84 protein-coding genes and 1 pseudogene are annotated in these 49930 nt (G+C 35.5%); 30 read left to right on the forward strand and 55 right to left on the reverse strand.

Annotated elements, in window-relative coordinates:
• Positions 1-55 precede the first annotated feature (55 nt).
• From HCCG_RS00005 to HCCG_RS00075, 16 genes are all read right to left on the reverse strand, one after another.
• Positions 56-514 carry a hypothetical protein gene (locus tag HCCG_RS00005; protein ID WP_002955278.1) on the reverse strand — a complete coding sequence of 153 codons (459 nt, stop codon included), beginning with the start codon at positions 512-514 and terminating at the stop codon, positions 56-58.
• Positions 515-597: 83 nt separating this feature from the next.
• Complete coding sequence (locus tag HCCG_RS00010) at positions 598-858, reverse strand: hypothetical protein (RefSeq protein WP_014667072.1); 261 nt, start codon at positions 856-858, stop codon at positions 598-600.
• Positions 842-1411, reverse strand: coding sequence for a metallophosphoesterase (locus HCCG_RS00015; RefSeq protein WP_002955279.1), 570 nt, complete (start codon positions 1409-1411; stop codon positions 842-844). The genes HCCG_RS00010 and HCCG_RS00015 overlap by 17 nt, the downstream gene beginning before the upstream one ends.
• Positions 1412-1441: 30 nt before the next feature.
• A complete protein-coding gene (locus HCCG_RS12910) occupies positions 1442-1822 on the reverse strand; it encodes a Fic family protein (protein ID WP_002955280.1) in 381 nt (126 codons plus the stop codon).
• 5 nt (positions 1823-1827) lie between these two features.
• Complete coding sequence (locus HCCG_RS12915; protein WP_002955281.1) at positions 1828-2193, reverse strand: Fic family protein; 366 nt, start codon at positions 2191-2193, stop codon at positions 1828-1830.
• Between the two features lie 115 nt (positions 2194-2308).
• Positions 2309-2746: a HipA domain-containing protein gene (locus tag HCCG_RS12415; RefSeq protein WP_230197798.1), complete on the reverse strand. Its 438-nt coding sequence runs from the start codon at positions 2744-2746 to the stop codon at positions 2309-2311.
• Positions 2747-2760: 14 nt separating this feature from the next.
• Positions 2761-3456, reverse strand: coding sequence for a hypothetical protein (locus HCCG_RS12420; protein WP_230197799.1), 696 nt, complete (start codon positions 3454-3456; stop codon positions 2761-2763).
• Entirely contained in the window at positions 3449-5293 is a 1845-nt protein-coding gene (locus tag HCCG_RS00035; RefSeq protein ID WP_002955284.1) for a coiled-coil domain-containing protein, read from the reverse strand. Before HCCG_RS00035 ends, HCCG_RS12420 begins: the two co-directional genes overlap by 8 nt.
• Before the next feature lie 15 nt (positions 5294-5308).
• Positions 5309-6031 carry a Fic family protein gene (locus HCCG_RS00040; RefSeq protein ID WP_002955285.1) on the reverse strand — a complete coding sequence of 241 codons (723 nt, stop codon included), beginning with the start codon at positions 6029-6031 and terminating at the stop codon, positions 5309-5311.
• Between the two features lie 22 nt (positions 6032-6053).
• On the reverse strand, positions 6054-6380 hold the full coding sequence (locus HCCG_RS00045) for a type II toxin-antitoxin system PemK/MazF family toxin (protein WP_002955286.1): 327 nt from the start codon (positions 6378-6380) through the stop codon (positions 6054-6056).
• Positions 6368-6628 (reverse strand): AbrB/MazE/SpoVT family DNA-binding domain-containing protein, encoded by a 261-nt coding sequence (locus HCCG_RS00050; RefSeq protein ID WP_002955287.1) that lies wholly within the window; start codon positions 6626-6628, stop codon positions 6368-6370. Before HCCG_RS00050 ends, HCCG_RS00045 begins: the two co-directional genes overlap by 13 nt.
• Positions 6629-6699: 71 nt before the next feature.
• Positions 6700-7386, reverse strand: a complete 687-nt coding sequence (locus tag HCCG_RS00055) for a hypothetical protein (protein ID WP_230197800.1) — start codon at positions 7384-7386, stop codon at positions 6700-6702.
• Positions 7349-7744, reverse strand: coding sequence for a hypothetical protein (locus HCCG_RS00060; protein WP_002955289.1), 396 nt, complete (start codon positions 7742-7744; stop codon positions 7349-7351). The genes HCCG_RS00055 and HCCG_RS00060 overlap by 38 nt, the downstream gene beginning before the upstream one ends.
• Before the next feature lie 41 nt (positions 7745-7785).
• Positions 7786-8538: a helicase-related protein gene (locus HCCG_RS00065; protein WP_015453714.1), complete on the reverse strand. Its 753-nt coding sequence runs from the start codon at positions 8536-8538 to the stop codon at positions 7786-7788.
• A 300-nt stretch (positions 8539-8838) separates the two neighbouring features.
• Positions 8839-10008, reverse strand: coding sequence for a hypothetical protein (locus tag HCCG_RS00070; RefSeq protein ID WP_002955290.1), 1170 nt, complete (start codon positions 10006-10008; stop codon positions 8839-8841).
• Positions 10009-10039: 31 nt separating this feature from the next.
• Complete coding sequence (locus HCCG_RS00075; protein ID WP_015453715.1) at positions 10040-10498, reverse strand: hypothetical protein; 459 nt, start codon at positions 10496-10498, stop codon at positions 10040-10042.
• A gap of 227 nt (positions 10499-10725) precedes the next feature.
• Between HCCG_RS00075 and HCCG_RS00080 the strand changes: the two genes are divergently transcribed.
• From HCCG_RS00080 to HCCG_RS00140, 14 genes are all read left to right on the forward strand, one after another.
• The gene (locus tag HCCG_RS00080) at positions 10726-11097 is read left to right on the forward strand and encodes a DUF5131 family protein (RefSeq protein ID WP_015453716.1); all 372 of its coding nucleotides are present in this window, start codon (positions 10726-10728) and stop codon (positions 11095-11097) included.
• Positions 11090-11407 (forward strand): hypothetical protein, encoded by a 318-nt coding sequence (locus HCCG_RS00085; RefSeq protein WP_002955292.1) that lies wholly within the window; start codon positions 11090-11092, stop codon positions 11405-11407. The genes HCCG_RS00080 and HCCG_RS00085 overlap by 8 nt, the downstream gene beginning before the upstream one ends.
• A gap of 366 nt (positions 11408-11773) precedes the next feature.
• Complete coding sequence (locus HCCG_RS00090) at positions 11774-12313, forward strand: hypothetical protein (protein WP_002955294.1); 540 nt, start codon at positions 11774-11776, stop codon at positions 12311-12313.
• 1 nt (position 12314) lies between these two features.
• Complete coding sequence (locus tag HCCG_RS00095) at positions 12315-12530, forward strand: hypothetical protein (protein ID WP_002955295.1); 216 nt, start codon at positions 12315-12317, stop codon at positions 12528-12530.
• Positions 12527-12760 carry a Rha family transcriptional regulator gene (locus tag HCCG_RS00100; protein ID WP_002955296.1) on the forward strand — a complete coding sequence of 78 codons (234 nt, stop codon included), beginning with the start codon at positions 12527-12529 and terminating at the stop codon, positions 12758-12760. Before HCCG_RS00095 ends, HCCG_RS00100 begins: the two co-directional genes overlap by 4 nt.
• Before the next feature lie 264 nt (positions 12761-13024).
• Positions 13025-13180, forward strand: coding sequence for a hypothetical protein (locus HCCG_RS12075; protein WP_002955297.1), 156 nt, complete (start codon positions 13025-13027; stop codon positions 13178-13180).
• A complete protein-coding gene (locus HCCG_RS00105; RefSeq protein WP_002955298.1) occupies positions 13180-13482 on the forward strand; it encodes a hypothetical protein in 303 nt (100 codons plus the stop codon). The genes HCCG_RS12075 and HCCG_RS00105 overlap by 1 nt, the downstream gene beginning before the upstream one ends.
• 571 nt (positions 13483-14053) lie before the next feature.
• On the forward strand, positions 14054-14350 hold the full coding sequence (locus HCCG_RS00110; RefSeq protein ID WP_002955299.1) for a hypothetical protein: 297 nt from the start codon (positions 14054-14056) through the stop codon (positions 14348-14350).
• Positions 14350-14676 carry a Rha family transcriptional regulator gene (locus HCCG_RS00115; protein WP_002955300.1) on the forward strand — a complete coding sequence of 109 codons (327 nt, stop codon included), beginning with the start codon at positions 14350-14352 and terminating at the stop codon, positions 14674-14676. Before HCCG_RS00110 ends, HCCG_RS00115 begins: the two co-directional genes overlap by 1 nt.
• A 235-nt stretch (positions 14677-14911) precedes the next feature.
• The gene (locus HCCG_RS00125; RefSeq protein WP_002955302.1) at positions 14912-15274 is read left to right on the forward strand and encodes a hypothetical protein; all 363 of its coding nucleotides are present in this window, start codon (positions 14912-14914) and stop codon (positions 15272-15274) included.
• 135 nt (positions 15275-15409) lie between these two features.
• Positions 15410-15562 (forward strand): hypothetical protein, encoded by a 153-nt coding sequence (locus HCCG_RS12080; RefSeq protein ID WP_002955303.1) that lies wholly within the window; start codon positions 15410-15412, stop codon positions 15560-15562.
• Positions 15563-15621: 59 nt separating this feature from the next.
• Positions 15622-15936: a hypothetical protein gene (locus HCCG_RS00130; protein ID WP_230197801.1), complete on the forward strand. Its 315-nt coding sequence runs from the start codon at positions 15622-15624 to the stop codon at positions 15934-15936.
• A gap of 252 nt (positions 15937-16188) precedes the next feature.
• On the forward strand, positions 16189-16638 hold the full coding sequence (locus HCCG_RS00135; RefSeq protein WP_230197802.1) for a hypothetical protein: 450 nt from the start codon (positions 16189-16191) through the stop codon (positions 16636-16638).
• Positions 16635-18332: a hypothetical protein gene (locus tag HCCG_RS00140; RefSeq protein WP_002955306.1), complete on the forward strand. Its 1698-nt coding sequence runs from the start codon at positions 16635-16637 to the stop codon at positions 18330-18332. The genes HCCG_RS00135 and HCCG_RS00140 overlap by 4 nt, the downstream gene beginning before the upstream one ends.
• Positions 18333-18640: 308 nt before the next feature.
• Here HCCG_RS00140 and HCCG_RS00145 read toward each other — a convergent pair whose 3' ends face one another.
• The 14 genes from HCCG_RS00145 to HCCG_RS00200 all read right to left on the reverse strand — a co-directional run bounded on the left by HCCG_RS00145 (position 18641) and on the right by HCCG_RS00200 (position 25380).
• Positions 18641-18943 carry a hypothetical protein gene (locus HCCG_RS00145; RefSeq protein ID WP_002955308.1) on the reverse strand — a complete coding sequence of 101 codons (303 nt, stop codon included), beginning with the start codon at positions 18941-18943 and terminating at the stop codon, positions 18641-18643.
• A gap of 20 nt (positions 18944-18963) precedes the next feature.
• A complete protein-coding gene (locus HCCG_RS00150; RefSeq protein ID WP_002955309.1) occupies positions 18964-19359 on the reverse strand; it encodes a hypothetical protein in 396 nt (131 codons plus the stop codon).
• 23 nt (positions 19360-19382) lie between these two features.
• Complete coding sequence (locus HCCG_RS00155; protein WP_015453718.1) at positions 19383-19655, reverse strand: hypothetical protein; 273 nt, start codon at positions 19653-19655, stop codon at positions 19383-19385.
• A complete protein-coding gene (locus HCCG_RS12085) occupies positions 19652-19816 on the reverse strand; it encodes a hypothetical protein (RefSeq protein ID WP_002955311.1) in 165 nt (54 codons plus the stop codon). Before HCCG_RS12085 ends, HCCG_RS00155 begins: the two co-directional genes overlap by 4 nt.
• A 105-nt stretch (positions 19817-19921) precedes the next feature.
• The gene (locus HCCG_RS00160; protein WP_002955312.1) at positions 19922-20653 is read right to left on the reverse strand and encodes a hypothetical protein; all 732 of its coding nucleotides are present in this window, start codon (positions 20651-20653) and stop codon (positions 19922-19924) included.
• Positions 20654-20686: 33 nt separating this feature from the next.
• A complete protein-coding gene (locus HCCG_RS00165; RefSeq protein WP_002955313.1) occupies positions 20687-21043 on the reverse strand; it encodes a hypothetical protein in 357 nt (118 codons plus the stop codon).
• Between the two features lie 96 nt (positions 21044-21139).
• A complete protein-coding gene (locus tag HCCG_RS00170) occupies positions 21140-21700 on the reverse strand; it encodes an HD domain-containing protein (protein ID WP_015453719.1) in 561 nt (186 codons plus the stop codon).
• 94 nt (positions 21701-21794) lie between these two features.
• Positions 21795-22115: a hypothetical protein gene (locus tag HCCG_RS00175; RefSeq protein WP_002955315.1), complete on the reverse strand. Its 321-nt coding sequence runs from the start codon at positions 22113-22115 to the stop codon at positions 21795-21797.
• A 102-nt stretch (positions 22116-22217) separates the two neighbouring features.
• A complete protein-coding gene (locus HCCG_RS00180; RefSeq protein ID WP_002955316.1) occupies positions 22218-22559 on the reverse strand; it encodes a hypothetical protein in 342 nt (113 codons plus the stop codon).
• 123 nt (positions 22560-22682) lie between these two features.
• A complete protein-coding gene (locus tag HCCG_RS12090; protein WP_002955317.1) occupies positions 22683-22853 on the reverse strand; it encodes a hypothetical protein in 171 nt (56 codons plus the stop codon).
• 104 nt (positions 22854-22957) lie between these two features.
• A complete protein-coding gene (locus tag HCCG_RS12985; protein WP_015453720.1) occupies positions 22958-23323 on the reverse strand; it encodes a type II toxin-antitoxin system PemK/MazF family toxin in 366 nt (121 codons plus the stop codon).
• Positions 23307-23570: a hypothetical protein gene (locus tag HCCG_RS00190; RefSeq protein ID WP_110550410.1), complete on the reverse strand. Its 264-nt coding sequence runs from the start codon at positions 23568-23570 to the stop codon at positions 23307-23309. The genes HCCG_RS12985 and HCCG_RS00190 overlap by 17 nt, the downstream gene beginning before the upstream one ends.
• Positions 23571-23784: 214 nt before the next feature.
• Positions 23785-24744, reverse strand: a complete 960-nt coding sequence (locus HCCG_RS00195; RefSeq protein ID WP_002955320.1) for a toprim domain-containing protein — start codon at positions 24742-24744, stop codon at positions 23785-23787.
• A 99-nt stretch (positions 24745-24843) separates the two neighbouring features.
• Positions 24844-25380, reverse strand: a complete 537-nt coding sequence (locus HCCG_RS00200) for a hypothetical protein (protein WP_002955321.1) — start codon at positions 25378-25380, stop codon at positions 24844-24846.
• A gap of 1167 nt (positions 25381-26547) precedes the next feature.
• Between HCCG_RS00200 and HCCG_RS11500 the strand changes: the two genes are divergently transcribed.
• The gene (locus HCCG_RS11500) at positions 26548-26925 is read left to right on the forward strand and encodes an NYN domain-containing protein (protein WP_154645863.1); all 378 of its coding nucleotides are present in this window, start codon (positions 26548-26550) and stop codon (positions 26923-26925) included.
• 99 nt (positions 26926-27024) lie between these two features.
• Here the strand turns inward: HCCG_RS11500 and HCCG_RS00210 are convergent, their stop codons facing one another.
• The 19 genes from HCCG_RS00210 to HCCG_RS00300 form a co-directional block, all read right to left on the reverse strand.
• On the reverse strand, positions 27025-27591 hold the full coding sequence (locus tag HCCG_RS00210) for a hypothetical protein (RefSeq protein WP_015453723.1): 567 nt from the start codon (positions 27589-27591) through the stop codon (positions 27025-27027).
• Positions 27557-28027, reverse strand: a complete 471-nt coding sequence (locus HCCG_RS00215; RefSeq protein WP_002955324.1) for a recombinase RecT — start codon at positions 28025-28027, stop codon at positions 27557-27559. The genes HCCG_RS00210 and HCCG_RS00215 overlap by 35 nt, the downstream gene beginning before the upstream one ends.
• 191 nt (positions 28028-28218) lie before the next feature.
• Positions 28219-28614, reverse strand: a complete 396-nt coding sequence (locus HCCG_RS00220) for a hypothetical protein (protein ID WP_002955325.1) — start codon at positions 28612-28614, stop codon at positions 28219-28221.
• A gap of 8 nt (positions 28615-28622) precedes the next feature.
• The gene (locus HCCG_RS00225; RefSeq protein ID WP_002955326.1) at positions 28623-28898 is read right to left on the reverse strand and encodes a hypothetical protein; all 276 of its coding nucleotides are present in this window, start codon (positions 28896-28898) and stop codon (positions 28623-28625) included.
• Positions 28895-29143, reverse strand: a complete 249-nt coding sequence (locus HCCG_RS00230; protein ID WP_230197803.1) for a hypothetical protein — start codon at positions 29141-29143, stop codon at positions 28895-28897. The genes HCCG_RS00225 and HCCG_RS00230 overlap by 4 nt, the downstream gene beginning before the upstream one ends.
• 32 nt (positions 29144-29175) lie before the next feature.
• Positions 29176-29505, reverse strand: coding sequence for a hypothetical protein (locus tag HCCG_RS00235; RefSeq protein WP_002955328.1), 330 nt, complete (start codon positions 29503-29505; stop codon positions 29176-29178).
• A gap of 204 nt (positions 29506-29709) precedes the next feature.
• Positions 29710-30213 carry a thioredoxin domain-containing protein gene (locus HCCG_RS00240; RefSeq protein ID WP_002955330.1) on the reverse strand — a complete coding sequence of 168 codons (504 nt, stop codon included), beginning with the start codon at positions 30211-30213 and terminating at the stop codon, positions 29710-29712.
• Between the two features lie 20 nt (positions 30214-30233).
• Positions 30234-30545, reverse strand: a complete 312-nt coding sequence (locus HCCG_RS00245; protein ID WP_002955331.1) for a hypothetical protein — start codon at positions 30543-30545, stop codon at positions 30234-30236.
• The gene (locus HCCG_RS00250) at positions 30530-31009 is read right to left on the reverse strand and encodes a hypothetical protein (protein ID WP_002955332.1); all 480 of its coding nucleotides are present in this window, start codon (positions 31007-31009) and stop codon (positions 30530-30532) included. The genes HCCG_RS00245 and HCCG_RS00250 overlap by 16 nt, the downstream gene beginning before the upstream one ends.
• Positions 30997-31320 (reverse strand): hypothetical protein, encoded by a 324-nt coding sequence (locus tag HCCG_RS00255; protein WP_002955333.1) that lies wholly within the window; start codon positions 31318-31320, stop codon positions 30997-30999. Before HCCG_RS00255 ends, HCCG_RS00250 begins: the two co-directional genes overlap by 13 nt.
• Complete coding sequence (locus tag HCCG_RS00260) at positions 31320-31610, reverse strand: hypothetical protein (protein WP_002955334.1); 291 nt, start codon at positions 31608-31610, stop codon at positions 31320-31322. The genes HCCG_RS00255 and HCCG_RS00260 overlap by 1 nt, the downstream gene beginning before the upstream one ends.
• 190 nt (positions 31611-31800) lie before the next feature.
• Positions 31801-32094: a hypothetical protein gene (locus tag HCCG_RS00265; RefSeq protein ID WP_002955335.1), complete on the reverse strand. Its 294-nt coding sequence runs from the start codon at positions 32092-32094 to the stop codon at positions 31801-31803.
• Between the two features lie 377 nt (positions 32095-32471).
• Complete coding sequence (locus tag HCCG_RS00270) at positions 32472-32807, reverse strand: hypothetical protein (RefSeq protein WP_002955338.1); 336 nt, start codon at positions 32805-32807, stop codon at positions 32472-32474.
• Between the two features lie 19 nt (positions 32808-32826).
• Complete coding sequence (locus HCCG_RS00275; RefSeq protein WP_002955339.1) at positions 32827-33774, reverse strand: CRISPR-associated protein Cas4; 948 nt, start codon at positions 33772-33774, stop codon at positions 32827-32829.
• Positions 33775-33887: 113 nt separating this feature from the next.
• Positions 33888-34337 carry a hypothetical protein gene (locus HCCG_RS00280; protein WP_002955340.1) on the reverse strand — a complete coding sequence of 150 codons (450 nt, stop codon included), beginning with the start codon at positions 34335-34337 and terminating at the stop codon, positions 33888-33890.
• A 10-nt stretch (positions 34338-34347) separates the two neighbouring features.
• Positions 34348-34842 (reverse strand): hypothetical protein, encoded by a 495-nt coding sequence (locus HCCG_RS00285; protein WP_002955341.1) that lies wholly within the window; start codon positions 34840-34842, stop codon positions 34348-34350.
• 167 nt (positions 34843-35009) lie between these two features.
• Positions 35010-35345, reverse strand: coding sequence for a hypothetical protein (locus tag HCCG_RS00290; RefSeq protein WP_002955342.1), 336 nt, complete (start codon positions 35343-35345; stop codon positions 35010-35012).
• 212 nt (positions 35346-35557) lie between these two features.
• Positions 35558-35752 carry a hypothetical protein gene (locus HCCG_RS00295; RefSeq protein WP_002955343.1) on the reverse strand — a complete coding sequence of 65 codons (195 nt, stop codon included), beginning with the start codon at positions 35750-35752 and terminating at the stop codon, positions 35558-35560.
• Positions 35749-36066, reverse strand: a complete 318-nt coding sequence (locus tag HCCG_RS00300) for a hypothetical protein (protein ID WP_002955344.1) — start codon at positions 36064-36066, stop codon at positions 35749-35751. Before HCCG_RS00300 ends, HCCG_RS00295 begins: the two co-directional genes overlap by 4 nt.
• A gap of 658 nt (positions 36067-36724) precedes the next feature.
• Here HCCG_RS00300 and HCCG_RS00305 point away from each other — a divergent pair.
• The 6 genes from HCCG_RS00305 (at position 36725) to HCCG_RS00325 (ending at position 39747) form a co-directional block, all read left to right on the forward strand.
• A complete protein-coding gene (locus HCCG_RS00305; protein ID WP_015453725.1) occupies positions 36725-36979 on the forward strand; it encodes a hypothetical protein in 255 nt (84 codons plus the stop codon).
• Entirely contained in the window at positions 36976-37311 is a 336-nt protein-coding gene (locus HCCG_RS00310; protein ID WP_002955346.1) for a hypothetical protein, read from the forward strand. The genes HCCG_RS00305 and HCCG_RS00310 overlap by 4 nt, the downstream gene beginning before the upstream one ends.
• Positions 37308-37997 carry a hypothetical protein gene (locus tag HCCG_RS00315; protein ID WP_015453726.1) on the forward strand — a complete coding sequence of 230 codons (690 nt, stop codon included), beginning with the start codon at positions 37308-37310 and terminating at the stop codon, positions 37995-37997. The genes HCCG_RS00310 and HCCG_RS00315 overlap by 4 nt, the downstream gene beginning before the upstream one ends.
• Before the next feature lie 8 nt (positions 37998-38005).
• Complete coding sequence (locus HCCG_RS12740; protein ID WP_002955348.1) at positions 38006-38128, forward strand: hypothetical protein; 123 nt, start codon at positions 38006-38008, stop codon at positions 38126-38128.
• Between the two features lies 1 nt (position 38129).
• Positions 38130-38414, forward strand: coding sequence for a phage antirepressor KilAC domain-containing protein (locus HCCG_RS00320; RefSeq protein WP_002955349.1), 285 nt, complete (start codon positions 38130-38132; stop codon positions 38412-38414).
• Between the two features lie 214 nt (positions 38415-38628).
• Positions 38629-39747 carry a hypothetical protein gene (locus HCCG_RS00325; protein ID WP_015453727.1) on the forward strand — a complete coding sequence of 373 codons (1119 nt, stop codon included), beginning with the start codon at positions 38629-38631 and terminating at the stop codon, positions 39745-39747.
• Positions 39748-40079: 332 nt separating this feature from the next.
• On the opposite strand, the gene HCCG_RS12095 is transcribed toward HCCG_RS00325, so the two are convergent.
• The 4 genes from HCCG_RS12095 to HCCG_RS00345 are packed head-to-tail and all read right to left on the reverse strand — an operon-like array spanning position 40080 to position 41099.
• Complete coding sequence (locus HCCG_RS12095; RefSeq protein ID WP_002955354.1) at positions 40080-40232, reverse strand: hypothetical protein; 153 nt, start codon at positions 40230-40232, stop codon at positions 40080-40082.
• A 27-nt stretch (positions 40233-40259) separates the two neighbouring features.
• A complete protein-coding gene (locus HCCG_RS00335; protein ID WP_002955355.1) occupies positions 40260-40439 on the reverse strand; it encodes a hypothetical protein in 180 nt (59 codons plus the stop codon).
• On the reverse strand, positions 40433-40789 hold the full coding sequence (locus HCCG_RS00340; protein WP_002955356.1) for a hypothetical protein: 357 nt from the start codon (positions 40787-40789) through the stop codon (positions 40433-40435). The genes HCCG_RS00335 and HCCG_RS00340 overlap by 7 nt, the downstream gene beginning before the upstream one ends.
• Positions 40790-40841: 52 nt before the next feature.
• Positions 40842-41099, reverse strand: a complete 258-nt coding sequence (locus HCCG_RS00345) for a hypothetical protein (RefSeq protein WP_002955357.1) — start codon at positions 41097-41099, stop codon at positions 40842-40844.
• A 117-nt stretch (positions 41100-41216) separates the two neighbouring features.
• On the opposite strand from HCCG_RS00345, the gene HCCG_RS12990 reads away from it, so the two are divergent.
• The 9 genes from HCCG_RS12990 to HCCG_RS00385 all read left to right on the forward strand — a co-directional run bounded on the left by HCCG_RS12990 (position 41217) and on the right by HCCG_RS00385 (position 48512).
• Positions 41217-41471, forward strand: coding sequence for a Fic family protein (locus HCCG_RS12990; RefSeq protein ID WP_373365022.1), 255 nt, complete (start codon positions 41217-41219; stop codon positions 41469-41471).
• 269 nt (positions 41472-41740) lie between these two features.
• Positions 41741-42097 carry a hypothetical protein gene (locus HCCG_RS00355; protein ID WP_002955360.1) on the forward strand — a complete coding sequence of 119 codons (357 nt, stop codon included), beginning with the start codon at positions 41741-41743 and terminating at the stop codon, positions 42095-42097.
• Positions 42094-42603, forward strand: coding sequence for a conjugal transfer protein TraG N-terminal domain-containing protein (locus HCCG_RS00360; protein WP_015453729.1), 510 nt, complete (start codon positions 42094-42096; stop codon positions 42601-42603). Before HCCG_RS00355 ends, HCCG_RS00360 begins: the two co-directional genes overlap by 4 nt.
• Positions 42590-42712: a hypothetical protein gene (locus tag HCCG_RS12745; RefSeq protein ID WP_002955362.1), complete on the forward strand. Its 123-nt coding sequence runs from the start codon at positions 42590-42592 to the stop codon at positions 42710-42712. Before HCCG_RS00360 ends, HCCG_RS12745 begins: the two co-directional genes overlap by 14 nt.
• 350 nt (positions 42713-43062) lie before the next feature.
• Positions 43063-43407, forward strand: a complete 345-nt coding sequence (locus HCCG_RS11850; protein WP_154645864.1) for a hypothetical protein — start codon at positions 43063-43065, stop codon at positions 43405-43407.
• Positions 43408-43438: 31 nt separating this feature from the next.
• Positions 43439-45424 carry a hypothetical protein gene (locus HCCG_RS00370; RefSeq protein ID WP_411979919.1) on the forward strand — a complete coding sequence of 662 codons (1986 nt, stop codon included), beginning with the start codon at positions 43439-43441 and terminating at the stop codon, positions 45422-45424.
• 76 nt (positions 45425-45500) lie between these two features.
• Positions 45501-47135, forward strand: a complete 1635-nt coding sequence (locus HCCG_RS00375) for an NACHT domain-containing protein (RefSeq protein WP_002955366.1) — start codon at positions 45501-45503, stop codon at positions 47133-47135.
• 121 nt (positions 47136-47256) lie between these two features.
• Positions 47257-47673 carry a hypothetical protein gene (locus HCCG_RS00380; protein WP_230197880.1) on the forward strand — a complete coding sequence of 139 codons (417 nt, stop codon included), beginning with the start codon at positions 47257-47259 and terminating at the stop codon, positions 47671-47673.
• Entirely contained in the window at positions 47658-48512 is an 855-nt protein-coding gene (locus HCCG_RS00385) for a hypothetical protein (RefSeq protein WP_002955368.1), read from the forward strand. The genes HCCG_RS00380 and HCCG_RS00385 overlap by 16 nt, the downstream gene beginning before the upstream one ends.
• 9 nt (positions 48513-48521) lie before the next feature.
• Here HCCG_RS00385 and HCCG_RS12425 read toward each other — a convergent pair.
• Together HCCG_RS12425 and HCCG_RS00395 are read right to left on the reverse strand one after the other, a co-directional pair.
• Positions 48522-49478: pseudogene (locus tag HCCG_RS12425) on the reverse strand (DUF3825 domain-containing protein).
• Between the two features lie 160 nt (positions 49479-49638).
• A partial coding sequence (locus HCCG_RS00395; protein ID WP_230197804.1) for a hypothetical protein occupies positions 49639-49930 on the reverse strand: 292 nt, incomplete at its 5' end.

Genomic DNA, 49930 nt, shown 5'->3' on the forward strand with positions numbered 1-49930 from the left:
TAATAAGGTCTAAAGTCTTTTTTGCTTAGTGCAGATTCTATGCTTGTTTCATATTTTATTCTACCAAAGTCTGCGCTATAATTACCTCTACTTTAGGTGCATTCATACCTACAAATTGAATATGGGGAGAATTAATTTCTCTATCTTGTAAATGAACTTCTAAAATGCCCTCTACCCCCTCTTGTAAAAGCCTTATTTGTAAAATTTTTAAAAGCTCATTAATATCTTCCTTATCCATACTTAAGGCTCTTGCCCATATATTCGCTGTTTGCACATAACCTTTTTGTCTAAGATAAGCCAAAATCTCACTTTTTACATTTTTTTCGCCTGTTTGCTTACTTGAACTACCACTTGAACCACTACGTTTAGCATTGACTTGCCCTAAACTCTTTAAAAAATAATTTCTTGCCTTAGGATTCCCTATCAATACAAGAGAAAATTCAAGCTCTCTTAAAAAACTTCTTGATTCTTCACTTCTTGCAGCTTGAAGTATTAGCAAAATCTCTTTATACAAAATTTTAATTCAACAAACTTCATCTAAGTTTTCTTTTATTTGATTTTTGTGATTGAAACATCTTTTTTAACATATTCTTTTCCTTAACAAAGTATGCCTTTTTGTCTTTTAACCCATTTAATTTCATCTTTATAATTTCTCCTCTCCAAAGCATCATTTCCTATTGTTTTTAAAGTGTGATAATAAAGACAATTTGCGGTGGTTGTGCCTATATTAAAGCTAATATCTCTATGCCAATGCCCAAACATAAAATATTTTGGAATCTTATTCTGTTTAAATAAGGTTTGATAGATGATTTCTAACTTATAGGGATTCTTATCCTCTATTTTATGGCTTATATCCATTTGTTCGCCAAGTTTTTTTTAAAAAACTTTGTGGGCAAGTGTGTGTTACACAAAAATCAAGTTTTCCTTTGAAGTTTGAAATATTTTCTAGGGCAGTTTCAAGGTCTTTTTTACTAATTTTTTCATCTTCCCACCAGCTTAAATTTGGTTCTCTTCTATATTTATCAATACTTAAAGCACCACCCATTGTAAAGACAAATTTATTATCAATGTTATAAATTTGCCCTCTTTTCAAATGATAGCATTTGTTTTCTAGGTATTCTCCAACCACGCCACCAAATTTTTTGACCTGTTTTAAAGCCTTTAAATGATTGAAATTGTCGTGGTTTCCATCAATAAAAAGTAAAATGCAGGGAAGTTTTTCTATCCTTTCTTTTAAATTTTCCTCCATTTTTAGAGCATCAATTTGCTTATATTTTCCCTCTAAATCACTCCACAATACTCCAAAATCTCCACATACTATAATAAAATCTTCTTTTATATAATCTTTCACAAAGAAAATTTTATCAATATCAATTCCTGCGTGAGTATCACCAAAAAAGTAGATTGCCATTACTTGTATTCTTTTGATTGTGAAAATTTCTCATTTTCTTTTTCTTTTGATATGGGAATTTGATTTTTCGTTTAAATATTCTTGTGTGTTCTGAGCTTGAGGATTGTTTGAAATTTTTATTTCAAAATATTCCAAAATCTCTTTAAATTTATCTTGACAAGAAAGGCAAGTATCAATTAAAAATCCCTTTGTGTTAGGATATTCTTTCAAACCTCTATAATAAAACAATCTATGCTCCTCATCGATAACAAATGGAATAACATTATTTTTTAAGCATTCTTTAAACATTAAAAGTCTTCCTACTCTACCATTACCATCTTCAAAAGGGTGAATTTTTTCAAAGTGAAAATGAGATTTTATAATTTTTTCTAAATAATTTTCTTTCTTGTAATTTTCAAGCAAAATATTCATTTCCTTTAAAACTTGACTTGGTGGGGTTGTTTAATATCGCCTATAGTTTTTATATCAGTGCAATTTTGTTTTACTAAAAAGTGTAAATTCTTAATAAAATCAATATCTAAATCAATCAAAGCATTTTCTAAAATAAAATCAAAGGCTATAAAATGATTTTTTGCTTCTAAAATATCATTTGTCTTAATAATTTGACTTTCATTTGCTAAAAAAATATCTTTTTCATAAATCAATCTTGTTTGTTCATTTGTGAGTGTGCTTTCCTCAATGTGATTGGAATTATAAGCAAAATGAATTTGTGTATAATGATACAAACCATTTTTATGAGAATTCCTTTTTTCTCTAAGTAAAATTTCAAGGATTTCACTCATCTTTTTCTCCTTGTATGCAATGGAAATTTTTCCATATGGCTTGTCATACTATTAATGTTAGATTCCTTGCTCATTACAATCTCATCTTTAATTTGCGATATATCTACTTCATCGGTTACATTATATACTTTTCCTCTATAAATTCCAAAGCCATTTTGGCTCTTTGTTGCATATAAGATTCTATGGGTTGTAGCCATTCCTCACTTAGATTAAATTCTTTGTGTCTTTTAAAGGTAAAATTGGAGAGTTTTTGGAGATTTGAAATGTGTCGTTCTTGTGCGAAGAGTTTTAGTTGTCTATTAAAATTAAATTCCAAATAACTTTTTTGGCCAAGTAGAACACTATCAATATCTTGTAAATCAGATTTATAAAGTAAATTTAGCATAGAACAACTATTATCAAAGATAGGTGCGGGGCGTAGAATCTCTCCTGTATTGTTATCTACTATCATTCCAAAGTTTCCTAAATGTCTATCAATATTGCAGATTAGTGCATCAAAGAGAAATAAATCCTCTAATTTATTTTTATCATAAATTACTTCAAGTTTATCCACCAAATCAATACCTTTTAGTTTTCTATCTTTTTTTCTAAGAGATAGAAAATTGGCATATAGCCTTCATTTTCATTAGTAAAAATAGAGCAAGTGCTTACAAGTTGATTATGAAACATTTTTAAATCATAATTTATGTATTCAAATTCCATAATTTCAGCTACTTGAGCCATATAATACTCAGTATATGCTTCTTTGCCTCCATATTCTTCATCATCATCTGACTTTTGAGTGCTTCCTTTATAGAGAAAAATTTTATTATTCTCTTTATGCCAACATTTTTTTAGCATTCCATTGGTAGTATATTCAGGCGATGAAGTAATTCCACTAATTTTGCTTATTCCTATACCAAATGCAATTAATTCTAAAGCTTCATTAAAAGCGTGTTGATAGAGATTATAATCTTTCCATTTGTAATCTTTATTTGCGGGAATTATCCAATAAGAATCATTGAGAGACAATCCAAATGACACATCAATATAATCCATAAGTCTTTCTTCGCCCCTGCTATAACTTGCTATAATCTTTTGGACATATTGCCTATGGCTTGGAGCTTTTCTATATTTTATAAAAGATTCTAAAGATTCAGATGGATTATTTATATCCAAATTAATTGGTGCTAAGGAAATATTAAAAAGTTGTATATTTTTAATCATGTCTTTAGAGATTTCAACACCTCTTTCTATGTGCTTTATTGTTTCTACTTCAAACATTTTCTTTATCATTAAAAATTTCTACTTGTGCTTCAAGCTTATAAAGTCTTTTAATGTGGGATTCTGCTACTTCTAGCTTTTCTTTAAATTCTTTTTGTAAGGATTCCAACTCTTTTTTCTGCTCTTTTAGATAAGATTCTAAAAGGGTATTTTGGGAACTTAATTTGAAGTTTATTTCATTGATTTTTTTATTTTCATCATTTAACACTTCTACTTCTTGCTTCATTTGCTCCTTGTCTTTTTCATATCTATTTTCAATCTCACTTAAAGACTTTTGCAAAGCTGCATTTTGAGAGTTAAGCTTTAAATTTTGTTCATTAATCTTTTTATTTTCATTGCTTAGTTCCTCATTGGCACAATCAAGCTCTTTAATCTCTTGCTCATATTCATTATTTACCTTCTCTTGTTCTTTTTGCAAACTTTCAAGCTCTTTAAGCATTGCTGCTTCTTTTTCTTGGAGTTTTACCTCAAAATTTTTTTCTAACTCATATTCATAATTTTGCATTTCATTAATCTTGCTCTGAAGCGTACTTTTAAGTTTGGAGATAGTCTCCTCTCTTTTTTCTACTTCATTATAAACATTTTCGCACTCTACCCTTAACTCTCCTTTTTCTTGGTTAAGACTTATAATTTCTTCTTCCTTACTCCTTAGATTTAAAATATCTTTACTAAAAAGCAGAGAAGCAAAATTAATTGTATCTTCATTCCGATATTTTTGTTGAATATTTTTAAGAGCTTCTAAGATACTTAAGCCATTATGAATATAGTCTTTTAAATCATTATAAGCGTTTTGGGAATCTTTTTCTGCCTTTTCTAGCCTTGATTTGAGCTTTTCTTGTTCTTTTTGTTTATAAAGTTCTATGCTTTTGGCAATAATCTCATTGATCTTTGTTTCTTGTCTCTCTTTTACCTCATTAAAAGATTCCTGTGTCTTATTTTCTGCTTGTTCTTTAGCAAATTCAGAAATATTATAAAGACGCACATTCTTTTCTTGCTCTAATACTTCTTTTGCCTCGTGAGGCTTAAGAGAATTTCTATTATTATTTGCCTCTGCCTTTAGCTCTTGTTTTGCTTGATTTTTTGCCTCATTATTTAACTCTTTTTGCTCTCGCATTTCAGCTTTAATTTCTTTTTTTTCTTCTGCACTCAAATGCCCCCAATAAATAACTTCGTGGATATTTTTATTATTTTCTTCTCCATTATTGTATTGCACACAAAAACTCTCTTCTACGCCATTCTCTTCTAGCTTATTTGCTAAATCAAGTAAAAGTCTTGAAAGGATAAAATTATTATCCTTTGGCACTTCATAATTTTCTAACAAAGTTAAACTCTCTCTCGTATTGCACATATAGGGTTCATCATTATAATAAAATGCACCTTTTTTATGATAGATAAGAGAACAAGAATCCTCATTGACATCTACGAAATTAACCAAAGAAACACTTTTTGTTTCCACAAATAAATCTTTAATAAGCTCTTTAGATTCAGGGTTATTTATGTGTCTTAAATCAATCGTTAGCTTCATAAATTCGTGGTCGTGTATCTCTTTAAGATTCTTAGATTTTAGCAAGTTAATGGTTTTAAAATCAAAGGCATTATCCAAGCCTTGCTCTGCTATGGTATTAAGAATAGTAATATCGTGCTTCATCACTTCTTTAAGCTCTGCAATAGAGGAGAAATTTCTGTAAAAATCAATATTGTTTTTTTCTAAAAAATCTATATATTCATTTTCACTTTTGCTCCAAAACTTCTGCAAAGACTCTAAAATGGGTCTTTTTGAAATGTCCTCAACTCTTAATTCATTGAAATCAACTCTTCGTAAAGTTAAATTTAGCATTGTGTTCTCCTTAGTTTATTTTCTATTCTTTGGCTTTAAATCATTCTTAAGACTTAAAGTAGCCGACTTAAATTTCTCTATCCTTTGTTGCTCTTCCTTTTGAATTTTTTTAATAAAATCAATCATCACATCATCTATTTTGTTTGCTCTTAAATAAGAAATATAGTAAGCCTTTTCTTCTTTAGGTATAACAATGGGCGTTAAATTATGTTCAAAGCAAGAATAGGCTATCAAAAGCCTGCCTATTCTCCCATTACCATCACTAAAAGGGTGAATTTTCTCAAAATGAATATGGGATTGCAAAATTGCCTTAATTTTTTCCTCATCATTTTTAGAGTTTTCTAATTTATAATATAGGTTGTCGCACATATCTTTAAGTAATGAGGATACCAAATAGGGTTTAGCTGTTTCAAAATTTGCACCTATAATCGCATTTTCTAAAGTTTTAAATTTCCCAGCTTCTTCGTGTAAATCTTTCATTATAAAAGAATGAAAAAACTTTATAAGTTCTAAGTCAATCTTTGTATTTAATTTAAGTTTTTCTATAAAATAAGGCAAGAGGTATTTATAATTTCTTACTTCATAAAATTCCCTATCTTTTATTGCTCTTGGAATGAAATTATCTAGGATAATAGAGGCTGTTTCATCTTGAGTAAGCGTATTACCTTCTATTGCTGTGCTGTGATGAGCCATTCTTATACACAAATCTAGCATATATTCTTGATTGTCCAATATCATTTAGCCTCCTTATCTTTAAACTTTAAGCGAACATCTCTAGGAGAATATTTTTTAAAGCCTCTTGCTTATTAGATTCTAAATCACAAATTTTATTTAAGAATCTATCTATACTCACACAACGAATTTGGTCGCACAGGATTCTAGACTTTTTGCCCTCTAATTCAAAATTTACTCTAAAAGGAGCATCAAATCCCTTTGAAGTAATAGGCGCGACAAGTCTTGTTTGTAAATAGTTTAATTCATTGGGTGAGATAATCACACAAGGTCTTTTTTTAGAAATTTCCGCTCCTTTTGTAAGATTTAAATCTATCCAAAAAATCTCAAACTGCCTCAATATTACCACTCCCATTCTTTCATATCCTCACAAGCAAAATCTTTTTGCAAAGAGATTGTGTTTTGCTTATCATATTCTTGCTTTGCTCTTTTTCTAAGTATTGCACTATCCCAATTTGAACGATGTGTTTTATTCGGGCTTAATAAAAGCCCATTTTTAAATAATTTTAGGTCAATAACAGCGTCTTCTAAATGAGCTTTTTTTATAAAAACTTTTGGAATACGAATGCCATAAGAATTGCCAATTTTTATTAACTTTGTCATCAAATTTACCCTTTAAAATATAATTACAAAGTAATTATATTGATATATTATGAATAAGTCAATATTGCCGCTCATAATATGTCCCTGTTTCTTTTTGCATTTGAAATATTTGCTTGATTCTGCTCTAAGATAGCAATTCTATATTCCAATTCATCTTTTCTGCTAAAAGTTTGAAACTCAATGTTTGCCTCCTCTATTTGTATAATTTTGTTGTCAATTAATGCAACATATTTCTCTTCATCGGGAGTTTTAAGTTTTTTATTTGCTTCTTTTACATTTATAGGCTGTGATTCTTCGCTCCGATTCTCCTTAGAAATTGTTTTATTTGCTGAATCTGATATTTTAGATTCTTGATTTTTGCCGATACTGATACTCTGTGCATTTTGAGGATTAAATTTCCCTCTCTCGTCTAAAAGCTTTGGATATTGTGGAAGCAAATGTTGAATTTCTTTGCTATCAAGCGTAACTTTTATGCCCTCTTTCTTATTTTGGGCAATTAACTCAAAAATTGCATTAATATTTTTCTCATCAGCCTTTAAAGTATCAAGCAAAATTTTTCTTGAATAGCTACCTAAAGTATTGTTTTTAAGGAAGTTTTCTTTTTGTGTAATTTCACTAATTGTAAGTTTTAGATTCTCGCTATTTTTATGAATAAAACTTGAAGCTTTAGACATTATATTTTTTGTTTTTATTAAAAGTCCATCAAGATTAGGAATAGAATCAAAGATTAAATATCCACTTTGAGCTTTGAAAAACATATTCTCTATTCTTTTCATCAATCATTATCCCTGTATAGATAAAATCGCCACCAAGTTCGTTAAATTTTCCCCTTAAAACAACTTTGATTTTATTTGCCCTAAAAACTTCTATTTCTTTATCGCTAGGATTTTTAAATATTTTTTCAATATTTAAATTAATAGCCTCTCTTAAAGCTTTGTGTTCTTTTTCCTCCTCTTTATTAATAATCTTTTTATGTATTTTTATCCCAAAAGCTTCTATGATATAATTTTCCTTTTCAAATTCCTTGTTATTGACAAACTCTCTTAACACTTCATTTTCGCTTTCTAATCTCTTTTTCTTAGCTTTTAAAATCTCAAGGTTTCGTTCATTTTGCAAAATGCTTCTTTTATACTGCTTATAATATCTTTCTTCTGTCTTTAAAAGTCAGTGATTTTATGCTTCTGCAAAATAAAAGGATTTCCTGTTGCAACTGCTTTCATTTCAGCTACATTTGCAACTTCGGCATCTATTGCTTCAAAAACTCTCTGTCCATCGTTAAAATTTAAAGATTTCAGTTGCACAAGAGGTTTTAGTTTTTGCTCATTAATCTGGAACATTCTCGCATCATAAGTTTGTTCAGTGGCATAACGATAATGAGCTATATTAAATTTTATATTCTCTTCTAAGATTTGATTCTTCGCTTCCAAACTCAAACTCTTTTCTTTCAACTCCTCTAATATTCTTTGCAATTCCTTTTCAAAAAACATATTGCCTTGCCTAATCCCTCTTCCCATTCTTTGCTCTAAATCACAAGGTCTCCACGGATAATCAAGCTCGTATAATGCGATAATTCTTTTTTGCACATTTGTGCCTGTTCCCATTTTTGTAGTTGAACCAATTAAAACCCTTATTGCACCCTCATTCATTTTCATAAAAAGTTCTTGTTTTTGATTGTCGGTCTTTGCATCGCCTATAAAAGCAATTTGCTCCTGTGGGATTCCAGACTTAACAAGTTTTTTAAGTATATCCCCATAAACATCAAATTTTTCTACTTGCAATACCATTAAGTCTTCTATGCTATATCGTTTCTTAATCCCATTACTTTCTGCCTCTAATGGCTCATCAAAGTTTTTAAGCAAAGCATAGAAATTTTCCTCATTTTTTTCATCATAGAGCAACACTAAATTCATTTCTCTAGCTACATCTTCAATACTTTTATATTCTATTTTATCTTCAGCATAAACATCAATTTTTTTGAGAGTGTTGCTTACTCACGCCCATATCACAAAAGATAAGTTGTGTGCCATTTTGATAGGTTTCATCTTTGTAGTGAAGCAAGACTTTCTCACACATCTTATTTATCTTAGAATCTCCATAGTCTTGTGCATTTTGGTCTATAAGTCTAAAATCAAGTGCGGCTTTTTAGCATCTGTCGTGCAGGCTAAAACATTGTTTTTTTTGGGTCGTCATTTACATTTTCCATTCTCCATTTAAAATATTTGCATTTGGATAAGCTCTTTTAAATCTTCTCCCCATTGCACACTTAAATGATTTGGAACAAGAATTAAAGCTTTTTTAATCAAGTTCATTCTAATTTGATCCATTACAATGGCGATTCCAGCCAAAGTTTTTCCAGCTCCAACTTGATGGTCTAAAAGTAAAGAATTTTTAAAAATCGCTTTAAAAGCAGCATTCTTTTGATGCGTCATTAAAGTAATCTCTTTATTTAAGTGCGGAGTTTCCAAGAAGTTTCCATAATTAAATCTTTTATGGGTAAAAACATTAATTGTTTCATTATAGATTTTTTCTATTGTCTCTCTTCTTTCCTTACTAGAAAAACAAAAATTAGAAAAAGATTCTTTTAGAATCTCCGCTTTTTCTAGGGCAATTTTTGTGGAAATACTCTCGCTTACTTTAATTTTTTTATCTTTCTCGTGTGGGTGAGGCTCAAAATGATAAACCTCAAGACTTTTGCCATTCAATACATTTTCAATAAAAGATTCTTTTGCAAACATTGTGCTTGTATCTTCTCTCAAAATTTCTAAGTTTAGCCCAACTTCATTAAAATCATAATCGGAAGCTTCAACTTCTTTTAAAACTATTTCGCCATCATTAAAATCCTCTCTTAAAATTTTAAATTTCTCTAAAGAATATGCTCCATTTAAAAAACTAACCTTTACAATAGCTTTAGTTGGGTCGTTAAAAAAGCTTTCTTTAATAAAATCCTCATAGTATTTTATTGGCACAAATTTAGCACCAAAAGAAGTTTCTATATCCTCATAATACAAATATGAATGGAAAGCTTCTTTCAAAGCTAAGGCTGTTTGGTTTAAATCTAAATGAGGCTTTGGAAAACCTATAAAAGTTCCCTCTTGTTTTTGCTTAATTAAACTTTGCACTCTTTCATATTTTGCTTTTACATTTCCGCTTAAAAATTCACCTGCTAATTGATAAAAAACATCATCTTGTGGGTCTCTATCTATCCTATAAAAAATTAATTGTTTCTCGCATAAATCCTGCAATATTTTATTAAGTGGTGTATTTGGTTTATAGCTTTGCAAGGTTTTCTCATCAATAAAACCTTTTTCATTGATAGTTTTTTGTAAAGCTTCTTCATTTGAATTGGCTAGGCTTTTTTGTAAAGGCTTATAAACTCTCATCTTTAATATAGAATATAGTTCATAATTTCCCTTATCGTTTTTTTATTTCTGTTGCAAGAATACTAAATCGCGTAAGCTTATCCAAATTTAAAATATTTTGTAAATTATGTTGCAAAACTATCCCTTGTTTATCTGTCTTGTTCCTATTGTTTTGATGAAAAGATTTGATATTCGCAAGATGTAAAATTTCACTTCTTAACTCTCTTAATCTTTCTTTTTGTTTCAAAATAATTGCATTGCTCTTTTCATTGTCTAAATAATGTTTTTCATTTTTTAAATTTTCATTAAGCAAGTCTCTAAAATCTATGATTTTTTTAGCAATTTGCACTTCATCTCTATTTAAAAAGCTTTTATATTGAAAATTCTTTTTATCTATTTTAAGAATATGTGCCTTTGGCACTAAATCCATTTTACTTATATCTAAACTATCACTAAAGTAAGCTTCTTCACAACTTGAATACTCACCTTTTATATAAATTTTATTATCCATAAAAAAGAGATTCCCAACTCCTAAACTATTAACTTTAATTGCTTCTTCATTACTTAAAAGAGAGAAATCAATTAAATTTAATTCCTTTTCAAATGGGTTTAGCGCAATTATTTAACACTATGGCTAAAAGAAAAGATTTGATTTTTCAAGTGCTTACTAAAAGAGCGGATAAAATGTATCATTTTATTGATAATTGTATATTAAAAGCACTTTAAAACCTTGATGATATGCTTCACATTTGGTTTGGAGTAACTGCTGAAAATCAACAATGCGTAGATAAGAGGATTCCTTATCTTATAAATCTAAAAAATATTAGTAGTGCTATTACAATTTTTGTGAGCATTGAGCCTATGTTAGAGAATATGGATTTAAGCGACTATATTGATAAGCTAGATTGGGTAATTGTAGGCGGAGAGAAAATACCAAACAATAAAAAGAAAGCAAGGCAAATAAAATCGGAATGGGTAGATAATATTCACTATCAATGTCAAAAGAATGGAGTACCATTTTTCTTTAAGCAATGGGGTAGTCGCCCTTCATTGAATTTGAATAGTGATATATCCGCAATAGAAACTTGCAAGGAGTTTCCAAATGAATAAGGAATGTGTAACCTATGGAATTAAGGAGAGTGAAATGAATCCAAACAATAAAAGAATAAATGGAATAGCAGTCATTCTAAACGCAGAGGATTATTCAATATTACAAATAAAAGAAAATCCTAAAATGAAGTTTATAGAGAAATACGATGATGGATTAAGCTATAAGGTTTTGCTATTTGATAGCTATGATGATTTGGGAGAGTATTTATTCTTTAGCAACCAATATTCTAAAGCATTTAGTAAAGGAATGGATAACGCAGATAACAAATTATGGATTCTACGCAGAGAAGAAGCAAGACAAATAGATTAAAGAATGAGAGAAAGCCAAAAACAACAAGCGGACAACAATGGGAGTAAGGAGTAATAATGGCAGATTTACTGACTGAACAAAAAAATTAACGCATTGCTAGGCATAACAGATGATGTGCCTGAATCTGATAATGTGGCTGAACAAATAGCTAAACTAATATGAGAGCGTGATAGGCTTAATAATGATATTGTGGATTTGACTTTTAGATTGCAAAAGTTGGGCTATTTATGGACAAGAAGTGAGAGTGAATGCAAGACTATTGATGTTATACAGCCAAGCACACGCTGCATAGTTATGAGTAAGTGAGGAGATAGTTTTGAATTTATCGGCAATATCCATAGAATCTAGAATTGTAAAGGTTAGAAAATGAACAATAAAGAGATAAGAAAATGGTATCCAATATCTAGTGCAAATCTAATTAATGAAGAGGGATTCCCTATATCGTATTATGATTTAACTGAATTTAAAGATGATGATATGATTTATGTGGGTGATGATTTATTCGCGTTTAATAAGCCTTTTGATGATTTACGAGAAATTATAACCTCAATGCGTGCAGATTGTTATGAAAGGGAATTTGAAGTTTTGACTCATCACCCTAAAAGGCTTATAGAGTTTTTAGAATTTTTAAATACGAACCAATATAAATATTTTAGAAATTTAGCAACGAGACATTCTGTTGGTGTTATAACTGCAATGGGAGAATTTTTTGATTCATTGGAAAATATCAAGCTCACTATTCATTATAACAACCAAACATATCATATCACTTTAGGAGAGGCTGCGAAAGGCATTCATTATGACAAAATAAAAGATGTAGATTCTTTAATGTGCCAAACACAAGAGGCAAACCACAAAGCATCTGAAATCCCAACATCTTTTTTAAAAGTTTATAAAAGAAGATGAAATGAAATTGTTTATAAAAAATAGCAATAAAGTTTTGCGTTTGCAGCTTGGACTTTTTAATGGAGAGAATGATTTAAATATATTCTTGAAACATTATGGATTAGCAGAAAATCGTCCATTTTATAGCGAAGATGTTGCACAAGATTATTGCAAGAGAGCTTTAGATTTTGGCTTGATAGCAGAGATTGAAAAAGACAAAGTAAGGAGTAAGGAATGAGTAAGAATATCTTTAACATCAATATAAATATTGCTGGCAAAGAAGTTTTGTTCCAAACTGCTGACAATCAAATCTTCTGCACAAGTTTAGATATAGCGAATGTGTTTGAGAAAAATCACAAAGATGTATTGAGAGCTATCAGAAAATATGAGCAGGAATCCTTTAATGATTTGGATATGAAAATTTTTCATCAGCGTAATTTTGCGCAGACCTATAAAGAGAACAAATAAGAGGATTTAATAAGGAGGTTGAAGGTAGGGTAAGAAAAGACCCTTGTTACAAGCTTACAAGAGATGGTTTTTCATTTTTAGCAATGAGTTTTACATGAGCTAAAGCAAATCGTTGGAAAATAGCTTTTATTAACGCTTTTAATAAATTAGAAGTTGCCTTACGAGAGCAGCAGCGAAATTATGTCTTAGAGGACACAAAAGAGCTTTTTAATCTTAAGCAAAAAAACACCTTGCAGGAGTTATATTTTAGAAGAGGTTAAAACTATGGAGCAAAAAAGAAAATCAAAATGCAATAAAATTGTTGAATACAAAGTTGCAGAAACTTTTTGTAATGGCATTGTTAAGGTTAATAGTGAGGTTATCGTTGAATTTGATAAGCCCACAAGCCAAATAGAAGCACAAAATTTAGGAAAACGCTGATGAAGCAAGAAAAACGAGGAATTTACAATGTAACCTTTAATGACAAAAAGGCTACGCTCATTCTCAAAGATATTGAAGCTATTGAAGATGCTGTGATTGAATATATTGCGATGTATGTGAAAGGATTTCATCTTGAAAGAAGAGATAAGGGCAGAGGTGCGGAACATATCAAGTTACATTTGAAAGGGAATAGCAAGGGCGAAATAAAACTACAAGAACTTTTAGACATAGGACATTCCCTAAGAGAATATTTAAAAAACTTTAGTGAGCCTTTCATTGATGAAAAAGGAAAAGATTTATGAATGGGAGAATAAAGAGGGTATAAGATTTAGGACTATTGTAGATAGGATAAGATGGGCAGGGGCACACATCTACCACCTTCCACCCATCTGATGAATAAATTATATCTTTTTATTCTGATAGAAACTTTAATGAAAGAATGGAATTTAAGAATCCTAAAATCAAAGTTTATTATGAAAATCTGCAATCCCAAGATGCACAGACAAAAGTTTTTAGGAAAAGGAGATGAAAAATGCAGACGATTAAAGAATACTTCACTTTCTACTCAACTATCAAGCCTAAAGGCACTAAATTAAAGAAATTTAGCTTTTTGGACAAGCAAATTAGTTTGATAAATATTTAAAAAATAATAAAAATGAAATCATAAGAAACATTAATTATGCTTTTGTAGAAAGCCAATAGCCTTATTGGCTTAGTGTATTTAGTGAAAGTAATATACATTTTATTCGCATCAACGCTAGAATCTGCAAGGATTATCCAAAAATCTTTGATTCCATTTATGAATATGAAAACTATCTTGCTATTTATGGGACATTTGCAGTTTTAATTGATATAAATTTTCAGGCTGAAAGCTTGGAAGATAGCCGTATATTTTTTAAAGATTTCCTAGAGGATTTAACTTTTAAAATTTATTATGATGAAGCTTTTAGACTGAATTTAGAAAGCTTTGTTGATGAGCAAAACGAAGTTTTAAAATATGTTTATCGCTATGGCTATGATTTTTTACTGCAATGCTTCAAGCTTTTTTATAAAGATACATTTGATGCCTTGAACTATTCTCGTATTATGAAATTTTTGCAGATGAGTGATTTAGAATTTAAAGAGCTTTTCAGGCTATATAAGTCAAAAATTATTTTGGAGAATGAGTAATGAAAGATATTGTTATCAACAATAAAAGCATTCAATTTGAAAAGCAAGGAGAGCAAATCTTCTGCACAAGTTTAGATATAGCGAATGTGTTTGAGAAGAGGCACGCTGATGTATTAGAATTAATTTATGAAAAATTAACAAATGAAGAAATTAAAGATTTTACTGAGCGGAATTTTCCGCTGAGTGAATATAAAGATAGCACAGGTAGAACTTTGCCTTGTTATAAACTCACTCGTGATGGCTTTTCATTTATTGCTATTTATGACAAAAAAGACAAAGATGGAAATGTCATTGAAGAGAGAACACAAGAGGACGCAAAAGCATAAAGGCAACATAGATAACCTTATGTCTAAAGTAGAAAAAGCAAAAGAGCAGCAAAAAGAACAAGAAGCTACTCAAAACTCTACCCAAGGAGACTTTGTGGGTGATAATATCAGCAAGCTAAACCGACCAAGAATGTAGCTTTTTGCCTCGCTTTGCGGGGCTATTGTATTTATTTTCAAAATTATAGTGTTTATAAAATATATTTTTGTAAGTGAATACAACTTTAAGGAGTAGAGTATGACCATTTGGGAAGCTAAAGAAACATTTGAGGAAAAGGGTATAAAGTATAAATTCTATGATTGCTATGCTGGTAATAATGATAAAGAGTTTGTCTTGTTCAATACTGCTGTGTTACTTCCTCAAGGATTAAGTATGAGATATGCCATTTATGCGAGTGATAAGAGTAATTGGCATATTTTAAACCTAGAAAACACAAGAGATGAGTTCTTGGATTTAGTTTTAGAATCTCAACAAGCAAGAGATGAGCATTATGAAAATGAGTGTATTAAATTACATAAAGCTACAAATCAAGATGAGCAATGCCTTATTGATAGTATCGATAAGAATTTAGCAGCTTTACTGCTTGAAAAACAACCATAGATAAAACTACCTTTGGAGTGGATTTGAGAGACTATCTTTTTGAGAAAAATAAGGATAATACATCACCAAACAAAGAACAAGATTCCAATCAACAATTCCAAACCCATAAAGTAAGGCACAGATAAGGGAGATAAAATGGAAGTGAGAGATTATATTGATTTTAGGCTTATGGAAAAAAATTTCAAACAAGACTTACAAAAATTAGGAACACAATATCATAATCATTTTATAGATAGACTAGAAACTCAATTAAAAGAAGCGTTTGAAAAATCCTTTGATACAATTTAAATACAACAGAACAGCAATTTTTAAAAGATATTTATGCCTATGAAAGCAATATTCTTTATTTGCTCCCCGATTATGTAGAACGATATAAAAATTCTTTTAACAATTATTTTCTTTATTCTTTCTCACATATTCCAAGAGATTTTCACTTGGAAGTTGCCCAAAGTAACCCTGCATTTTTTGACAATGTCCCATTCAGTGAAATACTAGAAAAAGTAGAATCTAAATTTATTCATTTAAATAAAGAAGTAACGGAATCTTTTGAAGATAGTGCCTATAAAATTTATGATAAATTAGAAAATGAGGCGATTGAAAAGATAGAGGAATTAGAATCTGCACAACTTGAGAGAAATGCAATAGTGAGAAAGAAGAGATAATGAATAAAGAGTAATCTCAAAAATTATTATATGAAATAGAATCTCTTTGGCGTGAAACTTTTGGACTTAAAGATTTCAACCAAGATTTTATTCCTCACTTAAAAGACGAAGTAAAAGAATATCTAAAAAGGCAGAATAGATTTTATTGATAAAATTAGACCAACATTAGAATAACCAAATCTTGTATTGGATAATCATCAAGGCATTTTATTCATAAAAGAATTTATAGATGAGGATAAAAATCGTTATTTTATGAGTGTTGCAAAAAACTATGATGGAGAATGGATTTATGCAAGTCATACAAGGAGAAAATTTAATAACATTAAAAATGAAATACAAAGGTCAAAAGTCATCTATAATCAAGGATTTCAACGCAGTGAAGTTGCTGGTGCGTCTGATATGTTAGAATCGGGCGGAGAAGTCTCTAAGCCCTCTGACTTGCAGATTAAATACACTGCTAACCAAGACTTTGGCAAAAATCCTCAAAGCATTATATCACAAAACGAAGCCTCTTTAGAATATTCTAATAAATCTCACTTTCGCAACCTCTCTTTAGAGGAGAAACTAGCACATTTAGAAGCCAAACAACAAGAGATTCTAAATCTCCCAAGAGCAAGTGAAATTTCAATCCAAGAGGAAGAAGATACAAAGCATAATAACAAACAAGATGAGGCAAGGCACAATAAAAGGATTAAGAAATGAATACTCTTTTCAATTCAAAAAATAATAATTTTGCAGTGTTGTATAAGGATATTGAAAATATTTTAGAAAAATTTAGAAACTTTTCTAACCAAGAGAGTAAAAACTCTTCTTTGAATTTTTTTAAAAACTTTATTTTTGATACGGCTAGAAAACAAGAATTTTTTACAGAGTTTGGAGAAAAACCTTACTTTGAGGAAATAATAAAAGAATATAATGTGGAGATTGTTTTTAGTTATTTTGAAGATATTAAAAGAATTTCTTTTGTAACTTTAGATGAAAATAAACAAATCAAAGAATCTGATGACTTAGAAGATTTTTTAAGGCAAAACAACTTTGAACAGATTTTTAATGCTTTAAAATCGCAGAATAATACATTAAATTTAGGAGAGAATAATGCAAGAATTGCAGAAATTGATGAAGCAAGAGGAAATACAAGAGAGCCAAATCAACAAATTAAAAGAGAATCTTCACAGACTTACACAAGAAGTGTTGAAAGCGGAGGGCAAAATGACACAGGAGATTTACGCAATAATGGATTTGCCCAAGAAGATTCTACAAAAGAGAATATCTTTAAAGACGCTAGAAAGGATTACGAGAAATTTACTCCCAAAGAGAACATTACAAATGAGCAATCTTTTGGAGAAAATGGACGATTTGAGAGTAGAGATGGGCAAAATGGAGAATATCTTAAGCGAAGCGGAAGTAACGCAAGAGATGATAGGCAAAATAAGCAAGGAGTGGAAAGAAGCGAACGAAAATCTCAAAACACTCAAAGCAGAACAAATGAACGAACCGATGAAGAAATTAAAGAGTTTAGCAACATTTCATCACGAAATAAACCTGTTATCACAGAATCTCAAACTATCACAAGAGCAAGAGAATATCAGCAAAGGGTTAGCACTTTACTGCAATCCCAACTTACAAATGGTATTATTCAAAGAACTTTGGAATCTTTACGCAGTGCAAAAAGAGAACAAAATCCTAGGGAAAGCACAAATAGACTTGAAAAGAAAGCAACACAAAATTATCACACAAATCCTAGATTTAATGGAGGAGAAGCAAGAAGTGCTTTTAGAAATGAAGAACAAGGTGGAGAACTTGAATCTACAAGAGGAGAAAGCGGATTATTTCAACAGCTTGATAGGAACAATATACAGCCAAATGGAGAACAACGGCAAGGAAAGAGAGAATTTGCTTCAAAGTCAAAAGAGATTTCAACTTCCAAGACCGATAGAGGACCATATAGAAACAATAATGCAGGAGACAAGCGAGGAGATTATGCGACAACTAGAGATGATGGACAACAATCAAACGAATTTTCAAGTTCTCAAGTTAAGCAAGTAGGCAAACAAAATAGCGAAACAAATCCTACAAGTAAAGATGAATTTGCCGATAAGCTTTCAGATTCTAAAGACATTAGCGATTTACCTAGCAATGAAATAATCCAAAAAGAATTTAATCAAGCAAATATTCCACAGGAACTTAAAAGAACAAATAATGCTATTTTTAATACAAATTCATCAAAATCTCAAAATTCAAATAATAACAATGGAGCAGAACGAGAAGCTAGAGAGGAAATGGGAAGTGCTGACCAACAAGTCAAGCAAGATTTGGAGTTTAATTTATTTACTGATGATAGAGGGCAAACTTTACACATATTTTGTTTTTTTTTTTTGGGATGGAGAGGATTTTAAACAAAAATTATTTAAAAAAATCTTTAACGCCATTTTTCTCACTTGTAATTTTACCATAAGATTTTTTTGGCTCATGAATCTGTAATCTCATAAATGACAAAATCAATGCCGTAAAACAATGCAAAAAAATCAAAATGAGTTGGAACAAAAATAAATGGTAACAAATTTGGAACAAAAAACTTAAAACAAAAAAAGGCATAAAATTTGTTCCAAAATTTATAGTTTAATTTTAATTATTGTTCTTGTTTATATTTGAAGAAAATAAGAACAAAAAAAGAAAAACCTCATCCGAGGAAAAATACCAAAAATTATTTTTTAGGTATTTTTTTTGTTTTAGAGACTATTCTTAGTCCCTTTTTCTCCATTCGCGATTCTGTAATCGCTTCTGGAGAGCTTTCTTTTCTGCTGGGATACGCTGTAATAAATGTAGCGTGCCCAGCAGAATCACGAGAGGCAACAATCGTTGTCCTTTCATTGCCTCCCTTGATGATCTCTCCGATTTTTGCATTGTTTAGCTTTTTAGCTACATCAACGACAGCGGAGAGATCAATCCCTCTTTGCTCGACACGCTCCCAAAAGTGTCTCGAGCATTTCATAAATATAGGCGACATCTTTTACTCCTTTCACCATACTATCTGTCCCTTAGAGTTTCCACAAAGCTTTCAGCTACATGCCACGCATAGCCAAGTGCCTTGCTTATTCCTTTTTCACCATAATGAATCTCAAAAGAATAGGATTCTATTCTGAGGCTTTTGCTTGTGTGTATATCGCCATATTTGTCAATCCTAGTAAGGATTTGACTAAGGATAAGCTCACAAGCAATTTTATTACTTGGGCGAGTGTAAGTGAAGGTTTCAACCAAAAATGTATTATCATTCTTGGTAAAACCTATGCTCTCATCATAGGAAGCGTTCCATATGTAATCTTTGAGCTTGCTCATGTCTTTAATTTCTTGGTTAATTCTATCGGCAAATCCATCGTTTGCTTCTGCCAAGACTTTGAGTCTTTCGCCTAATTCAACCTTCATTTTGCACTCCTTGTGTTGATATATTAAGATACCTTAGTCCATTCAATGCCTTTAGCATCGACAGACACCTTGAAAAATACCTCTACACTTTCGCGCTCGTATTTTCCGCCTACATAGCGGCTGACTTTTTCCCACTTACTAAAAGTAAGCTCATCTGGGTAAAAATACATACCGCTATGCCCGCAGCCATATACACCATTGCGTTTCCACATATTTTTTGGGTTATACCCATAATATTGCAGAATCGCCGCAAATATTCTATTATAGAATATCTTGCTTTGCACGGCTTGGCTCATTTGCAAGCTCCAGTGGCTTGATTAAAGCCACTTTGGAACAATGCTTTTGCATTGTCTCCTCCTATCTTGCAAACTTTTTCTTTTTCCTGCGTAGTTGAAAATGCAACTGCGCTTCCTAAACCACACAGGAAAAGTCCTATAATTAAAATTTGTTTTATCATTGTTGCCTCCTTTTGGCATTGCCAAAAAAAGACAGCATTTATCGCCCAAAGAGGCAATAAAAATACTGCCTCTTTGGCTTCTCAGTGCTTAACGCACAACTAAAACTACTTCTCCAGCGGACACTTGGAGCAATTATCTTGCTCGCATATACTGCAAGGCAAGATTTGCTCGCCACATGCATGACAAGATTGAGTCTTGAAAATTCTATCAAGCTCAACCTCATCTCCACAATGTGGGCAAAGCTCCCATACGACCTGATCATCTGTCAATACAGAATCAATCAAGTCGCAGAAGGAATATGTCCGCTCCGCAACTTCAACTCCATTAAGGTAGCTCGTGATACGAGCAAACCTTAGCCTTTCGTCCAGCTGATACGCAGCACGCGTATAGCTGTCTTCCTCCTCAGACAACTCGTGGTTGTCTGGGTCTTGGAGTTCCGCAGCAAGCCTTCTGATGTGACTTTTCATCACACCTTTCAGCTTTTTTTCAGCCTCCTGCAGGTCTGAGTGGCTGTTGCAATAGCCGTCAAACAGGCTATTTTGCCATGCCAGTGCAACATAATGTTGCAAATTCTCCCCTGCTTTTTCTACAAGCACATTTTCAACGCGCTTGTAGATATAGGGAAAGTCCGCCGCCGATTCGCAGAAGAAGCATTCCGCATCTTCTACGGTTTCGATGGGATCTTCCCAATCTGGATCGAATTGTTGGCGGACATTATCTGCCATGCAGATAATGTCCTCGTCCCTATCCTCTTTGTTTGCATAAGTCGCGAACAAAGTTGCACTATCAGAGACTTCAACAGCCTCTGAAATGATTCCGTATATGATTTTTTCCATTTTTTCTCCTTTTGTTTTTTCTTTCCTGCAACACTAACCTATAATGTTAGTGTTGTTTTTAAGGGCGGTGTGAGCCCAAAATGTAGCGACTTCTATCGCTGATTCCTTATTTGCCGAATCTACACTCATTACAGCATTTTCCGCTGTAAGTCCGCCAAATTCAGCTAAAATCCCTTTTTGGTCCAAGTCGCATACATTCCCTGAATATAGGGAAGTATTCCACTTGAACTTGCCGTCGCCTAGATTTGTTCTAGCAATCTCAATTACTACGAGACCGCTAAACAAACTCGCCGCCTCTACAATGTTGGTGCTATTCCAGCTACCATCATAATGAGCCAACTCTCTTACGAGTTTTTGGCTTATTCTTTTTCTTATTTCTCTTTTTGTCATGTACTCTCCTTTTATTTTTTTGCACAAATGAAGGGGCACAACATATCCCCTAGGGGATAAAATGCACCCCTAGGGACTCTAATGATGTTTGGAAGGCTATTGCATTTTGTTCCCAAACAACCTCTCAAATTCCTTCAGAAATCTATGCTCGACATATTGCATGTCTTGCAACATAGACTCTTCAGAAATCCAAGAAACCACTTCCTCTCCATAAGGCTCCGCTAATTGCGCCCAGTCATAGTTTTCACTATTCATAAGCACAAGCGCTTCAGAGACCATCAATCGCTTATCAGCGATTTTAATCTCTTCTGGCATAGGCGGAGTTAAGCCGAAGATTTCAGCTGCTTGAAGCAGACATTTCTCTTCGGCTTCCCTATAAAGAGCCATTTGAGTGGATTTCTTAATGGGTGTTGGAACATCCATACCCGTTAAGCCCTCAAATACTTCGTGAATGAGAGCCCATTTCTGAAGCTCTTTATTCCCTTCAAAGATTCTAACCATCACCAAGCAGTGCTGGGCGACAGAATAGAATCTTTTTGTTTGACCCCAAAATCTACAAACTCTTGAAAGAGTTTGCGCTATGACTTTGGGATCAAAATCTTCTGTTTGCAAGTCAAACGGATCAATGAGCCGTCCACTTGCATTCATGACCTTCATTGCTTTCTCCTTTCCCTGCATATAGGAACAAAGAGGGAAAATTACACACCCCGTGGGGAATGTAAAAATCCCCAACTTTGGGCTGATAGAGGGTTTAGCAATGGCTTGCTAAACCTAGACAACCTACAGGTTGTCCTGCTTCATCGCGAAGCAACTCTCCGGGGCTGAATACATCAGCTCTCTTAGCTGCTTGCACAACTAGAAGAGAAGCGACATAAATCACGCCCTCTTGAGCTTCTGGGAGATCTTGGATCTCACCAAAGCTCGTTTTAAATACAGGGATACCATCGATGCACCCTGTGTTTTCTTTTTCTGCCGCCACTCTTGCCACAATACCGCTTGGAGCGATAGTTGTGGATTCTCCTTCACCATTATGAATGGTGAGGTTGTGTAGGGTGAGGTTGATTAGCTTCATTCTTTATCCTTTTGTTCTTCTTTAAAATTTATTCTATGAGAAGACATCAATATCCCGTGCTGGGAATATTGAATCGATATTCCCAAACACTAGGGGCTTTGATTAGAGGTATTTGATTGTCACACCAAATTCCTCTTTTCCGTCCCTGCTGGAATACAGCGGAAGATACCTTTCAATATCCCCACACTCATCAACAAAGACGGAAACTTCCGCTTCATTTGCAAACTCATAGGAGTCATCTAAATCCATTTTTGAGGATTCAATATTTTCCCATAGGAGTTTTTTGAGCTCCTCTGGAGTTTGCACCCAAATGGATTGCTCAACAAAGTTGAGCGAGCCCATTGTCGCAATAATTTTGCGGGGCTTTTTTAGAGGTGCTTCTACAGCCTCAAAGCTGTAGAAATCCTCATCGCACTCTGGGCAGAAGTATTTATAGTCTTCCACCGCAGAGGGCTTTAAAGGAGCGCCGCAACAACGGCATAGCGCTGTTGTTGCGATGAGTTGCTCCTCATCGAAGAAATACCTAAATGGTATTTCCCCTTTTTCGAAGAGGGCTTCTTGCCATTCTTAGATTTCTTCAATGCTTGCGCCCAAAAGGATCCAAGCATTAAGATTATTTTCTATCTGAAGCTTGAAGTAAGCTTCAGCTTCAGATTGACTTGCGAACACCTTTGTATCAGGCGGGAAGTATCCCTCCTGATTTGTGTATTCTGTTTTTGTAACTTTAAATATTTTCATTGTCTTCTCCTTTTATTTTCAGACAAATAAATAGTAGGAAGACATAGTAGTCCCGTGTGGGAATACAAAATGTCATTCCCACACCGCCGTGCTGATGAAGAAAACTAGAAGGGTTTAATAGAGGAAAATAGGATTAAAGATATGGTTAGGTGAGTTTCCCTATCGATTGTTCCTAATTTGCGAACAAATCTCAATCGATCGAAACTCTTTACTTGCAGGCAATTAGCTGCAGACGGGTTGCTAAGTCCATTTTCTAAGTTAGGTTCTATCCTAACCATAAATGGAGCACCTTCAAATTTATCGCGCCATGTTGTAAGTGGCACTACAATTTTGGTGCTAAAGCTAGCAAATTTGTCTGAGCTAATTACTATTGCGGGGCGAGACTTTGCTATTTCTGAACCAACTTGTGGATCAAAATTGCATTTCCATATTTCGCCCTGCAAAATGATGGATTTATTCAATCCCATCATTTACCGCAACATTTCCTAACCATTTTTCTTCTTTTTTCCATTCCTCATCTTGAGCCAAGATTTTATAGGCTTCATTCCACGCCTCTTTGTTTTCGATGCGTTTCATTAAAGCATTGAAATCTTGCTCCCCTTTCTCTCCCCTTTTAGAAATCATGATTTGTCGCAATTCGTTTTTGCAACTATCATAATTCTCTTGGAGACTTTCTTCTTTGGCATTATGGCTATTGACAACAAGTGGCATTTTCATACTCACTCCTTTTAAGATTTCTGCTGTCAATTCTACCATATTTTGATGATAATGAACCATCATCATCTTTTTTCTCCTTTTTTTGTTTTTTAGCAACATATTTCTATGCCGCAAGGACAAATTGCCCTAGAGTGCAAACACTCCATAAAGAGATTTGTCCTACCCCATAAAGGGACAAAAAAATCCCTTTATGGAATATTTCTAGCCTTAAAGGCTAGTTTCGTTTCTCGAGCCAATCGCTCAAGTCAAATCCCTTTTTCAAGAGATTTGCTCTGCCTTTTGACTTGAGAAACTTTTCCCAGTCAAGCACGCTCACGACTTTAGCGTGGGCTTTAAGCTGCTTTTTTATGGCAGCATTAAAGTTTTTCCCCGCTTCATCATAATCCCCAACCACCATTAGGCGGAGATCTTTGAGCATGCTCAACTGGCTTTCATTAAACAAAGAAGTTGCGCTGCCGGGCGTAATAGCACGAATGCCATGAGCCACAGCATTTAACACATCCTTCTCGCCTTCAACTATAAAGATAGGCTCTTGTGGAGCTTCTCTATATTTAAGAAGATCTGAAAGATTAAATGCGCTCCTTCTTCTGCCCCTTGTATAACGCAACCGCTCGTGTTTGGCGAGTGTTGGGTTATATTTCCAAAGGGTCACTATTCTGCCTGCTTCATCACGAATAGGCATTATAAGTCTCTCTGGAAAGGGCTTTCCTTTAAAATTGCCTGCTGACTGATACCCAATATCATACCGCAAGGCAATTTCACGCCTTCTTTCCCCTGACTTCACTGATGGAAGCAACGCCCTGAGAAGCTTTGAATAAGCCTCAAAGTGCGTTTTTCTGTTAGAGCGATATTGCCCTAACCATTTCCCATCAATGAAGCCTTCCTTTTTCTTCTGCTCGCTTTTGTCAAAGTCTGCAAAATCAAAAGGAATCTCCATTTGCAAGAGTCTCTGTGCTTCACGAATGGCATCGCCAATATTGTGAAAACCTCTAAACTCCTTTAGGAAAGACGGGAAGTCCCCGTGCCAATCAGAACCAAAGTCATGTATATGACCGTTCTGATTAATAAAAGCACTGGGCGTTCTCTCGTCCCGTATGGCAAAATGCCAAGAACGAGAGATTTTATAGCCAAGGCTCATTAGAGCCGAGGCTGTATTCTCTCTTGTTGATTCCATTGTTACCTCCTAACAATTATCAACCATAAGGGAAAATTACACACCCCGTTGGGAATGTAAAAATCCCCAACTCGGGGCTGATAGAGATAAAAAAAAAGGTTACCCTTCCATTATCTCTTTGATTCTCTTCAAATCCTTTGGCGGAATTGAAGAGTGAATCCAGCCGGAGCCATAGCGATATGGCTTCCCATTATATTGGACTTCGTAAAGCCCAACACTTTTGAGGTAAGCCACCGCTTGATCATAAAAAGACTCCTTTTGGAATCTTTTTATAGTCCCGGTCTCAAAACCCTGTTGCACCGCCTCTTCTTGCTCCGGTGTCCCGGGGCGGAGATAATTGAGATGATATTTATCCCATAACTCAAGTATCTCCAACAGAAGGGGCGATGCAGATAGCTCGCCTTCTTTGATAAGACTTTTGATAGTCTCATCATTTTGCCCACCGGAATAAATATCCGTGCGCTTGTGGTTCCAAATGGAGCCACAAATAGAGAAACGGGTTGTCCCGTCGCTCATTGTTCTAAGCCCAAGCTCAATCTCAACCTTACAAGCCCTTTTCTTTTGGTAGGGCGGAAATGCCACCTTTCCAAAAGAAATTTTTTTCCTTTTTTCCTCCACAATTCTGATGACTGTCATTTTGCACTCCTTTCAATTTGTGCTAAATCCAAGAAACACAAGACTCCCGAGTGGGAATCAAATATGTATTCCCACTCGGGCTGAAAAGCTCTTCACAAAAACATCTCTCACTAAGGCAACAATAGCTCATTAAAAACATTAAAGCCGAGGCTTAATCCTGATTAGCAGCAGGCAACACTGGAACGGAATTTAATCCGAAAAAAATGAGCTAATTGTTTATGGGGGATATTTTTATGTGTGAAGAGGTGCCGACATCTGTCGGAGGAGCAAGCGCTCCATAAAAGAATCAAAACAATCCGCAAGGGATTAGGTTTTAATCCCTTTATGGAATGTTTGCAATAAATTCAGGCATAAAAAGCCTAAGGGCATATCTGTAAAGACAGATAGCCTATATCTACAAGTTATCATCTTGTAGTTGCAAGACATCTATGGTCTTACTTCTGAGTAGCTCGTAGGTTTTCCTACACCGTCCCTATTGTTTTGATGAGAAACAAAAATGCAAATTTGCATAATGGGGCTACTTGGCATGTTTTATCAGCTCTAATGGCTGAAACGCGCTTTGCAATGCGAAAGGCGATAGATCTAATTCTTAAAAAGAATTGAGATAAAAATTTTATGGTTGGATCTTAGCTGAAAAAAGTCAATATGAAAAGCCTTGTGGTGCATAAAAAAGCGGTTTTGCTTGTTTTGTGATATTTGCTGAAAATATATGTAAAATATATATATGTAGGATTATTAAGTTCTTTTTAACTTTAAATTGCTAGAATTTGGCACAAGGGTTATGCTTTAATCCCCCCCTAAGCATTGCACATTACTTAATTCGGTGCAATCCGGGGATTATGGCATAACCCTTTTTTATTTATGGAGAAAAAAATGAAAGAAAAGGTTGCTGTTTTTGTTGATTGAGAGAATGTTAGATTAGAAATTCAAAACATTCAAAGAACACACAAAGATAGAGAAAAAATAATTTTCAACTACAATAACATAGACAATATCCTAAAATTATTCAATTCTGTTTTGCAGGAGAACGAAAAGCTTTACAGAACATTTTTCTATAGCGCAGAGCCATTATCGCTCAATGATTTGCTAAAAAATTCATCAAAAAATAGCCATATCTATAATGCTATCACAAAATTTAGAGATGAAAATCTGCAAGAATACGAAAAAATGGAAAAACTGAGAGGGCAAATATTGAAGCTTTTGCACGACATATCGGTTAGCCCATATATTGCACTTAGGCTTGGAGAGCTTAAAATGCAAGGTTTTACGGATCGTGGAAAACCAAACATAGTGCAAAAACAAGTTGATATGCTTATGGGACTAGATATTTCTCATGTTTCATACAAGCGACTTGTGGATAAAATTATAGTGTTTTGCAAGGATACTGATATTGTTCCGGCTCTAAAATGTGCTAGGACAAATGGCATAGAAGTTATTGTTGTTGATATTGCCGAGGGATATAAGATAGGGAATAAAATTTTGAAGCATAGTGATTGTGTTAGAGAGATAAGTTTGCTGGAAAAATTTTCAGATCAAGGAATATAGAGAATCTTAATGTAGAAAATTGGATTAAGAAAGACTGGATTTTGAGAAAATCCAGAAACTGTTAGAGAGATGAATAAACACCTCTCCCTTTGCCAGCAGCTAGAACAGAGATTCTGCTGCTTGACTGTTCCCAATGTGTGCTCTGTAAAGAGTGTCCACATTGAGAACATGGAAGTCGCCCTTTTGAATGGCGCCTTCAGGAAGTTTCCCTGCATCGGCTTGCATTTCAGGCACGACTTCTAGCTTGGCGAAGTAAATGCCATTGGCACTTTCCTTCACTTCACTGATTTTGAAACCACAGGTATTGATATAGCCTTCGAGCTTGTCGAAGGTATCAAAATTGTTCCTTGTGGACTCCTCCACAACAGCCTCAACAATATCATCGCTGACATTGTTGTGTAGCCAAGCCCCTTGAGCTTTGTCAAAGACAAAACCAAGTGACTTTAACGCAGTGCTATTGTTAAAAACAGCACCACTTGCTTTGGCTGTTGAGCCTCCCTTCATCTCCAGCTTTACACCAAGAGGCTCTAAAGCACTCTTGAGTTCCGCTAGGCTTTTCGGGTCCGCCTGTGGCTGTGGCTGATCCATTTCTGGATCATATTCCTCCTGAATATACGGCATTGAGCCGAACTCAGTTGGGAACGCAAGGCGAAAGCCTTGTGCCACAGCCACTTTTTTTGATCATGGTGATCGGTTTCGATCGCCAGATCTGTGTATCTTGCTTATATTCGGCAAGATACACTTCGTGGCGGAAAGGTCCTGTGAAGTCTTTGCGGTGTATTTCTATCACCGCTTTCATATTCTCTCCGGTCCCTTCCGTCCAATGATTCCAATAACCGAGAAGCCCGGTCATTTCAGCTCTTTTCAAATAGGCATTGTATCCTATTATGATATTGAATTTATCCTTATATCCAACCGCGTAAATTTCGCGGAGGAAGGGATTTAAATTCAAGAGCTGGCACAATTCTAGGAATTGCTCCTTCTGCCCTTGGGGTAAATTTAAGCCCATTGAGCTAAGGTATTCAATAGCCTTAGCTTTGGCTGCTTCGTTTGAAGCAATGACTTGTCCTTGGTTTTGCGCGATTTGAATTTGATTGCTCATTTTCAATCCTTTTGCTTGCCACCTGTTAGAGCAAGACTTGAGATTTTACAGGCTAGAGTATTAAATACTCTATAGAAGGATTCACCAAAACCATCCCTTAGAGGGATTGTTAAGGGAATCCCTCTAAGAATATTTTGAGTGAATTATGGCTGGTATTCACAAGCGTAATACCAATATGACTCTGGGTCATATTAATTCGCTTGGTGCCACACCATAGCCCATTCTTCAAATGGAATGAACTCGCCATCCCCGGTAGCAAAGCCACCGAAAACGATTTCTTCATCTCCATCTGTCTCGGAAGTCAAGACATTCTCAATCTCAACCTCCACGCCATTGGTATCTCGGATTTTTAATTTTCCGACATACTCCTTTAGCGGCACCGGGGTAATGAGGTGATAATCCTCATTGCCCTCAGCCCTAGCCTTTGATTTAAGCCATTCATCATAAGATGAAAAGCTCTCCTCAAAGCCTTGGTTAGCCGCTGCCTTATTCACAGCAGACAGAATATACTTCTGCGCTGTGATAAAATTTTCAAAGGAGAGTGATTCAACCACTTCTCCTTTAAAAAATTTTACTATCACAAACATGCTTCCTCCTAGAGTCTTACAACTCTAGCCGTGATAGCCCTTTCAGCACCATCACAGCTTCTATACAAGCTTAAATAGTCTTCAAGACCATCTAAGCCGCCCAGAAAACTCTCAATCTCATCTTGGGTTGCCACTTCGACATCCCCAAGATCAAAATATTGAGTTTGAAGAGTTTCCAACTCTTCTTGAATCGCTTCACGCAACTCATCTGTGCTTGAATACACACGAAGTGTAGATTCCAAGCTTTCCGAGCTGTTGAAGCTCACCAAAATGATTTTTTTCATTTTTTCTCCTCTTGCATTAACTCATAGCAGCCCTTGCTTAACATATAGTTAAGCGGTTCCACTAAGTCTTCTTTCGACCTCCCAAAGACAACAGCACAATAGGTATCTAACCTATTACTATTGTCTTTGTCTTTGAGAATTGTCGCCTTAAAGCCAATCTTATGCAGCTCCTTTACAAATGCTTCCGCAAATTCTAGGAGCGTAGGCTCATCTAGAATCGCAGATTCCTTGTTGTAGAACTGCATACAACCGGTTCTAAAACCGATTAATCCTTCACTCACTTCCAACAATGGAGATCTTGGAAATAATCCAAGATCTCCATTGTTGGAAGTGGTTTTATTACCACATCATTAAATGACATCCCAAAACAGATGTCATTTAAGAACACATATAGGTCCAACTCTTCGCAATACGCGAACTTCAACCCATAGGTCTCCTTGTAGTATTCTATATCATTCTCACTAAAATTAGTGAGAAAATATTGATATGGCTCAAAGTTCTCAGGAACTTCGAACTCATATTCCAAGGAGAATTGTTCTCCTATATTATTACAAAGAACCATATCGTGGTCCTTCATAAATTGACCGAAATTTAACTCTTTTGCCATTTTTTCTCCTTTTGACAATTTGCCAAAAAGACAGCACTCTGCCATAAGGCAGAAAAAATACTGCCTTATGGCTTATTCAGTGCCTAGTGGCACAACTAATAGAGGTTTTCCTCTTCCCACTGGATGAGAGCTTCTTCTGCTCTCTTCCAAATCTCGCTCTCTGCTTCCTCGCGTTTATGGATAATATAGAGGTCACCCTCTATATTATCCACCTCCACGATTCCGCAGTCCGACCAAAAGTCGGATAGGACAAGGTTGCCTCTGTCCTCGCAAACTCCAAGCTTGTGGCTTGAAACCTGCAAGATCTTCAACAGGATTTTCTAAAAAGAACACAATATTACAAGCATCGTGCCTGTCATATTCTCTTTTTGTCCCAAAATATGTGTTAAAATCAATGGCTGTGTCGCCATCGACTTTGAACAATTTAAACTCTTTCTTGTCTTCCAAGAAAGAGTTTAAAATCTCCAACAGAGCCATAACGCTATGCGCGCTATACTCTGTATAGAGCTTTATTCTAGAAAGTTCTACCTCATCATCTAGGAGAATATTGAATATTCCCCTGTCCTTCTCATCTTCAAACTCGCTCTCAACCTCAACAAGAGACAATCTCTTATCAAGGTTTAATTCCCTTGCTTCGGGTATCAATTCGATAGCCCAAAGCATTTGTCTCGAGATTTCCTCGAGTTTGTTGTAATCCTTTTTTAGCATTTTTTTCTCCTTTTGTTTTTTTATAACTCTATCCCATAGTCCTCAAAGTAAGCCTCTGGAATCATTTCCAAGAGAGCCTCTATACTTTGAGCAACATAGGGTTCTTCTAAGCCAAGCACATCATCGTAGTAACATTTACGCTGCATATCAAACAGCATGTATCCACTGGCAACTTCTTCGGCAACCCTACCTTGAACTTTATGGGCACTAAACTCCATAAAATCCAAGATCATTAACGCCTTTTTGTTTGGTTCATCTAATTCGACATCACCGAAAAAGACTTCGCCAATACAAAAAAGCTCACAATTTTTAAAATCTAAAGGCTCTCGCATAGCTCCTCCTTTAGATTTTTCATTCCCCAAGCATAAGCGGCATTAGCCGTTGTCACGATAATCTCGTGAGCTAGCTCCATTGCCGCTTTTAATTTGGGATAATTCCCAGCAACCTTGCCTTCATAGCGGATTTCCGCTACATCGACACATCCGTTGTATGGAGTGATAAACACACCATCTACAAACGGCTGATTGCTGAAAAATAATCTATTAGCAAAGATTGCCATTTCTGACACATCTTTGCCACCTAAAAAGCTTTTTACGAAGCCGGACTTGCCCCTAAGGATACAAGCCTTAGCTTCTTTGAAAGCTTTCTTGAGAATTTCAGAATCTGCATGTTCTATGCAGAAACTTTCATATTCTCCCCGCCATAAAAAGCCTAAACCATCCTGAATCGCAGAATCAAAATCTTCCGCGCTCCAGTCTTGGCTTGAGGCTTTTGCATGTTCCCTTATGCTGTCCATAGGTTTTGTCCTCCTTCCAGCATTTTTTCTATTGTTTTATTATAAGCAAGACTTAAAGTCCGCTCATAATTAAATACTTTTTCCATTGCACCCTCAACACAGCTAAAATGCGCTAAATAGCGAGCAACAGCCCACTCTTCGCACATTTCTGTGACAGAGAGATTGCGGAAAAACTCCTTTTTTTCCGCATTTAACATTTCTGAAGCAATCAATTCTTTCGCCTCAGAAAATGCTATATTCACATCAGCATCGTGTTGATGCTGTTGCAAGAAGTTTGTAACTTCCTGCATTTTTTTGTTGTTTGCGACCATTATGCAACCTCCTTTTCGAGGTTGGCAAATCGCTCAAGGGTTTCCTGAGCGATATTGACACACAGCTGTGCTGTGTGTGGGTCGCCTTTTCCGTGGCAAGCCAACTGAAATTCATCAACCAAGCTAGATACGGAGAAAGCTGCAGTTTTTGCCGCCAACTCTTTTTCCTTAATTGCAGAAGAAACTTCCGCAATCACTTTTCTGAAAACTTCTTGGAAGTCTTTATCTCTTTCAAGATTCATGCAAACCTCAAAGATGTGTGCATTGCTGTAAATTTCAAAATGTTCCATGTCTTACTCCTTTTATATTTTTAAGACAAAATACAAGGAGCCTAATCCCAAGTGGGAATATTTAGACTCCCACTCGGGCTGACTATAGAGTGAAACACTCCATTAGAGATTCTCCTATCCATAGGGATAGAAAAAAAATCCCTAATGGAAGGCTTTTATTGCAATAAGTGCCAAATGGCACTTATTATGATTAATACCAATGGACACGGACATAGCCGCTTTTGACGGCGTATGGCGCGTGTGCCATTGATTTAAGACTCATAAGAGCCTCTTGCTTCTCCTTTGACAGAGAAGCAATTTTTTCTTGAGATAGGGAGAGTAAATCATCCCTATCTACCTCTACGAAGGTTCGCTCCTCATCGCCGAAGTGCTGGACTTCCAGCTCTTCTAACATAGAGGAGAACCCCTCTATATCATAGTTGAAGCCGATGCAATCACCGACCTCAACTATATAATTTTTAATTACATGAGCACGATAACCCATTTTTTTCTCCTTTTGTTTTTATTCACGCTTTACAGCGTGCAGTAATGCAAGGAAGTTTCCTTGCAAAATTCCTCTGCAAAAATGATAGCTTCTTCGGCTACCATTTTTACCATTTCGTCTATAGAGACATCTGCTCTATAGATGTGATCTTCTTTGATCACCTCTTCATCAAGGAGAATCTGCTCGATTATGCCATTCTAGTCTGCCCTGAGCAAGTATTGCTCAATGGTTAAGATGACTGCCCTCTCCGTGCCAAACTCGAGATCATTGATCTCGTAGCTTGACATGTAGAGCTCGAACAGCCCGTTCCCAATGGAAGCTAAAAGAACTCGTTGAGAGTCCTCAAGGCTTTGTCTTATTAGTTCTTCGAACATTTTCTAATCCTCCTTAAAGACTAATTTTTTAAGAGACTCTTTGAGAGCCTCAATTCCTTTAGACTCCTTCACAATTCTAAGAAACTCGTCCTTATCTTCGCTAGAGAGCTTATCCTTATAGAGTTTATAGCCATCGCTGACTAAAAACTCTGTTTTGCCTATTCTAAGGAGATAAATGTTTGCTAACAAACCCTCCTTAGAAGTTACATAGCCAATGTGCGTAAAAAGCTCATCAGCCAATAAATTTTCAACTATTGCGTTTTTTAGTTCGCAATAGTTGAAACTTGCAAGGACATTGCCTTGAATGTCCTTGCTTTTAATATTTAACAAACCAAACATTTTTACTCCTTTTGTTTGATTAAGAAATCCTCAACATACCATAGTCTTTACCTACGGTTTTGAGAGCTTCAAAAATGTCGGGATGTTGTTCAGCAAGTGCTTTGCTATCAACACCAACACGCCCTTTCATAAGAGTGTATGAAAGACTTAAATCTTGCACCTGAACTTTTTTCGTGTTTGTGGCACTCATAAAGTCCATAAGCTTTGATTTAAGCCCATCTGCCTCTTTTTGGGCTTCTTTTGAAGCCTTTTGCAACTCTGCATACCTTAGAGCATCTTGCTCTAATTCTAAAGGCAAACTATCCGCACCCTTGTGGAGCACAGGACAATTACCTTTGTAACTGCAGAAGCTGCATAAGTTTCCTACTTCCCCTTGTGGCTCTTGCTTTGATTGCAAGGAATCCCACAAGTTTTTAGCTCTATCAAGTGCCATTTGAAACATTTCCTCAGAATAAGGGATGTCAAACGCCTCCATAGCCCCACTATTTAGGTTGATTACAGCAATAATGCCGCGATCAACCTTTTGTTTCTTACGGAGAAGTCCCATTTGAAGCTGGACTTGTAAAATCCAACTTAAGTATGGAGTTTCTGGTATCGCGTTGGTGCTTTTGCACTCAACGACAATACTTTCAGCCCCCATACTTACAACGAAGTCTATGTGGGTTTTAATAAAGGCGTAATCGCCTTCACCAGCCACTTCGACTTGCTCCTCAAATGGAAGTCTTCCACCTTGTAACCCACAGCGGATTATAGATTCCGCCATGTGCCCTCGCAAGAACACTAATTCTTGCTGAAAACTAGCCTCAACAGGCTGAGTTTTAGCAAGAAAAGCCTTGCGCGGACATTGTCCTATGTCAGATGAACCGACATAGGTTGAGCGATCCCCTAGGGTCGCTTCCGTATTATTCTTAGAGAAGGCTTTGATACCACTCTCTAAGAAATTTAAAAATTTACTATTTGTTGCCATTTTTACTCCTTTTGGCTAAATTTGCCAAAAAGACAGCACTCTGCCATAGGCAGAAAAATACTGCCTTATGGCTTATGAGTGCCGAAGCACAAACTCTATGGGCTCTAATCCCCTTATTCGGCTAGCGAAGCTTCATACGCCTTTGTGTTATCCACAAAGGTTTCAAAAGTGACTTCACCACTTTTTACAAGCTCCTCTAGCCAATCAACCACTTGATAGCGGTTGAAAAATAAGAAAGCATACTTTACAGGCATATCTTCTACGCCTAGCACACCTCCTATCCCGAAAACAGGGGCATTCGTAAGCCCAAAATTGTAGGGGTGCAACATATCGTTGTCCCCGCAATATAAGAGCTCATCCAGCCCATTTTTAATGAGAACTTCATCTCTGAAGTCCCCAAATCTCTTGTCAAAATCCACTTTGGAGACAATATTGTTCTCCTCAATGAATCCTTTCAAGGCTCCTTTATAGTGCAAGGCTAAGCCCTTCTCACTAAAAGTAAGCCACTCTCTTCCATAGGAGCTGTTTAGCTCCTTTAAAATGTCCATGTTTAATTTGTCCATTTTTTCTCCTTTATATTTCCCAGCCAGCGTCTAACGCGCCAAGCCGATATTCTTCTTGATCACTATGACCGAGGTCTTCGTATTCTGCATCCACCTTCTCTTTCCACTCTTTCCAAGAAATAGTCTTGATAGAGCTTTCTTCTGGTTCTGCATTTTCGATCGCAGAAATAGTAGGAGCTGGAACTACATAGCGTATTCTTTTAATTCGCCTTCGTTCTCTCAATTTATAAGTGATATTCTCCCTTATAAATTGTTTTAACTCCCGAAAAAACTTTCTTTTTTTACGAGACATCCGCCTTTTTATCTCCAAGATCTTTTCCCTAAAGTGAATCCACTTCCACTCCAAGAAGAAGTGAATTTCTATGTAGAGAATACCAATCAAAATGATTGGTGATAGAACTAGTCCGGCGACCAAAGATAGATAGAACCATCCATCTACCTTTCCTTTGTTCATTTCTGCGTAATCTCTATTCATTTCGAAGAATAGATTTTTTATTTTTTCCATTTGAAACTCCTTCTTGTTTCTATCAATTCCCTTTCGGGTCCTAAACTGACACCAGAGTAAAAAATACTCCATAAAGGGATTGATTAAACAAGAAAGCCCCACAAGGGACTTATGTTTAAAAATCCCTTGCTGGAACATTTTAAACCACGACAAGCGTGGTTTTTAACTTAAATTCCAAAGAAGTCAAACAGAGTTGCCCCTGTTTGAACTTCTTCAGTTTTTGGACGGGGATAGTGTCCTATGCTCCCGTCTTCTTTTAGCTCAATTTCTGAGCTGATGTTTATCACCCAGTGCTGGAACGCAATGTGCGCTTCAGCAAATGTGTCAAAAACAACAGAATAGTCCTCTTCCCCTTTTTCATACTCAGTAACGATGAATTTGCCATTCTTAAGCCTATCCAAAGAGATGAGAGTGCCATACTCAGTGCGAGCTTCCATATAACCTTGGAATCCGCTAAATTGACCTTTAAATAGGTCTGATTGGAAATTTTGAGTTGCTGACATGATATGTCCTTTCTCTGCCTTCTAGCAGAATCACTATTCGTTCTCCAACGAATAGGAGCATTCCGCAAGGATTCCACCGCCCACAAGGACAATAGAAAAAATGTCCTTGCGAACTAAAAAACTGAATCCAGAAGTATTTCTACTCCAAAGAAGGCTCTTGTCCCAGAGGACATAAAGCTTAAGCCCTCTTGGGAATAAATTACACCGAAGTGCTAGGGCTTTTTTAAGCCCTCTATAATCTCCTCAAGCCAAATTAATGGCTGGGAGATTATAAAATTTAGGAAGCGGATAAATCCGATCTTCCCCTTAAAATTGTGAAGCGCATACTTAATGCTAAAAGCACTAAGCACAATCCCCACGATCAGGTAGGCTGTTGCCATTGTCCCTACAATTTCAAGGAAACTCATATAAGCCCCCTTGAATGGAGAAGTTGATACTCCTCATCAGAGATGAGATTCTCTTCTCCCCTTCTATAGGTTGTGACTAATCTAGCCCCATATACTCCAGCACGCTCTAAAACTACGACAATATTTGTCATATCATCGTAGTATTTTTGTGCCTTTGCGATATGGTTTCCGCCAACCTCAAAAAGGAGATTTTTTGCTGCAATAGAGTATCCCCAAAGGAGATACTTACCGAAAAGGCATAAAAAGCCTAATGACATATCTGCAACAGCAGATAGCCTATATCTACAAGTTATCATCTTGTAGCTGTAAGACATCTATGGTCTTACCACTGAGTAGCTCGTAGGTTTTCCTACGCCGTCCCCATTGTTTTGATGAGAAATAAAAGCCCAATGGGCTGAAAGCGCTACTTGGCATGTTTTACCGCTTCTAATGAACGGAACGCACTTTACGAAAATGTGAAAGGCGATATATCTTTTCTTGAAAAAAAAGAGAAGATAAAAAATTTATGCTTGGGTCTTAGCTGAAAAAGATTAACAAGGTCAATAATAATTCACAAAAAAATATACTTAGCACTAACAAACTTTGGGGCTAATTTTTCAGCAGAATTTCAACAAAAGAATAAAATAGCCCTTTGAAAATCCTCTTTTTTTAGTAATTTTTAGTGCTTTTGACATCATTTTGTGAAGTTTTTGACGCCATTTTGTGAATCAGCCCCACTTGTCATCAATATACATAATATGTTTCTTCTATAAGATTCTCCATAAGTTGATCAAATTCAATATTTTATTTATAAGTGTTTTATAAGAAAATGCACGCACGAACACTTTTTTCCAACACAACCTCCCATTTGACTTGATATTTTTTGCTATCAAAGAAGGAAGCTATTCAGCCTTCTCCTCCCAAAAATCTCATTTGAAAAAGCCTAAGCCTTTTGGCACAATACATTCACAAAAAACACTTAAGAAGTTTGCAGTGTTAGTTACAGAAATTAATCAAATCATCTCGCTTGCACTTGAAACAGTAAAGATTCTAGAAGACAAAAGCGACACACAAGTCGCAATTTCTATTCTTAGGAGCATTGCCAAAAAAGGTAACGAAATCGTTATGGAAGCAATGCTAGAAGCAGAGCTCACAGAAGACACAAGCGAGGAGTGGCTTAAGCTAGAAGGGCTAAAAGCTAACTTCTCCTTTGACAGCAACCTTATCAAACAAGGAGAGGCACAATGAGCACATCAAGACAGAACTTAGATGAAAGAGCATCTAAGATTTTAGCAGAATACAATAAGCTACAACAAGATTATGAAGCTTTTAGAGAGCAAAGAAAAGTTCTCCTAGATGAGCTTAAATCAAGAATCTCCCATACAGCAAAACTAAGATGCTATATGCGAGAAAACAAAAAAGAAAAATTCAAACGAACCTATGGTGCTACGCAAATAGGCATTCCAAGGCAAGGTTACACTCCTGCTGACTTAAGCATTCATCTTGGTTCGCATTTTTCAATATTCAATATGTCAAGCATACCTACTTCACATCTTGTGAAAGAGGATTGGATATTGTGAAAAAGAGCCAAGATTGTTTTAGTTTTATAGAGCCTAATGGCAAAGAATATCTTTTTGAGTTTTCTCCAATGCGTGAAATGAAATTTAGCTTTAGAGCTACGCCTTTCAGCAGAGATTTGTATGATTATGCAGGAATCTTAAAAGAGCTAGGAGAGTATGGCAATCTACACTATAACAAAATAGACATTGCCAAAGCCTTTGAGAAAAAGGATTGTGTGATTGTTGTTGCCGATGATTTTCAACAAGCTTATGAGAAGACTAAGAAAAAAGGCTTATCACTTAAAGGATTGACTTCACTTGTGAAAATAGAACATAGTAATGGCGATATTCAATATCGCAGAGCTTGGGAATACAATTTAGATTCTAAAGGTAATCCCTTTCCTATTGAGCTTTTAGGCTTAGGCAAAGGCTCTTTGAAGCTAGGCTATATCCACGACAAAGAGACTGAAAGGTATGAAAAGCGTTTGGAACTTATAGAAAAAGTCTATGAAAATATTCAATATGCTGAAGCACTTGCTAATAAGTTTAACATCAAAGTTTCTCGTTTGATTTCTGAAATACAAGAAGGTAAGATTGATGTCGTGTTTGGCTATATGCAAGGTTGGCTACAAATCTTGCGTTTTCCAAATGAAAACTTTAGAGAAAGCCAAGCATACTTGGCATATCAAAAGTGGCTTGAAAGCTAGGAGGAATTATGACACAAGATTTTAAGGCACTAGAAGCAGAAAACAAGCTTATCAAAAAGAAATTTCAACAAACTAAAGAAGCTGTGGAGTTTTTTCACGATATGGCAAAAAACACCATACAGAGCATTTGATATGCAAGAAGCCGCTAAGGCTCTAGGCGTTAAAGGAATGGACAAAAACAGACTATATGCGTTTTTGCGGAATGAAGGCGTTTTTATGAGTAATAATCAGCCATACCAAGAATACATTGACAAAGGCTACTTCACAGCTGTAGTAAGAAATAAGCCTATTAGCTATGGCTTAGAAACAAGAGTGAAAGCACTTGTATTCCCAGATGGTTTGAAATTTATTCATTCTTTGCTTAAAAAACATACCAAAAAGAGCTTAAAAGTAACAAACCATAGTGAGATGCTCTAATCAAATAAAAACGAAAAATAAGCCAAATAAAGAGCTTTTTTCGTATGATTTGTTAGATTTTTTCCTTGAGATTGCAGAAAAAGAAAGCATGCAGATGATTTGTTAGGATTCTTTGGCTACTATCCCACAAAAGCAAAAGAATGAGCCTAAAAACACAATGGCACAAAATAAGTGCTAAGTTTTATTGTGCCTTAAAAACAGGAGATTAAAAAGATTGAATTGCTTAGACAAAAAAAAGTCAATCAGCATTGAGGAAAACAATGAGATTGATGAAACCATCATCAAAAACGCGATAAAAGACATTGAGTATTCTCCAAGCAAATTCGCAAGGATACCTAGCGTATCGCATTTGCCTGAAGTTGCAAAAAAGATTCACTCACTTGCTCCTACGATGACAGAGTGCAGAATCCCTATTTTTGTGCCATTAACCAAAGTGAGCGAGACTTCAGACATCTACCTTGATTTTAAGAAAAACAAAGGCGTAAGAAAGTTAGACACACCTTGGGGGAAAGCATTTGTGCGTGGGCGTGTTTTACTTACACAAACGCATAGAGATATTTTAGATAGTGCTATTATTTGTGCTGAAAAGATAAGTTACTCGCAAATTGATGGCTCTATTCAGGTGTATTTTTACGCAAATAAAGCCTTAGAGTATTATTCAGATAAAAAAGGAAGCAGAAACACTGAGTGGCTTGTAACAATGCTAGAGCAGATACGAGACACTGTCATCAAGTATCAATCTAAAAGCGATAATGGCAGAAGAAATATTTCATTTGACTTTAATATTATCCGCCGCATTGTGTTTTCAGAAAGCAATGGTATGTTCTTTTTGGAGTTTGATCCTAGCTATGTGGCATTCTATCAAACAGAAATGAGTGTATGCTATAAAAGCATTATGCCTGAAATACTTAGTTGTGAAAGCGGTATTGTAAAGTCTATGATACGCTTTTTTGTTACACATAAAGAAATAATCATAGGGCTTGACAAGCTCTTAGAGTCTATCGGTTGTCCGCTTGATATAGAAACACAAGGTAGAAAATATTATCGTGTGATTAATAGCATAGAAGAAAGCAGAGAGTTACTAGAGGATTTGGGCATAATTTACAACAAGAAAGAAAAGATTTTTACTTTCAAAAGGCAAGATAATGTTTTTATACAAGGCTCATCATTGCAGAACCCAAACAAGGAAATAGCAATCAAGGCTCTTAGTAAATCAACACAAGAGAAAAATGAGTGGCAAATTCCTCCATTCAGCACACCTAAAAAGAGCAAAAACTCTAAGGCAAAAGTGTTTCAAGAGCCTTCATTGCTCCCTGAAGAATACCTAGCTTGAAAGGATTAAATGAGTATTACACCAAAAAAATGTATTTCTTTTTGAGATGTCCTAAATGCAGGAGAAAACTCAAGGCTTCTTTTATCAAAGATGCCATTGCAGAGTGTTTTGCAATGGGTGAAAGTTTTGAATATAATTGCAGACATTGTAGCCACGATTTTGTAGCAAGTTGCAATGTTAGAGTGGTTGCAAAAAATAAGCCACTTGACAAATAATGATTTCGTTGAGCGAAATGGGTTCAAACGCCCTTGTGTGTGGATTATTTTTACTTTTTTTTTGAAAAAAATCACATTTCAAAAAGCTAAACCAAGCCGTAGGCTTAGTTTATAGGCTTAGAATGGAAGCTCATATTCTTCCTTATTCTCTGCCTGAGGGGCTGGAGATTGTTGTGGTTGTTGCATATTTTGTGTAGCCGAAGCTTGTGGATTCATTTCTCCACTTTGCTCTGCAATGCTTGGTGTTGAAAAAATATTATCTTCTAGCATATTCTCTTCAACAACTTGAGCTTGTGGTTATGGAAGCTGTTGTGTCTGAGCTTGAGGTTGTTGTTGCATACCTGCATTAATTTCGTTTTGAATGGCTTGCTCGTATGATGAGCCTCCACCTTGACCCTCAGACATAGGACCTGCATAATGTCCATTTTGCACATCTTGCCCGTATTCTTGTTGTGTCTTGTTTTTCTTATTCAACATTCTTCATCCTTTTTATTTTGTTTTTCGTATGTTTCAATGTTCTTTTTGAGAACACTCCTTCTTTCTGAAACCGTAGCCATAAAAATAAGGCTAATCAAAAGTATTAGGGCAATTTCCCACAATACACCCTGCATCACTTCCCCATGAAAAGCATCTTGCTGGTATATGTGAATGTGGCTCATAAAAGTATGAACCACAAAGAACAAAGCACCATATATCCAAGCCTCAAGGATAAGCTCAAGACGAGAGACAAGCTTAATTTGTTCGCCTATCTTGTTTCCAAGATTTAGCTTGTTTATTCTGTCAGCCTCTTTTACTTTGCTTGAATACTCTAGGTATTTTTTTTGCAAAAAATCTACCCAAAAATGCTTCCTTTGGTGTTATGGAAATCTTGTTTTCTTTTTATTTTGCCTCAAGAAACAAGCGATCCATATCAACAGATTTTGTCTGTGGGGGGATTGTGCTTCCCCATCTTACCACAGATAGTTTTCTTTGTGTCAAAAACAACAATGGATGAATCCAAATGGCTACAAGTAAAACTCCAACAGAGAATGGTTCCTCCGCTAAATACGCTGCAGTAAATGCAATTATTACAAAATGGTATAGCATCAAAAAAATATTACATATCCTCAATGCTATGCCTAATGAAAGATTTTTCACTAGGCACTCCTTTTGGTATATTTATGATTAATAATACAAAAAAAGCTAAAAAAAGCAAACAGGGGGAGCAAACTTTTTGAAGCAACAATACAGCGTATCAAGGAAATTGATTCAGAGATCAAAGATACATCAGAGCTGTTGCAGAAAGAAGCCTACAAAACATACAGCAAATATCTTGTGGAAATTCTCTTTTCTTATCCCTATACAAAAATAGAATCCGTAGAGAAAAAACTAAAGTGTCACAGGCAAACCGCTTCAAATCATCTCAATGTTTGCGAAAAATTAGGGATTTTACGCAATGTAAGGTTGGGAAGAAATAAATATTTTGTAAATCTAAGACTTTTTGATATTCTACAAAAAGAACTTCTGTGAATTCAATATGTCGAAAAAAATGATTTTTTTCGACATATTCCAAAGATATAGTGAAATTTTTCATTTTTTCCACTTTCTAGTTTCCTTTTTTGTGATAGGATCCAGCAAATTCTGCTACATAGAAGTTTTCCTCAAAACAATACAGAACAAAAGACCATAGGAATATATAGCATTGCAGGTGCATACTCAGATTTTATTTATGCCCTAGCAATTTCCTATATATTCTCATTAATGTTATAAAAATAAGAAAATAAACAAAGGAGTAAAGTATGCCTAAAAAGCTACTTCTAGTCATATTGTCTGCGATTCTAATGCCTGTTGTTGCTTCAGCACAGAGCTTCTTGGTTGATTATTTCCCAGTGCTTGTTTATGGAGACACAGACATTTATAAACAAGTCTTTAACGGCGTAGCTGTTATGTTTAACAATAAAACAACCATGGGCTTTGTAACAAATGTTGTGGGAATCTTAGCATTCATTATGATTGTATGGAGACTCACCTTCAAACACGGATCGGCTGGCGGCGGTGAAACTGGATCTGTGCCTTGGGAGATGTTCTTTAAGCAATTTGCGTTTCTTTGTATTATTATGTTTGTTTTTCTCAATCCAGCATTAAATCGACTGTGACAATTAAAGATCAAAAGGCATTTTTTGGAAAGCAAACTATTGGTGGTGGAGCGACAATAGTTAAGGTTGATAATGTCCCGACAGTGTTGGCATTTGTGGCATCTGGAACTTCATATTTGGGATACGCTCTTGTTAATCTTGTAGATACAGCTTTTGCAAACTCAAGAGTAAATGGAACTAGATACGGCGATGTTGGGTTTATGACAAATTTTAGATTTATTGCAAGAACCAATGGAACGGGATTGGGAGAAGGAGATGCTAATGATCCGGGGATAAAAAAAGAAAGAAATGTTGTCTCAAATCTTAGAATTTTTGTTGAAAAATGTGCCATCCCCTATCAAACTCTTACAGGAGATACATTTGATGCCCTTGATTTTGGATTTCCGACACTCGATGCTTGGGACCCTAAGAATTGGTTGTATTATGATAATGTCAAATTCTTGGAAGCAGCACCGGGAGTAGGATGTAAAGATTTTTATGCGAAGATTATAAATGGTCGCAAATAAGTATGAAAGGAGGTCTATAGAGGCTATGGGTATGAATCCGGGCGCAGCAGGTCCAGCACTTAAGGCGATGTCAGAATCTGTGTTGGCTGCTCCAAGCAATGTTGCATGACCAGCTTCAAAAATGAATGACTACACTCAGTATCATCTTAGGGCTTCATTAGATGGTGTTGTAGCGGCAGCTAGGTATGCTGATAGCTTTGGTGTTACAGGTGCGAATGCCGAGGTTATGAATCAAAGTATGCTTTCTGCATCTGCAAAAATGGCAGACATAACTTCTCAGGTAAGATTCTTGTTCTCCGCTCAAACCTTACCAAAAGCCCTGCATATTCTTATAGCGATACTTTATGCCATATTCCCATTTATGCTGGTAGTTGTGGCTATTCGTGGCTATCCAGAAGGGCTAAAGGTATTGTATTACTTCGCAGGCGGTATGCTTTCTATGGAGCTTATAAAATGTCTATGGCTCTTATTCACGGTATTGTTTCGCACATTACAGCTACTAATGGAGCTGAAATTCTTGGTGCAGCTACAGGAGGAAATGGGCAAACAGTTGATTATAATAATATTGTGCATGGGGAGGCATACTTTCGGTATATGGCAGAACAGGCTACACTTGCTGCTGATATAGGCACAGCTGCAATGTTTATGATTCCTATGGTTATTGCAACAGGGCAAGTAAAACTACTTGGTTCGGCTTTGGGTGGAGCTGTAACAGGACATGCTCCAAACGCCACAATGCAAAGTGCAGGTGCTGAAATGGCAAAAGCTAATGACGCGGAAAATAGGGGGGGGGGGGGCAGATAAAGTAGTTGAAGGCTATGCAGCTGCAGCTGTGATGAAGGGCATTGAGGAAAATAATGCCGCCATTGCATCACTTAGCAAAATGGATCTTTACAATGATTTTAATAAGGGGCAAATAGGACAACAAATGCAACAAATAGGATCTGTTGCCGGATATGGTAGTGAGCTTAAAAGTGCTCAAGATTTTGCAGCGGTAAGAAGTGGTGGTATGTTTCAAGGCGTTCAGTCTGCTGCTAATATGAAGTCGCTTGGGCAAGAGTTTGAATCTGAGCAAAACTTTCTTAATGGCAAACACTCTGATGGCAGATCTCTGGCTAGAACTCTTGGTAACGATGCCACTGCAAAAACCATAGGCTCCGCCAGAGGGTTAATGGCAGGAGATTTCTTTAATGAGCATGGCGATTTTGACACGGCGAGAGAAGGCAATATTTATCGCCAAGGCTTGGAGAACCAAGCCCGTATTTCAGCTAACCAAACAGCTGGTGTAGGTAAATTAGGAGAATTTACAAGAGAACAGATGAATGCCATTCAATATGGAGCTGAAGCTGGAGCACTCAATCAAATAGCTCAAGGGAAAGCATTGATGGATGTGCATAACAGGGGACAAGCTTTCCAAGATAGCTATAGCAAAACAGCATATATGAACGCACACCAAAGCCTCAGCCAACAAAAAGGAAATGCTCAGGCTTATGATTCGGAAACAAATGGAGGTAACATAAAGATAGCAGAATCTATGGGGAGAGTGAGTAATGCTTCGGCGTTGAGGGGACACGCCAAATCTATTCAGGCTGCTGGGAATGAGGAAAACATCATATCAGCAAATGCTGGAGATGCGGCAGAGAAAACTCTTCAGCAGGTAAGTTCGCATATCGGCAAATCAAGGAATTTGCCAGATGGCTCTGCCAACTCTCGAAATCCTGATGGTGGCTTAAATTTATCAAGTGATGCAACCATTGGAATGGCAGAAAGAGCAATGGCTGCTGGCTTAAAACAATCTGTTCAGGACACTAATTATACTAAAAATGTAGCTGCAGCTGGCGAGAAACTTCAACAACAAGTTACGGATGAAATCTTGAGTGCTTATAATGATACTCACAATCCTACTTTTGGAAAGGATAGAAGAGCAGGAGCTCAACTATACAGGCAAGCTGAAAGATTGGGCGGACAACTTGCTGCAACCGCGGCACAAGGTGGTAATGTCTCTCAGGAAGATTGGGATCAGGTGACAAAATTAAGAGAAGAAGCAACAAAGATGGATTTGGAAGCTGCTCTCAAAGAAAAAGGCAAAAATGGGGCGGCAATAACTGGAGCGCTAGATGCACTTAAAATTGGTGATACTGCCGGAATAGTTGCTGGAATGTCTTCAGAGGGACAAGAACTTGGACTTAATGGTGTAGTTGGTAACTTTACTACAACTAATGGTGGTGGAATCCAAGGTGGCATACAATCCGGCGTAAGCTTCTCGCATAACGAATCTAGAAATTATAGTTTTGGAACAAATATTAGTGGTGGTAGTGCAATAGCAGGAGCAGCACTCAGTATGGGTATGTCTGCCTCTACCTATGGTGCTATTAGCTCTGGAGTTGCAGCTGCTGGACAAGTAGCTGGTGCTGCAGCTATGTTTTTACCCGGTGGAGCTATGGGTAAAGGTTTAGCTAATATGGGAATTATAGGTGGAGATTCTATGATGGCTGCTGGTGTAGGAGCTGCTAGAGCAACAGCAAGTAAGAGTGCTACTTCACTTCTAGATTCTGTAGGAAGGGCAGGAGCAGCACCAACACCAAGTGCAGGAGTTATAAATGCTCCTTATGTTGGTGGATATAACTTTACACCAAAAATGGCTATGCAATATAATGCAATGTCAAATCAAGGAAAAGAAATCTTTAGGAGAGAGCTTGGTAATATGTCTCCAAATAGGCTAACACAATTTGAAAGATTCTTAAAGGGAGAAGCTCAAACACCACTTGGTAATGCTGGAGGGGGAGTAACGGGAGGAGTTCTACCAAATCGAGCATTCTAAGATACAACCACTAGCAAATTGATATATCCCAAAAATATGCTAGAATAAACCAAAATAATATTTTGGGAGGTATAAGTTGTATCCAATTATTGATGAGCTGCTGAAAGGCGGAGAAAGTAGGAATGTTGAATTTAAAGCATTTTGGTATTGGAATAACACTACGCCAAACTTGGAACTACAAAAGAAATATGGTGAATTTTTAAAAGATATTATAGCCTTGTTTAATACTGTTGCTGAAAGCGGCATGAAGTATCTATTAATTGGCGTAGAAGAGAATAAAATGAAACAAGGCATACCCATCAAGCATCCTGCCTTTTTAGATGAAAACAAAGAGTATATTAATGATTTGCTCAATTTAAAGGAATTTGAAACAAAATTTCACAAAAAATTGGAAATATTTACAGAACCACTACAGCTTGAAAATACAGACATCAAAATAAATATTTCTAGTTACATAAAAATTGAGCTTGTAGGCGATTTGCTTTTATTTGCCATACAGCAAGCACCTTGTTTGCTGGCACTCAAAAAAGATTTGCAGTGTCAGAGAGGCACTTTTAAAACCAACGCTGTAATTGGAAGAAAACTAAAAGGGAAAAACGATCCAGAAATCTATCAACTGCCTGTAAATGAAGTTTATAGCTTACAAAGAGAATTATTACAAAGAAAAAAAGCTGGATATTTTGACAAAGATATTAGCATAGAAAAAATCGCTGAAGCATACCTACACACTAGATTGCCCCAAGCAAACAAAAAACCAAAAATAACAGCTACAAGCACTATAAATGGAATCTGCTATGAGATTCATGAAATAGAAGATAGCTGTGTGCAAACTAGAATAAAATTTTTATATTTTTCCAAACATACAAGCCAACAAAAAACTTGGGATACACTAAAAGACAATGCACTTGTGGGAAATGAGAATAAATTGTTTATTCTGCTCGATAGATTCAACAAAAATGGAGGCTTAATCAACAAAGAACATATTGCAAAGTTAGTAAAAAAAGATATTGATAGTGTCGAGATATACTATCTTGATGATTTTATACAAGAACAACTATGTGGTGAAAAACTCGAAGCATCTATTTTTCACAAGCATTCCTTCTACATCAAAAATTTCATACCCCCAACATTAGAGGAAATAAACGATAAAGGTGCTGATCTTGTATTTTCCGAGTGGCTAAGAAAAACTGAAAATCCTATTCTAGTAATTAAGGGTACTGGCGGTATCGGCAAGACAACTGTTGTAAAAAAATTTGTAGATAAAATATTAGAGGATAAAACAACAGATGCAAAATACAAGCATGTATTATTTGTCAGTTCTCACGACATTATTAGTGATATTCTCGCTCGAACTGAGAATGTAAAAAATGTTTTTGACTTTTATGATATTCTAGCTTCAAAATACAACAAAGAAGCTATTTCAAAGGATATTTTTGAGATTTTGGTTGGCAATGGCAATTTGCTTGTAGTTCTTGATGGGCTAGACGAGGTAATTGCAAACTTGGGAAATAGATTTAATACTGAATTATTTTTATCCTCCATTATAGAAAATTGTTACAATACATTTTACAAGACAAAAATAATTATTACTTGTAGAGATTATTTTTGGGATATGCAACAGCTCAAAAAGAAAACTAATATTGAATTAGTATCTCTCAAGGCTTTTGACAAGGAGCAAGTTGTAAAATACATTCAAGCAACCTTCGCTTAAACTTGATAATAAAAAGCAGGATAAGGCTATTGAACTAGCAGAAAAATGGGCTATAACAACACAGAAAAATTCATATATACCCTATATACTTGATATGATAACTGAGCTTTTAGATGCAAATATGGACACAGTGTCGTTCCAAACAAAGCTTTTATTTCCCCAAGAAATCTCTACTGATTTTTTATTGGCGAAGGCATTTGAAAGAGAAATATTAAAATTAGAGAGCAAAGATATAGACGAGCAAGTTAAAATATTTATGTTTATCGCCACACATTTTAATGGAGTGTTGCATAAGGAACACTTTAATGAACTTTGTACTCAATGTGGCATCCAAGAAAATTTTCTGGAAAATCTTAAAGCACATCCGTTGCTTCGTTACGATTCTCAATCACAAATCTTAACATTTAGATATGATTTTTTTAATGATTTTTTTAAAAATATATCTATTGCTAATTACTTAAAGCAATGGTGTTCGTTTTATGATAATAACAGTAAAATCAGCCATTTGAAACAAGCAAAGAGATGGAGAGGTGTATAGTACAAAATGTAGTTTATCACAACAAGGATATTCTCGGTGTAATTGTCAGAAGATTGGAGTTGTTTGAAGTTAAACCTGAAGGATTGCAACTCATCTTGCTCGACAAACTGCAAACCGATACAAATTTGGAGGAGTATCAAAAGATCCTCTATTCAAATATGCTGATATTATTGCTAGAAATAATATCTCCAAAGGATGTCATAGAGAGAACAAATATCATCAAAGAACTTTTTGAAGAAAATGGTGTCATTAAAAATATAAATCTTATCAATATTCATTCTGTTGGACAAAACAAACTTGTATTTGACTTTAAAGGCTGTCGTTTTGAAAATTGTCATTTTGAAAATTACGAACATTTTGCATCAAATCAATTTGATCCCGACACTTTCTTTAAAGATACAGCTTTTATTGCCCCATTGTGGAAAGAAGGAATCCAAACTAAGCTAAGTTGGAAGAATATTGATAAAAAAAGCTGCAACACTCAAGGACTGGTTAATATGCTGAATCATCGGGCGGCAAATGAGCTAGAAAATAATCAAGAACTGAGAAAAAAATTAAAAACAATCATTAAGTTTTTTTGGTCAAGAGGATGTTTTCAACCAAAGAGCGAAGATGAGGTGAGAAGACATTTAGGAGGTTTTGATAGGCTGTTCAAAGTCTTATTAGATAAAAAAATATTAAAGACCGAGAAAAAAAGTGATAAACATAAAAGAGAAAACACATACTGGTTTCTAAATAACGAATATAGTGATTTGAGAAAAATAATGGAAGAAAACGATACTTGCAGAGACTTTGAACATATTGTTTCTCTCTGCGACAAAGAAAGTTTTAGCTTATAAAACCATAGCCTACGGCTTTAACCAATCGCTTTCCGGCTTGGCAATTATCCTTGCATTTGTATAAGCCATTTCCGGTGTAAGGCAGGTAGCAATGTAGTAGAAGCCATCTTTTTTTTCGCAGGTTAGCAAAAGTTCTGGGTTGTTGATATTTTCTCCACTTAAGCATAAGGGAAGCAAAAAGCACACTTTATTCTTATACCACTAAGGTATGGCTGTTCTATAATTTCTTTTAAGGCGAATTTTCATATTTTTAACCAGCCCATCTAAAAGAGACCCTTGCTGTAATACCGAGAGATTTGCAAAATAATCCGGAAATCTTTCAATATTGTCTCCTAGAATATGATCTTTGTTGAGTCTAATCTCTAGTGTTGTATCAAAATATATTTCCTCTATATTTGTATAAAACTCTATCGTGTCTGGCAACTCTTTGAAATTCGAAAGCTGTCCTGCACTTTCATTAAAAAAGCCCTTAAAAATAAAAATATCACGCTTCCCTTTTTGTGGCTTTTCGAAATAAGCAAATATATCTTGAAAGTGTGGTGTTAATAATCCTGTGTTGAAGCAAGCCTGTGTTTTGTCGTCGGTATAACAGAGTAAATGTGGTTTGCTTGTAGATATAATATAAAAACGCTCTATAATATATTGCTTGAGATGGGCATTTTTCTTCCCCCATTCTTCCTGAATAGCCATTTTAGAAAGATTTTCTATGTGAGATTCGTATGATGGCGGATTGTCTTGTGAATTTTCCGGCTTTGATTTTTTGGTTGAATGTTTTTTTGGAGATGGATTTTGCGTAACCTTTATATTTTCCTTCATCAATAAAACTTCACTGCTCCCCTCGTTTCTTATCGCATTGTATCCAAGAGACTCATACACTTTCACGAGCGTTTTGTTTTTGCTTATATCGTCTTTTTTTAATGCGTAATTATCAAATAGCCACTCTGATATGCTAGTGTTTAAAGCCATACCTTTTTCATTTTTGCAAGCCTCGAAAGCTTGATGCAGAACAGATTCTTTTGATTTGTTTGCCCCATTTTCTTCTGGTGTTTGCGTTTTAACATCCCTTCTTTTTCTTTGGGGACATTAAACCTAAAAAACACTTAAGATATAATTATGAGAAAACACTCTAATCTATCACACGATAATCACCTCTTTCGAGCACCTTTTTGACAAATGTCTCAAACTCGTGCTTGTATCCTTCTCTTTGAGCTTCTTCTCTACTATCATCTGCCCATATAATTGATGGTCCTTGTCCAACACCTTGTGTAGGAACTACGAGCTTAACTTCTCCACTCTCAATTAAATCCGCCCATTTCTCTTTAGAAATATCGGGGTAGGTAATGCTACCGATACTAAAATCATCATTCGGATTCCTCAACCTCTCAATCACTTTTTCCTTAAAAGCCTTATTCCAAGCT

Origin of the sequence: Helicobacter cinaedi CCUG 18818 = ATCC BAA-847, assembly GCF_000155475.1 — a bacterium.
Classification (GTDB): Bacteria; Campylobacterota; Campylobacteria; order Campylobacterales; family Helicobacteraceae; genus Helicobacter_C; species Helicobacter_C cinaedi.

Bases quoted from the DNA above. Each gene is read 5' to 3' on its own strand.
- HCCG_RS00010 (WP_014667072.1), bottom strand. From the start codon at position 858: ATGGATATAAGCCATAAAATAGAGGATAAGAATCCCTATAAGTTAGAA.
- HCCG_RS00015 (WP_002955279.1), bottom strand. From the start codon at position 1,411: ATGGCAATCTACTTTTTTGGTGATACTCACGCAGGAATTGATATTGAT.
- HCCG_RS12910 (WP_002955280.1), bottom strand. From the start codon at position 1,822: ATGAATATTTTGCTTGAAAATTACAAGAAAGAAAATTATTTAGAAAAA.
- HCCG_RS12915 (WP_002955281.1), bottom strand. From the start codon at position 2,193: ATGAGTGAAATCCTTGAAATTTTACTTAGAGAAAAAAGGAATTCTCAT.
- HCCG_RS12420 (WP_230197799.1), bottom strand. From the start codon at position 3,456: ATGTTTGAAGTAGAAACAATAAAGCACATAGAAAGAGGTGTTGAAATC.
- HCCG_RS00035 (WP_002955284.1), bottom strand. From the start codon at position 5,293: ATGCTAAATTTAACTTTACGAAGAGTTGATTTCAATGAATTAAGAGTT.
- HCCG_RS00040 (WP_002955285.1), bottom strand. From the start codon at position 6,031: ATGATATTGGACAATCAAGAATATATGCTAGATTTGTGTATAAGAATG.
- HCCG_RS00045 (WP_002955286.1), bottom strand. From the start codon at position 6,380: ATGGGAGTGGTAATATTGAGGCAGTTTGAGATTTTTTGGATAGATTTA.
- HCCG_RS00050 (WP_002955287.1), bottom strand. From the start codon at position 6,628: ATGACAAAGTTAATAAAAATTGGCAATTCTTATGGCATTCGTATTCCA.
- HCCG_RS00055 (WP_230197800.1), bottom strand. From the start codon at position 7,386: ATGTTTTTCAAAGCTCAAAGTGGATATTTAATCTTTGATTCTATTCCT.
- HCCG_RS00065 (WP_015453714.1), bottom strand. From the start codon at position 8,538: ATGAATTTAGTGTTGCTCTATGATGAAAAAAATGAGGAAAATTTCTAT.
- HCCG_RS00070 (WP_002955290.1), bottom strand. From the start codon at position 10,008: ATGAGAGTTTATAAGCCTTTACAAAAAAGCCTAGCCAATTCAAATGAA.
- HCCG_RS00075 (WP_015453715.1), bottom strand. From the start codon at position 10,498: ATGGATAATAAAATTTATATAAAAGGTGAGTATTCAAGTTGTGAAGAA.
- HCCG_RS00080 (WP_015453716.1), top strand. From the start codon at position 10,726: ATGCTTCACATTTGGTTTGGAGTAACTGCTGAAAATCAACAATGCGTA.
- HCCG_RS00085 (WP_002955292.1), top strand. From the start codon at position 11,090: ATGAATAAGGAATGTGTAACCTATGGAATTAAGGAGAGTGAAATGAAT.
- HCCG_RS00090 (WP_002955294.1), top strand. From the start codon at position 11,774: ATGAACAATAAAGAGATAAGAAAATGGTATCCAATATCTAGTGCAAAT.
- HCCG_RS00095 (WP_002955295.1), top strand. From the start codon at position 12,315: ATGAAATTGTTTATAAAAAATAGCAATAAAGTTTTGCGTTTGCAGCTT.
- HCCG_RS00100 (WP_002955296.1), top strand. From the start codon at position 12,527: ATGAGTAAGAATATCTTTAACATCAATATAAATATTGCTGGCAAAGAA.
- HCCG_RS12075 (WP_002955297.1), top strand. From the start codon at position 13,025: ATGGAGCAAAAAAGAAAATCAAAATGCAATAAAATTGTTGAATACAAA.
- HCCG_RS00105 (WP_002955298.1), top strand. From the start codon at position 13,180: ATGAAGCAAGAAAAACGAGGAATTTACAATGTAACCTTTAATGACAAA.
- HCCG_RS00115 (WP_002955300.1), top strand. From the start codon at position 14,350: ATGAAAGATATTGTTATCAACAATAAAAGCATTCAATTTGAAAAGCAA.
- HCCG_RS00125 (WP_002955302.1), top strand. From the start codon at position 14,912: ATGACCATTTGGGAAGCTAAAGAAACATTTGAGGAAAAGGGTATAAAG.
- HCCG_RS12080 (WP_002955303.1), top strand. From the start codon at position 15,410: ATGGAAGTGAGAGATTATATTGATTTTAGGCTTATGGAAAAAAATTTC.
- HCCG_RS00135 (WP_230197802.1), top strand. From the start codon at position 16,189: ATGAGTGTTGCAAAAAACTATGATGGAGAATGGATTTATGCAAGTCAT.
- HCCG_RS00140 (WP_002955306.1), top strand. From the start codon at position 16,635: ATGAATACTCTTTTCAATTCAAAAAATAATAATTTTGCAGTGTTGTAT.
- HCCG_RS00145 (WP_002955308.1), bottom strand. From the start codon at position 18,943: ATGTCGCCTATATTTATGAAATGCTCGAGACACTTTTGGGAGCGTGTC.
- HCCG_RS00150 (WP_002955309.1), bottom strand. From the start codon at position 19,359: ATGAAGGTTGAATTAGGCGAAAGACTCAAAGTCTTGGCAGAAGCAAAC.
- HCCG_RS00155 (WP_015453718.1), bottom strand. From the start codon at position 19,655: ATGAGCCAAGCCGTGCAAAGCAAGATATTCTATAATAGAATATTTGCG.
- HCCG_RS12085 (WP_002955311.1), bottom strand. From the start codon at position 19,816: ATGATAAAACAAATTTTAATTATAGGACTTTTCCTGTGTGGTTTAGGA.
- HCCG_RS00160 (WP_002955312.1), bottom strand. From the start codon at position 20,653: ATGGAAAAAATCATATACGGAATCATTTCAGAGGCTGTTGAAGTCTCT.
- HCCG_RS00165 (WP_002955313.1), bottom strand. From the start codon at position 21,043: ATGACAAAAAGAGAAATAAGAAAAAGAATAAGCCAAAAACTCGTAAGA.
- HCCG_RS00170 (WP_015453719.1), bottom strand. From the start codon at position 21,700: ATGAAGGTCATGAATGCAAGTGGACGGCTCATTGATCCGTTTGACTTG.
- HCCG_RS00175 (WP_002955315.1), bottom strand. From the start codon at position 22,115: ATGAAGCTAATCAACCTCACCCTACACAACCTCACCATTCATAATGGT.
- HCCG_RS12090 (WP_002955317.1), bottom strand. From the start codon at position 22,853: ATGAAAATATTTAAAGTTACAAAAACAGAATACACAAATCAGGAGGGA.
- HCCG_RS12985 (WP_015453720.1), bottom strand. From the start codon at position 23,323: ATGATGGGATTGAATAAATCCATCATTTTGCAGGGCGAAATATGGAAA.
- HCCG_RS00190 (WP_110550410.1), bottom strand. From the start codon at position 23,570: ATGAAAATGCCACTTGTTGTCAATAGCCATAATGCCAAAGAAGAAAGT.
- HCCG_RS00195 (WP_002955320.1), bottom strand. From the start codon at position 24,744: ATGGAATCAACAAGAGAGAATACAGCCTCGGCTCTAATGAGCCTTGGC.
- HCCG_RS00200 (WP_002955321.1), bottom strand. From the start codon at position 25,380: ATGACAGTCATCAGAATTGTGGAGGAAAAAAGGAAAAAAATTTCTTTT.
- HCCG_RS11500 (WP_154645863.1), top strand. From the start codon at position 26,548: ATGGAAAAACTGAGAGGGCAAATATTGAAGCTTTTGCACGACATATCG.
- HCCG_RS00215 (WP_002955324.1), bottom strand. From the start codon at position 28,027: ATGAGCAATCAAATTCAAATCGCGCAAAACCAAGGACAAGTCATTGCT.
- HCCG_RS00220 (WP_002955325.1), bottom strand. From the start codon at position 28,614: ATGTTTGTGATAGTAAAATTTTTTAAAGGAGAAGTGGTTGAATCACTC.
- HCCG_RS00225 (WP_002955326.1), bottom strand. From the start codon at position 28,898: ATGAAAAAAATCATTTTGGTGAGCTTCAACAGCTCGGAAAGCTTGGAA.
- HCCG_RS00230 (WP_230197803.1), bottom strand. From the start codon at position 29,143: ATGCAGTTCTACAACAAGGAATCTGCGATTCTAGATGAGCCTACGCTC.
- HCCG_RS00235 (WP_002955328.1), bottom strand. From the start codon at position 29,505: ATGGCAAAAGAGTTAAATTTCGGTCAATTTATGAAGGACCACGATATG.
- HCCG_RS00240 (WP_002955330.1), bottom strand. From the start codon at position 30,213: ATGCTAAAAAAGGATTACAACAAACTCGAGGAAATCTCGAGACAAATG.
- HCCG_RS00245 (WP_002955331.1), bottom strand. From the start codon at position 30,545: ATGCGAGAGCCTTTAGATTTTAAAAATTGTGAGCTTTTTTGTATTGGC.
- HCCG_RS00250 (WP_002955332.1), bottom strand. From the start codon at position 31,009: ATGGACAGCATAAGGGAACATGCAAAAGCCTCAAGCCAAGACTGGAGC.
- HCCG_RS00255 (WP_002955333.1), bottom strand. From the start codon at position 31,320: ATGGTCGCAAACAACAAAAAAATGCAGGAAGTTACAAACTTCTTGCAA.
- HCCG_RS00260 (WP_002955334.1), bottom strand. From the start codon at position 31,610: ATGGAACATTTTGAAATTTACAGCAATGCACACATCTTTGAGGTTTGC.
- HCCG_RS00265 (WP_002955335.1), bottom strand. From the start codon at position 32,094: ATGGGTTATCGTGCTCATGTAATTAAAAATTATATAGTTGAGGTCGGT.
- HCCG_RS00270 (WP_002955338.1), bottom strand. From the start codon at position 32,807: ATGTTTGGTTTGTTAAATATTAAAAGCAAGGACATTCAAGGCAATGTC.
- HCCG_RS00275 (WP_002955339.1), bottom strand. From the start codon at position 33,774: ATGGCAACAAATAGTAAATTTTTAAATTTCTTAGAGAGTGGTATCAAA.
- HCCG_RS00280 (WP_002955340.1), bottom strand. From the start codon at position 34,337: ATGGACAAATTAAACATGGACATTTTAAAGGAGCTAAACAGCTCCTAT.
- HCCG_RS00285 (WP_002955341.1), bottom strand. From the start codon at position 34,842: ATGGAAAAAATAAAAAATCTATTCTTCGAAATGAATAGAGATTACGCA.
- HCCG_RS00290 (WP_002955342.1), bottom strand. From the start codon at position 35,345: ATGTCAGCAACTCAAAATTTCCAATCAGACCTATTTAAAGGTCAATTT.
- HCCG_RS00295 (WP_002955343.1), bottom strand. From the start codon at position 35,752: ATGAGTTTCCTTGAAATTGTAGGGACAATGGCAACAGCCTACCTGATC.
- HCCG_RS00300 (WP_002955344.1), bottom strand. From the start codon at position 36,066: ATGTCTTACAGCTACAAGATGATAACTTGTAGATATAGGCTATCTGCT.
- HCCG_RS00310 (WP_002955346.1), top strand. From the start codon at position 36,976: ATGAGCACATCAAGACAGAACTTAGATGAAAGAGCATCTAAGATTTTA.
- HCCG_RS12740 (WP_002955348.1), top strand. From the start codon at position 38,006: ATGACACAAGATTTTAAGGCACTAGAAGCAGAAAACAAGCTTATCAAA.
- HCCG_RS00320 (WP_002955349.1), top strand. From the start codon at position 38,130: ATGCAAGAAGCCGCTAAGGCTCTAGGCGTTAAAGGAATGGACAAAAAC.
- HCCG_RS12095 (WP_002955354.1), bottom strand. From the start codon at position 40,232: ATGCTAGAAGATAATATTTTTTCAACACCAAGCATTGCAGAGCAAAGT.
- HCCG_RS00335 (WP_002955355.1), bottom strand. From the start codon at position 40,439: ATGTTGAATAAGAAAAACAAGACACAACAAGAATACGGGCAAGATGTG.
- HCCG_RS00355 (WP_002955360.1), top strand. From the start codon at position 41,741: ATGCCTAAAAAGCTACTTCTAGTCATATTGTCTGCGATTCTAATGCCT.
- HCCG_RS12745 (WP_002955362.1), top strand. From the start codon at position 42,590: ATGGTCGCAAATAAGTATGAAAGGAGGTCTATAGAGGCTATGGGTATG.
- HCCG_RS11850 (WP_154645864.1), top strand. From the start codon at position 43,063: ATGGCTCTTATTCACGGTATTGTTTCGCACATTACAGCTACTAATGGA.
- HCCG_RS00370 (WP_411979919.1), top strand. From the start codon at position 43,439: ATGAAGGGCATTGAGGAAAATAATGCCGCCATTGCATCACTTAGCAAA.
- HCCG_RS00380 (WP_230197880.1), top strand. From the start codon at position 47,257: ATGGACACAGTGTCGTTCCAAACAAAGCTTTTATTTCCCCAAGAAATC.
- HCCG_RS00385 (WP_002955368.1), top strand. From the start codon at position 47,658: ATGGAGAGGTGTATAGTACAAAATGTAGTTTATCACAACAAGGATATT.